This is a genomic window from Paenibacillus sp. FW126-R14 (assembly GCF_058789495.1).
The window spans coordinates 57,672-98,791 of record NZ_JBYTBS010000024.1; the positions used below are offsets into that span (position 1 = coordinate 57,672).

Consider the following 41,120-nt stretch of genomic DNA (forward strand, 5'->3'; position numbering starts at 1 on the left):
CGCAATACCATGATGATATAATAAATATTGTAGTGATAGTAACACTATCATAACCCCGATCTATTCGACTTTAAGATTTAAAAATAAAGCTCACACAAAGGAGACATAACAATGACTCGTCTAACGAATAAAGTGGCCATCATTACTGGAGCAGGCAGTGGTATGGGGCGCGAAGAAGCGATTTTATTTGCCCAAGAAGGCGCCAAAGTCGTGGCAACAGACATTAATGAGGCCGCAGTACAAGCCGTTGTCAAAGAAATTGAAGCTGCCGGAGGCCAAGCTTCGGCTTACGCGCACAATGTCGTTTCGGAAGAGGATTGGATCAAAGTTGTGGAAGGTGCAGCCAGGGCGTATGGCAAAGTTGACATTCTGGTCAACAATGCAGGTATCTCTCTTGCTGTCGGTTTGCTTGATACCACGATGGAACAATGGAATAAAGTAATGAGCATTAACCTGACTAGCGTTTTCCTTGGAATGAAGCACGTTATTCCGCATATGCAAGCAAACAATGGAGGTTCAATCGTAAACATTTCATCCATAGCAGGGCTGACCGGCAGCAGTGGGGCGGGTGCCTATACGGCTTCCAAAGGCGGAGTCCGTATGCTAAGCAAAGCCGCGGCTGTGGATTTCGGCAAGGATCACATCCGCGTTAACTCGGTTCATCCCGGCTTTATTGAAACGCCGATGAGCTCTGAATTTGTCAATAACAAGCAGATGCTGCAATGGTTCTTGTCTCAGACTGCATTGCCAAGAGTCGGACGTGCATCCGAAGTGGCGGAAGCCGTTCTGTTCCTGGCTTCTGACGAGTCGGCCTATATTACAGGCGTTGAGCTGCCTGTGGATGGCGGCGTCACAGCGAAATAATGAAGCTTGAAACGAAGAAAAGCCCTTATAAAGGGGCTTTTTTTATTTCGATTTTCGAATCATTTCGACAAAAATATCGACCAAATCAGGGTTAAAGGAGCCTTCCTTTTGTTCGACTAAGTAGTCTAGCACTTTCTCTTCCGGCCAGGCTTCTTTATACGCTCTTCTGCTTGTCAGGGCATCATATACATCTACGAGGGATACGACCTGGGCTGCGAACGGAATTTCATTTCCTTTCAAGCGATGCGGATATCCGGAGCCGTCCCACTTCTCGTGGTGGAATTCAACAATCGACTTCGATATATCCAGTTCCTGTCGAAAAAGGTCATCATTTAGCTCGTGCGAAATTTTATTTAAAATATCCACGCCAATGAGCGGGTGGGTTTCAATGATATTCCGTTCGTAAAATGTTAAAATGCCCGGTTTATACAGGATGCCCTCGGGGATGCCCGATTTGCCGATATCATGCATGATGGAGGCGTTAATGACATGCTGAATATAGTCGTCAGATAGTTTCGAAGGATGCGCTTCATTATATTCCCGAAGTAAAGCAGCTGTTAATTGCTGAACGCGAAAAAGATGATTTTCAATCTCAGGATCTCGAATCTCACAGGAAAGAGCCAGAACTCTAAGAATTTCATTCTGTATCTTAGATTTGCGGGTTTCGGAGACATAGAGGCCTTCGCTGATTTCGCCCAAATCTCGAAATATACCGATATAATAGCTCTCTCCGTCCAGTTCTACAGGTGTTATCGTAATGTTGGAGTGCCAGAGGTCCCTGTTTTGTTTTCTGTTTATGAACACACCCGACCAGGCCTGATTGTTGTTTAACTCCTTTTTCATCTGCTCGTAGGTCGTTTTGGGAGTTAATCCTGATTTCAGGATGCCGGCTTGGTGCCCGATAATCAGATCGCGCCGGTATCCCGTAATTTCCTCGTAGCTATGATTAATATCCACAATTCTATGATTCTTATCGGTGATTATGACCGCATCAGATAACATTAGAAAGTAAGAAAGTCCAGTCGTCATTCCCATTCCATTCCCCTTTATAGAAGCCGTTCTTTATGGAGTATCATAATGGAAAAGAACAGGGGTAGGCAACTGCCGTGATGAACGACTTTTAATTAAAAATCCCATGCTTGGTGATTTCAGCATTTACCTTTGCCACAAAGTTGATTTTCGGATAAGTTTCTTTCCAATTGATTTTTTCCCAAGTCTCATGATGAAAGGCGATAAGATGCCTCCCGATGCTCAAACAATCCGAGTCGGCTTTTTGCATTTTTTTAATGATATGATTGGCGTTTTCCGTCAGCTGTTCGGATATTTTTTGCTGCAGCTCCTTGATTGTTTGCTCCGACTCCAGATGGTCTTGGGAATCCTCTAGGATCTCGACTTTTACATCCAACCGTAAGTCAACGGCAATATGATCGGGATCTTGGGCCTTTATGTTTAACTTGCGTTTTGATTTCAGCACATTGATAAAAATGAAGTTTTTTCTCTCCGGCACTTGGTTTTCATCGACTTTAATTTTGATCCATGCCTTTTTGCTTTCATGATCGGCCATTAACATATAAATCGTTGATTCCAGTATCGTTAAATAGTGTCCCGTGTATTGACGCTCGTTAAACAAAGCTAATCCAATAATTTGCGCTTCTTTCTCTTTTGCTTCTATAAGAGGTAAGATGATATCGTCTCCGGGATCTAAGAAATTAGAGAACATCGGTCTTGTTTGCCGCGGTATGACCGTGTTGATTTGGGCGCTTTCAAATAATCCGTTCAAGTATTCGCTCATGCTCGTGCTCTCTTTTAGCTGGAGATTGAGCAGGTCCGTAGCGCGTCCTTTAACAACGGCGACGTTGGCTACAAGGGAGCCCTTCGGATCCCTGTAAAAGACGTCAAGCCCCGAGTAAACGTCCTGCTTGGCGTATTCTTCTCCAAACAAGAGAACGACTAATTTAGAGGCATTAAATTCTCCGGAGATTTTAAGATTAATTTCATTCCTGATATCCCTTGATGTATCGCCTTTCCCCGAAACGACTTGACTCACGGTTTCTTTCGTTCCTCCCTCGCCGCCTTTAAAAGAAGGAATGGTGTTCGTACTCAATACTTGACCGTCCGGCGTTAAATCGTACCCTGTCGTCATCACCAGTTTTACATCCTTCAGTATATTTTGATCCCAGCAGCCGGTTAAAAGAGAAACACACAGGCAAGCGAATAGAGGCGCTTTTAAAAGCTTCATGATCGAACATCTCCAGGTAATAATTTTTTCCCCCGCACTATCGACACGATTAAAAGGATACAAGGCAATACGAAGATGAATACATAGCTGGCTAGATCAATAAAATCGCTAACGGATTTAACCACTTTTTCCTCCGCAGGTAGAGCTGCTACAATAATGATCATCAGTGCTGCGGCATAAAAAACGAAGGGGGAGTGACTTTTTTTACGAAAGATATGGGCTGCACCATTGGAAGCTAAATAGAGATACATCATAAACGAAGTTGCAACGGACACAATCCAAATGGAAAAAAAGATGAGATCCACTCTATCGATGATTTTGAAATATTTGAATTTCATGAGGTATAGGATCGGTTCAGGGATGAACCTCATGGCTGAAGGGCCGAAATAAGTGAGGACAACAAGTGTCAAATAGGTGTAAAAGAAGGTAACGAATCCGTTGGCCATGAAAGCAACCTTCAATTTCCTGACGCCATTTCCTAAACAATAGGGGAAAATGACTAACAAGAGGTCGAATCCTTGATAAGCGAATGAGGCATTTCTCGCCCCGCCTAAGATGCTGGGCAGGCCGCTTTGTCCTAACGGAAGAATATAGAGATAGTTAAGATCCCTTAGAATGACCAAGGTAAATGAGAACAAAACAATCAACAAGATGGAAACCACAACAAAAAAACGAGCCAACACGCGTAAATTTTCTTTTACGCAAAGCACGCTGATGGCAATAAGGAGAACACTCACTAACCATATCGGTGTACGCGGAAGAATCCAAATATTCACTTTCTGTCCGAACTGTAAAATGATCGTGATTGCCGTAGAGAAAAAATACAGCATATAACCAATTTTGAGCACAGATGCCACATGTTTACCGACAATCTCACTCATCATCTCGAAAATAGTTAGCAGCGGGAAGCGCCGATATAATAACCAGATCAAATAAATGCCGAGCTGCAGAAGGAGCCCCGCAGTAAGCACCGAAATCCAGGCATCGCTTTTGGAAATCTTAAATACATCATAAGGTAAAGATATAACGCCAATGCCAATTTGAGTTTGAACGACGATAAAGAAAAGCTGGAATGGCGTTATTTTATTTTCACCTTTCACCATTTTTCTCCCACTCTCTAGACGCTATTTCTTGCTTCAATTTCTTAGGGTGCGAATCTAAAGGCCTTCTTTCCATCTGCCATATAGGCACTCTTATCACTGCATCCTTTAAATCTTTCCAGCGAAAAGGAGCAATAGGTGCGAAATAAGGGGATCCAAATGATTCCAATTTACATAAATGGATTAACAAAACCATCAGACCAAATACAATTCCCACAAATCCTAAAAGGGCGGATGCAATCATCATCGGGAACCTCAATAAACGGACGGCAGAACTCATTTCATTCGATGGAACGACATAGCAGGCAATAGCTGTCATGGCGACGACCACAATCATCGGATTGGAGACTAATCCGGCCTTCACAATCGCATCCCCAATCACAAGACCTCCGACAATGCTTATCGTTGGTCCGATGGCAGAAGGGAGCCGTATCCCTGCTTCTCTGATCAATTCAATGGTTAATTCCATGATAAAAGCTTCGATTAAAGGAGGGTAAGGAATTTTATCAATCGATCCTTTGACGGTAATCACGAGTTGATAGGGCAACACCTCAAAATGATAGCCGACCACAGCGATATAGATTGCTGGTAATGTTACGGCAACCACAAAGCTGAATAGTCGAATCATTCGAATAAAAGTCCCGACATAGAAGCGGCTGTTATAATCGTCAGGTGATTGGTAGAACGAGAAGAAGCTTACCGGTATGATGAGCACCGTTGGGGTTCCCTCCAAAAATATGGCGATTCGGCCCTCCATTAAATTGGCTTCTACCCGATCAGGACGCTCTGTATTTAACATTTGAGGAAGCAGAGAAGAAGTGGAGTCTTCCATGAATTCCTCCAAGAATCCTGAGCTGAAAATCATATCTGCAGAAATAGTTTCTAATCTTCGTATCGCTTCATTCGCCACATCTTCATTGGCGATTCCTTTCATATACGCAATTGCAATTTTCGTATTGGTTTTTTTGCCAAGGGTTATGTATTGAATATAGAGGTTGGGATCCTCAATTCTGTTACGAAGAAGGTTTAGATTAATTTTCATGCTTTCAACGAATCCCTGATGAGAGCCCCTTACGACTTTTTCATTCTGAGGTTCGGTCGTACTTCTTTCAAAGTGAGCCGCCGTATCGATTAAAAAGACATGTTGGTCTCCGTCGATATAAACAACTGAGAATCCGTTCAGCATTTTCCTCGTAATCTGATCTAAGTTAGTTGCATCCGGAAAATGGCCAAACGTGAAAAGTCCCTCATGATTCTCGGTTGTGCTTTCGGATAAGGGCACAAAAAGAGTTTGTTCGAGCTTGTTCTGGTCAATCAGCGTTTCGAAATAAAAAACGACACATTCTTTCTGTTTAAACATAAATCGATAGGTCATTAAATCTTGAGATTGAAGGAAAAAATCCTCCATATAGGTTACATTATCCAATATAGAGGGGAAGACTTGGGGGATTACGGATTCAGATTCCTGCGTTTTCCTTGTATTAGAATTTCTCCTATGTGGAGATATAAACTTATTAAATTTCACATGTACACATCCTGGGGAGTTAGTATGCAGAAGTTTTATCTTATACTAAAGTGTTCATTTTCTGGGAAATTATACCCATCCCGAGCGAATCAGGCAGGATAAAAAGCCACTCCGATAAGGAGTGGCTTTGACCTCGTGTGCACAGTGGAAGCTGTATCAACTAATTAATAACGCAAGCAAAACGACGTCAAGAAAGGTTTTCGTAACCTCGTGCATCAGATACTGCCGAAGTACCCCTTCTTCTTGGAAACCCAGCTTCTTTAAGAGCTTCAGCGAGGCGACATTCTCAGGGTAGACTTCCGCTTGAATTCTATGGGGACTAATATGTGTTTTGCTAAAATGAATAACGGCCTGCATGGCTTCAGACATGATGCCTTTGCTCCAAAATTCGGATTTTAAGTCATATCCGACAGTCAGCGGAAAACGGTGATCATCCTCGAAATGGCCTCTGATCGGCATAAGAATAACGGTTCCGATAATTGGCATCGGCTTCCTACTATTCAAGGAAATTCCCCAAGGAATAATTCTTCTTTCCTCAAAGGCATGGTTCCACGAGTTAATCAGCATTCGGGTATCTTCGATAGAGGTTGGACCATTCCAATCTAAATGCTTGGTGACAAGAGGGTCGGAGTAAAATTCATAAATGTCCTCGGCATCAGCGGCAGCCATTTGTCGTAAAACTAAACGTTCCGTGTAGATGGAAGGGAAAGAGGAAAATAAACTTTCGACACGCATCATTTTTCATTTTCCTTTGTAATCAAGATAGTAGTTTGAAAAAATTGTATCCTACGATCCTTAAGCGTAACTTAAAAAGGAATAAATAATCTTCCATTTTGCTTGCGAACAGGTGTGTCAAAAGGGTTAACTGTTCGTCAGTTAGCCCTTTTTTGCTTGAATTGAAGCTATTTATCTCTCAATAAATCAAGTAATATGTATATTATGGATAAATCCAATACATAATCATTGAAATGAGGTGTAACGGTGCACCATTTACATGGCTCTTACGATATGGTTTTAGTTGCCTTTTCTTATGTTGTTGCGGTAGTTGCCTCCTATACCGTTCTTGATTTAGTGGGCAGAATCAGCACTTCCCAAGGAGGGGTGCGCCGAGCATGGCTCTTATTCGGAGCGATTGCGATGGGATTGGGCGTTTGGTCCATGCATTTTGTCGGAATGCTCGCTTTTTCGTTAGATGTTTCAGTCCCTTATAACTTGGTAACCGTCATCGCTTCCGTAGTCGTTGTTATCGCGGCTTCCTTCATCGCCTTATTCATGGTAGGCCGAAGTCAATTAACACTGCGTCAATTGCTTGGAGGAGGGCTGCTGCTAGCAACCGGCATTTCGGCTATGCACTACATCGGTATGGCTGCCATGCAAATTGACATTACATATAAACCGTTTTATTTCTCGCTATCGATAGTCATTGCTATCGTGGCCTCTATTGCGGCGTTGTGGCTCGCTTTCTATTTCCGTAAAGGAACAGAGCCGAGCCGAGTGTGGAAAAAGCTGATCAGCGGCTTGATCATGGGAGCTGCCGTTGTAGGCATGCATTATACAGGCATGTACGCAGCCCAATTTCAGATGGGAGACACGTTGGCCGTACCCAGAGGCATGCTGCTGGATCAGAAGCTTTTGGCGTATGTGATTGCGTGCGGTACGCTGTTCACACTAGGCTTATCCCTCTTCGGCATCTACATTTCCAACCGACTGTCCCGCAAAGACTCCGAAATTCAGGAGCATGAAAAATGGTATAAATCCTTATTTGAAAATAATCAGGATGGCATCATTTCGATAGATAAGCAGTTTCGTATTATTGGGTTTAACTCAGCAGCAACCAAACTCACAGGGCTAAGCGGCGATTGGTTTCATAATCAGACGATAGATAACCTCTTGCCCTTTATTGTACCGGAAGAGCAGGGGCGTACGCTGGAGCTGTTCGTCAAATCGAGAGACGGCGCTATGCAGGCCTATCAAACCGCCCTTATCCACCAGCAAGGACACCGCGTAGAGGTAAGCGTAATTAACGCACCGGTAATCCTCGATGGCCAGGTTGTCGGCAGCTATATCATTGCCAAAGATATCACGGAAGAAAAACAGTCCAAAGAAAAGATTCAACACCTTGCTTTTCACGATGAGTTAACAGGTTTGCCAAACCGGCGGATGTTCAATGAAGCGCTGGCCCGGATGATCGCTAGCAATGCCGTGAGGTTCTCTGTTATGGTGATGGACCTGGATCGCTTTAAATTAATCAATGATTCGTTGGGACACACGTATGGCGACCAATTTCTACAGGAAATGTGCGAGCGCATCCTTCAGTGCATGGACGGTATGAATGTGACCTTAGCTCGCTTGGGCGGCGATGAGTTTACGCTTTTGTGCGATAGCCGTTATGAGAACGATGAGGTTTCGGACTTGGCTGAGCGGATCATCAAAGCGATTGGCACCCCGTATCGTCTGAAAGAGAACGATTTCTATGTCACGGCAAGCATAGGCATCGCCGTATATCCGGCTGACGGGACAGATGCGGTGCAATTGCTCAAGAATGCGGACACCGCGATGTACGAAGTAAAGAAAAATGGAAAGAACGGGTACCAGTTCTATACAGGGGAATTAAACGAGCAATTGCAGGAGAAAATCGAGCTGGAAGTCGATTTGCGGCAAGCGATCTCACGCAAGCAGCTATTCTTGAATTATCAGCCGCAAATTCGAGCCGGAGACGGCCAAATGATCGGGGTCGAGGCCTTAGTTCGTTGGAATCACCCGACGAAAGGCACGATTTCTCCAGGCGTGTTCATCCCGATCGCGGAAGAGACCGGCATCATTTACGAACTGGGCACATGGGTGCTGAGAGAAGCTTGCCGGCAAATGAAAGAGTGGCATCACGCAGGAGGACCGCAGATTCCTGTTTCCGTCAATTTATCCTCTCAGCAGTTCCACCAATCCAATTTGGCCGCATACATCAAGGAAATCCTGGAAGAAACCGGCCTTGAGCCGCAATATTTGGAATTGGAGATTACGGAAAGCATGATGATGGATGCGTCCGTTTCCGGAAGCATTTTGAACGAATTGACGGAATCCGGCATTCGAATCAGCCTCGATGACTTCGGAACCGGCTACAGTTCCTTGAGCTATCTCAAGCTATTGCCAATTCATAAGCTCAAAATTGACCGTTCGTTTATCCGCGATATTACGGAGAACAATAACGATAAAGCCATTGTAGCGACGATTATTTCGATGGCGCAGCATTTGAATATGGATGTCATTGCGGAAGGCATCGAGACGAAGGAACAACTGGATATCCTAATGGATAATGATTGCAAAAAGATTCAAGGCTATTATTACAGCCGGCCTTTGGCTGCTGAAGATGTAGAGGAAGCTTTCTTCGCTCCGATGAGACTGTTGAAACAGAAGGCGTGAATATGGTTTGTTGAGAGACCCGATTAGCTGAGTTAGAGCTGGTCGGTTTTTTTGTTTGCGGGTATAAGTAATTCTTTCCAAACAAATAATATCCCAAAAGATAGGACCAATGACATTGGAAGGAGGGGAGCGTAATTGACTTTAAGTGAATCCCTTTCAGCTGGTGTTAAACCGATCATGGACGCTATCGGACACAATCACGATGTCGTTGTGAGAGAAATCGTACTTGGCCGTACAGGGCGTAAGGCAGCAATCATCTACGTTACTACACTTGGCGACGCCGATGTCATTAACAACAATGTGCTGCAACCGCTGATGAAGATGGAAGCGGCAGACGGAGACTCGCTTTCGGATCAATTCAAAGAAAGAGTGATGCGGACTACGATTTCGCTTGCTGAAATGATCGAAACCGACCTATTGCCGGTGTGCATTCGCAATATTTTATCGGGAAATACCGTACTGGTTATGGATCAATATAGCGGCTATATCATCCTGGGCACTGCACATTTAGAAGGACGAAGCATTGAGGAGCCGAAATCGGAATCCGTGGTACGAGGCTCGCGCGAAGGTTTCGTGGAAAACATATCGACGAACATTTCACTGCTCCGGCAGCGGATCAAAGACCCCTCGTTCGCGATGATCCAGTATCACGTTGGCAGGCGTACCGAGAGGGAACTGATTATCGCTTACATGAAGGACATTGCGAACGATCAGATCGTCGAAGAAGCTTGTCGCAGAATAGAAACGATCGATATTGACGATGCAGCGGAATCGGGGTTTATTGAACAATTCATTGAAGATAATACCTTCTCTCCTTTCCCCCAAGTCATGAATACGGAACGTCCGGATCGGGTTGTCAATGCATTGATGGAGGGCAAAGTAGCTATCCTCTTGGACGGAACGCCTTTTGTTCTCATTGTCCCGGTGGCCTTTCCTATGATGCTTTACTCTCCGGAAGATAATAATGAACGTTGGATCTATACAAGTTTAATCCGCATGATGCGGTATGTCCTTGCTGTCATTTCTCTTTATTTGCCATCTTTATATATTGCTTTTATTTCATTTCATCAAGGGCTTATTCCCACTAAGCTGGCTATATCCATCACTTCCAGCAGGGAAGGCGTTCCCTTCCCCACCTTTGTCGAAGCCATGATGATGGAAATTACCATTGAAATATTGCGCGAAGCCGCTATCCGTCTGCCCAAGCCTATTGGACAAGCGATCGGGATGGTCGGCGGCCTTGTCATCGGGCAATCGGCGGTACAGGCGGGTATTGTTAGCCCCATCATGGTCATTGTAGTTTCCGTAACGGCAATTGCCTCCTACACGATACCTATTTATTCGGCAGGACTTGCTATGCGCTTGCTAAGATTCTTCATGATGTTTGCTGCCTCGGTGCTGGGCTTATACGGGATCATTATGGTTTCGCTAATGCTTCTTTCCCATATGATGAAGTTAAAAAGCTTCGGAACCAACTATGCAGGCGTTTACGTGCATTATCAACTCTCCGATTGGAAGGATTCCATCATTAAATTTCCCTTGAAATGGATAAAAAACCGCCCGAAATTGTTAGATCCAAAAGACGAGAAACGAGCGAATTAACGACAGAAGATGAAGGGGGATTGGACACATGAAGATCGTGCGAAGTGATCGGATTTATATGTCGCAATTAACCGTCTTAAACACATCCATGATTCTCGGACTGTCCATCCTTACGCTCCCGAGGGCCGCGTCTGAGAAGATCGGTACCCCGGATGTATGGATCAGCATCCTCATAGCGGGTCTAATCTCTGTGCTGCTAGCCGTTATTTGCGCGAAGGTAAGCCAGCGGTTTCCTGGGAAAACCTTTTTTGAATTCAATCAACAAATTGTCGGCAAAGCGATCGGAATTGCGTTTAGTGTGGTATTCTGCGTTTATTACATTTTGATGGCTGCATTTGAGGTGCGCATGCAAGCCGAGGTTATCAGACAATTTCTATTAGACCAAACGCCGATTGAAGTGACCATGATCACATTTCTGGTAGTTTCCGCTTATTTGCTTTTGGGACAAATCAACCCGATAGCCCGGCTCATGGAATTTTTATTGCCGATTACCTATATAAGCATTCTGGTTGTTATGCTGCTCAGCATCCAAGATTTTGATATCAATAAACTGCGCCCGGTTCTGAGTGAAGGGATACGTCCTGTTTTCAGCGGCCTTCTCTCGACGGCTCTTTCTTACTCGGGGTTTGAGTGTATTATGGTTTTCTCCGCTTTTGTGAATGAGCCCAGAAAAATGGTCTCCTCAGCCATCATCGGTGTTGCCCTGATCATCGTCCTGTATACGATCAATGCGGTTATCGTGATTGATGTATTGGGCGTCGCAGAATCCAGTACGTTAACCTGGCCGACCTTGGAATTAATGAAAAACGTTGAGTTCGCCGGATTCTTTTTAGAAAACTTTGAGGTCATTTTCATTGCCGTCTGGTTAGTTGAAATCTTTACCACTTATATTATTTCTCATTACATCGCAAGTCTTGGAATAAGCCAACTGTTTCGCATAAATATCAATTATGTGCATGTGGGGCTGTTGGTTATTATTTATATCATTGGTATTTATCCTAGCGATTTGAACGGGAGTATCAAGCTGGGAGAGCTGCTCGGCAACATATCCATGGTCACAGCGGGGGTCATGCCGGTTTTATTATTATCCATTGCTGTACTTAGAAAAAGGAGACATACACCGTGAAACGGCCCCCGCAACGGTATGTTCTGTTACTCTGCCTGCTTTCATTGACGGTACTCTCCGGATGCTGGGATAAACGGGAAATCGAACAGATTGGCATGATCGCGGGAATCGGGTTGGATCAAGGCGAAGATACAGCCGGCCATCGGATCAAAATGACCCAACAATTCGTCAATACGACCGTCGGAACGAAGGAAGGAGTAGTAAAAGGATATTTTAACCTGACTAATGAGGGTTCCAATATATTCGAGATCATTAGAAGAACGTCAACCAGAACCGACCGCTCTCCGTACTATACGCATTTGAAGGTAATTATCATAAGCGATAAGATCACCTCCACTTCCCAATTGATGGATTTAATGAACTTTTTTCAGCGGGATCATGAGATGAGACGAACCGTACGTGTCTATTTTTCCAAAGGGCCTGCGGGCGCCGTTCTCGAACACAAGACGGAAAATAAAGAGATTCCTGCCTTTAATATTTTTTATAAGTCCCGCAATCATTACAAAACGTTAGAAATGCCCCGCCAAATCACTTTGGGGGAGATGTCCGTTCATTTCTCTAATGAGCGCAGTTTCCTTGTTCAAGAAATTGATCTTACGAACGGATTCGCGCTGCACGGGGCTGCGGTCGTTTCAGGGAAAAAGAAGCGGCTGGCCGGTTGGTTGAATAACGAAGAAGTCTCAGGAATTAATTGGGTTTTGGGAACCCGGTATGGAAGTTATGGAGGCATCGTAACGGTAGTCGATAACAAAACAAAGAAAGAACTTGTATATGAAATTGACGATATCGAGACAAAAATCAAACCGATCGTGGAGGGAGGACGGATTTCATTTCTGGTTTCCATTCATTCCGAGGGACGGCTTGGGGAAGATTGGACTGTTAACGACGCCTTTGACGAAGATTTTATTAAAAAAGTGAACGAAATGGTCGCAGATGAAGTAAAGCGTATTGTCCGGCAAAGCCTCGCAAAAATAAAAGATGTTTATAAAGCGGATGTTGCAGGCTTTGGTGAACAATTAAGAATACAGAACTACAAGACATGGAAGCAGGTCAAGAATGACTGGGATGATGTATTTAGCCAATCGAACACGGAAGTGGAAGTGAAAATACACATTCGAGAGTTCGGGTCTAAAGGAAGAAAAGTCCCCAAGACGCCGAAAACATGAAAGAAAGTCTGCCCAAAGCCCTGCTTCATCGGCTCGGGCAGACTTTCGCTGTTTATTTGATTAACTCGACGTCAATCGACTTGCCGTCCACCGTATCGAATTCTATCGTCGTAGTCGAAGCGCTTGTGCTTGTGCTGATTACGCGCGCCTCGCTGCTGGCCTTCTTCAAACGCCAGACGCCGTTTAAGATGACGGTGTCCTTCTTCATCACGCTCGGATTAAGCACTCCGGTCAGCCGCAAATCGGGGTCCGCCACGCTCAGAACGACTTCGTTAGGACTTGGTGACTGAACCATCGCCATGATCGGGTCGCTGCTGCTTTGAATCAAACCTTGATTGACCGGCACACTGCTGTTAAATATGGCGTATCCGGTAACTTCCTTGCCTGATGCCGTGTTTTTCACAATATGCGCATGGCTGTTTTTTTGCAAAACGATGTACTGCGTATTGGTCGCGAATGCGGCCGTCCCTTGGGCGCCAGCCCCTACGAGAATGGCATATTCGTAGCCGGAAGAACTTGGCGCAGGGCCGTGATTGATATAGGCGGTCGTGTAAGCGCCGGACGTATTCTTCGTACCCGCGCTGTTCTTGGAGCTTTGCACGCCACGTGTAATCACAGTGCCGGCGGCATTCGGCAGGACATATCCGTTGCCGTAAGGATCTACGATCCAGGCTGGGGTTGTGGTCGTGATGGTGCTCGCATAAGTTGCATATATGACTGAGGTTACGGAGTTATACCAGAATGGCGTCGAGCTGCTAGGCATATACGATTGGAAGAGGGTAGTTTCCGTATTGTGCGTGGAATCCGTGTTTTGAATATCCGAGCCTAAGCTGACAATTTTATCGCCAAAAAAGAAGACGGATTTGTTTGCTCTGAAACTTGAATCAAACACAGTATCATGCAATTTCATGGCGAAAAGTCCGTATTTGTTTTGGGACGAAACGCCTCCTACGAATGTGTTGTCAGTAAACAATCGCGCGCTGCTGGTTTTTTGGGCCAGCTCAGCTAGAGACAGGTGTTTCACTGTCGTTCCAGGCCAGCGGCTCCAATCCCATCCGGCATCAAGGTGAATACCGCTTTCGACGATTCCCGAAGTCCGTCCGTTTTGCAGAATTTGCATATTGCCGTAGTTTTGATACGCGCCATACACGTTTTGATTGCTGGCTGATTCGAAGTTCCACGCATATTTACTCCAGCCTTTGATTCCTACCAGACGGTCATTCACTCTGTTGACGGCCATTGCGCCGTAAGGCATGATCCAGATGCCTTGCGGATTCGCTTTCGGCGCGAAACCTGCCTTGGACAAGTTGTCTGCAAGCTGAAGGCCGCCGAGCGTATCCAGATACTCTACACCGTATGAGTCGGCTTGTTTGAACAGGCCTTGCAGCACTTTGGACTGCGGATCCCAAAGTCTTGTGAAGGTGGAGGCAAGTTCCGTGTCGACCGGGGTTTTGGACATGGCCAGATAGGCATATGCCTGTATTATCGTAAGCGGGCTGGTAGTATTAGGGAAACGTCCTGTCGCACCTACGGGCATGGTGTAATGATTAGATGCCAGCTCCAAAGTGAGCAGCGCTTTCTTGATGTTATTCTTTGCTTCGTCAGACAGGGCATAAGGAGTACCGCCCAAGAGGTAGGCGATCAGGGACGCTGCGCTCATCGCATGATCTCCGTATGCGTTCAAATAGACGCCGCGGTGATGGAACAGCGTTCCGTCAGGCTTGATCGTATCGGCAAACCCAGGCGCGATTTGCAGCGCTTGTTCATAGAGGCCGACGAGGCCTTTCATGTACTGAACTTTCTTCGGCGTATGATCCATGCCCAGAACGTAAAGCAGATCATACATGAATTTCGTTCGGATTTCGTCCGCTGTCGTCTCCTCATACACGGAATTATCGAATGTCTTCCCGAAGTTGGAGTACCAGAAGATCGTGTTAAGCTCCCGCTCGAAAATCCCTGCGGCCTTGAGCTCATTGCGCATGAGATAAACGGCATGGAAATAGCCGCTGTGCCTGTTTGCTTCATGGTCCTGCGTGCCGAGTGCGCTGCCTTCCGCCCAGCCTTGATCGTTCATATAATCGAGCACATCGATCACCTTTTGCTTGCTTGATGCATTGCCGTTGATTTTGTAATCAAAGACGAGCGGAAGAAGCACCGTTTGGCTGACATGATCACCGAATTTAAGCGAGTGCGGGTCTGCGTTGGCATATAGCGCTTCTCCGGTTATCGTCCCGTCGGAGTGTCTGACGATATGCAGCGAGTTGTAGGCGGCAAGCCCCGCTTGAATGAATCCTTGGAGAGCGTCGTACCTCATTTTGAGCGGCCCGGTTAGCCCTGCATAGGACAGTGCATCGCCATAAACCCACTTCTCGTAGCGGCTTGAGATCGCATTGAATGCGTCGATTTCTTGCTGGGTAATTGTCGATGGGAGGGGGAGCGTCGGCTGTTGTTGGCTGTAGAAGTAGACATTATCCCACGAGCTTTGGCCGACATTAAGCCCAGGCTTGGGCATCTGATAGTCTGCGGACCTCGCGGTTACCATGAATGAGGCGAATTCCAAGTTGTCGAAGTAAAGGTTCCCGGACGGTACCGAAGCGGGCGGAACGATCTGCATGGCCTCAAGCGCTTCGTTGATGTTTTGCGTATACGCCGGATTTTTGCCCTCCTCCCTGAACTTGACCCAGACGGCCCGCCACCCCTTGAAGTTCAGATTCACTTTGAAGGTATAGTGGTAGATGCCGCTATTGATTTCTGCCGTTTTGCCGAAGTTGAACGTCACGTGATCGTTCACCGGATTTTCGTTATAAATCCATAATTTCATGCCGCCGTGCTTGACGTTGGCTGCGGCCAGATTGGCAGGCTGCGTGTCACGCAGTTTGGAGCCGTTCGACCATGTCCAGTGCAAGGAGCGGCTTCCATGCTTGAAGTGCTTGCTGGACAGATTCGCCGTTCCGCCGTTTTCCGTGCTCCAGGTAGAGGGCAGGGAAGACGCTTCGAACGATTCCGTCATGGAATAATTGTCGGCGGCCAGTGTACTGCCGGGATACGCCCCCAAGCTGGATGCTAGAAGCAGCGCCGCTGCCAAAAGCCGAATGCCAAGCTTTTTTCCATTTCCTAATGTTAAGTCCACATCAATTCCTCCTTACATTTTTTTATGCCTTTGGCTCTTCTGCCAAGGGAAAGTCGCTAAGCTATCACCTCCTAAACTTACCTTGATTATCGGAAAACAGTTTTCAAAATATTATAAAAATTCTAAAATAGCAAAAAAATACATAATTCTACCTAAAAATAGGACGGACGAACTAGCTGTTTTAGGCACGACAAAAGGCACCCCTCGGGGTGCCCTTAGTCCTAATATCCATCCGTACGCTGTCCGGAGTGCTCCGCCAGCTCGGCTCCTTCTTGGGCAGAGGATGAGCCCAAATGGGCGGTCTCGGCCTGAGCGCGGGAGAGCGCATCAGCGACCCGCTTGCCATAGTCGCGATCCGCATTCGTGAAATGGGCAATCATCTTCTCCTGGATATGCGGCTTGCACACGTTGAGCGCCTCGGCCAGGTTCAAGATCAGATCCTCGCGTTCCCACTCCTCAAAGCTGCGGTAGGTATCTCCCGCTTGCCCGAAATCGTTGGTGCGGCTCAGCTTCTCGCGGACAAGCTTGGCTTGGTAGGCCGGCTCATGCTCCTTGCCGGAAGGGACCGCTTCTACGAGCCCGCCCAGTGAAGACGGCTCGTAGTTGACATGCGGGTTCTGCCCGGAAGCTCTGTCGACGACAAAAGCCATCTGTCCGTCCCGTTGGTTCGTGGCGACCCGGGTTTTGGGCGCGTTGATCGGCAGCTGCAAATAATTGGTGCCTACCCGGTGGCGTTGGGTGTCGGAGTAAGAGAAGGTTCGGCCCTGCAGCAGCTTATCGTCCGAGAAATCCAACCCGTCTACAAGAACCCCCGTACCGAAGGCCGCCTGTTCCACCTCGGCGAAATAGTTGCCGGGGTTACGGTCTAGCACCATTTTGCCTACAGGTAGAAAAGGAAACTGCTCGTGATCCCACAACTTGGTAGGATCCAGCGGATCAAAGTCGAGTTCGGGATGCTCGTCATCGCTCAAAATTTGCACGCAAAGTTCCCATTCCGGAAAATCCCCGCGCTCGATAGCTTCATACAAATCCTGCGTAGCATGAGAAGTATTCTTGGCTTGAATATGCTCGGCTTCCTGCTGTGTCAGGTTTTTCATGCCTTGCTTCAGCGGCTGCCAGTGGTATTTGACCAGAACGGCTTCTCCTGCTTGGTTGACCCACTTGTACGTGTTCACACCTGAGCCCTGCATTTGCCGGTAGTTGGCCGGAATGCCCCACGGGGAGAAGAGGAAGGTGATCATGTGCGTGGCCTCAGGGGAATTCGAAACGAAATCGAACATTCTCTCCGGGTTGGACAGGTTGGTGACAGGATCAGGCTTGAAGGCATGGACCATGTCAGGAAATTTGAGCGGATCGCGAATAAAGAAAATTTTCAAGTTGTTGCCGACCAGGTCCCAATTCCCATCTTCCGTGTAAAATTTAGTGGCGAAGCCGCGCGGATCGCGCAGCGTTTCCGGTGAATGGCCGCCGTGAACGACCGTTGAGAAGCGGACAAAGACAGGCGTTTGCTTGCCGGCTTCTTGAAACAGTTTGGCACGCGTATAGGTGGCAATCGGCTCGTTGCCGACTTTCCCATAAGCTTCGAAATAGCCATGAGCCCCGGCGCCGCGGGCATGCACAACCCGCTCGGGAATGCGTTCCCGGTCGAAGTGGGAAATTTTTTCGATGTAGTGGTAGTTTTCCAGTGTGGATGGCCCGCGGTTTCCGACCGTTCGAATATTTTGATTATCCGAGATGGGGTGGCCTTGCCGATTCGTTAACGTCATGTCTTGATTGTCCATATCCATTGAGCGGTATACATCCTCCTTTGGTCAATAACAGTAACTTTTGCGGATTCATGGAAAATTATTCTGGTCTTTAAGTTGAAAGCGTCCGGCTGAACGGTACAGGAGGTTTCAACACCTTGTATGGCGAATGAATAAGGGATGTTTCAAGATTAGCGGAGGTGGCAGGATGAAGGCGCTATTTATTGGAGGAACAGGAACAATTAGTTCGGCAATTACGAAGCAGCTGCTGGAAAGCGGATGCGAACTTTATTTGCTCAATAGGGGTACAAGAAACGAATCCTTACCGGCAGGGGCCAATCTGCTGACTGCAGACATCCGGGATGAAGAACATGTCGCCAGTCTAATTGAACATTTGGAGTTCGATGTCGTTGCGGATTTCATCGCGTTTGAACCGTCTCAGCTGGAAAGAGATTACCGCTTATTTCAAGGCAAAACGAAACAGTTCATGTTCATAAGCTCAGCTTCTGCGTACCAAACGCCGCTGTCCGACTATAGAATTACGGAGGGGACGCCGTTGTCCAATCCGTATTGGGAGTACTCGAGGAACAAAATTGCCTGTGAGGAATATCTGATCAAGCAATATCGCGACCATGGCTTTCCCATTACGATCATTAGGCCGAGCCACACCTACGATGAACGCTCTATACCGCTTGGTGTGCATGGAAGCAAGGGCAGCTGGCAGGTTGCCAAACGCATGCTGGAGAACAAACCCGTTATCATTCACGGAGACGGAACTTCGCTGTGGACGATGACGCATAATAGCGATTTTGCTAAGGGCTTTATAGGTCTCATGGGCAATCTTCATGCCATCGGGGAGTCCGTGCAGATCACTTCCGATGAGACGCTGACCTGGAATCAAATTTATGAAGCTATTGCCGGCGCGCTAGGGGTCAAGCTTCAGGCGGTCCATGTTTCATCTGAATTTTTGGCGGCATGCAGCAAAGAGAATTATAGAGGCGGCTTGCTCGGAGACAAGTCGAATTCCGTCGTTTTTGACAATGCGAAGCTGAAAAGGCTCGTTCCCGAATTCGTTGCCACGACCCGGTTTGATCAAGGGATTAGGGCAACGGTTGCCCATATTCTGGCTCATCCTGAACTGCAAAGAGAAGATCCGGAATTCGATCAATGGTGTGACAGAGTAATCAATGCCTTAGATGCAGCCGCTAAGGCCATACTGGAATAAGGCAAGCACCAAGAGGAGGAACAAATGAACATATCGGTTGATATCAAAAACAACTCCAAAGTCGCTATCGTGGAAAGCAATGACATCCTCATCAGCGACGTGCAGGGGGCACTGGACTTAATGGCTTCTGTTCGTTATACGGAAGAATGCCATAAAATTGTGATAAACAAATCAAACTTCACCGAAGATTTCTTCGAGCTCAAAACCCGGCTTGCGGGTGAAATTTTGCAGAAATTTACGAATTACCAGGTGAAAGTCGCGATTGTTGGGGATTTTGACGTGTACGACAGCAAAAGCTTGAGGGACTTTATCTACGAATGTAATCAAGGCAAGTCCATCTTCTTCCTCAAAGACAGAGGGGCTGCGATTGAAGCCCTGCACAATGCGGATTAAGCTGGATGCAGGTTTATGCAGCGCAAGAAGAAAGCACCGTTACCTCTTTTGGAGGGAGCGGTGCTTTTTTGATGCGCCATTTTTGATCTGTTTCTGCTTGACAATAAATAAAAACCGCTTTATATTTAACCTAATAGTTAAATAACTAAATGGTTAAATAACTATGTGGTTAAGTTCAAGTTGTGGTTTTGATTGTTAAGCTATCTTTTATTGGGAAGTTGGTGGGATGAAGGAGACGGTTTGGAGAAAATGTTTGTGACGTGCCGCAAAAGTATATGGCTTTGTTTTTTAACGCTTATTCCCTAAAAAAAATTGAAGGTAGGTAATTTAATTATGGCAGTCGTCTTATATATCACAGCAAATCCGAATGATCATGAAACATCATATAGCATGGCAGTAGGAAAAGAATTCGTTCAGGCTTACCGATCCGCAAATCCGAATGATGAAGTTATCCATCTTGATCTATATAAAATGGATATCCCAGAACTTGATGCCGATGTTTTTAGCGGTTGGGGCAAGCTTGGGGCGGGCACTGTGTTTGATAAATTGAGCGTTGCAGAAAAAATGAAAGTAGGCCGTCTGGTTGAACTGGTTGATCAATTCGTTGCTGCAGATAAGTACATATTTGTAAATCCGATATGGAATTATTCATTTCCGCCCGTTATGAAAGCATACATTGACTCTATTTGCGTTGCAGGTAAAACTTTCAAATATGTTGCCGGTAAAGGCCGGGTTGGTTTACTGAGAGATAAAAAGGCGGTTCACATTCAAGCAAGTGGAAGTGTCTTATCGCCTGGTTCAGCTCTTGCGGACTTTGAAATGGGGCATCGCCATCTGAATGCCATTATGGAGTTTTTTGAGGTTCCCAGCTTTGAGAGCATCTTCGTTGAAGGAATGGCCGTAGATCCCGATTGCGCGTTAGCGATTAAGGAAAATGCGGTTCAACAAGCGCGCGAAGTTGCTCGGAGCTTCTAACTATAGGTATCTCTGCTTGACATTAGATAAAAGTCTACCTAAACTTAAACGTATGGTTAAATATAACGATGAGATATTAAATGATGTTTTCCAAGTGCTTTCTGATCCGACGAGAAGAGAAATCATAAGACGTTTAGCCGTTGGAGAGATGACAGTCATGAATTTGGCTAAGCCTTTTGAGATGTCGCTGCCAGCCGTTTCTAAACACCTGAAGGTGTTGGAGAAGGCTGGTTTAGTTTCAGTTCGAAAGGAAGGAACGTATCGATATTATTATCTAAATCCAAATGTAGTGGACAATGCTCACGAGTGGTTAATGGACTTGAGGAAGTTTTGGACTGCGCAAGTGTTTAACCTTGAACATTTTTTGGATAATCAATCTAAAGAAGACTAACGGAGGCACTATTCATGATATCAATGCAGGATGAAAAATTTTTCCTTAAGCTTCATCACGTATACAACGCGAGCAAGGAAAGAGTGTTCTTGGCTTGGACGAAGGAAGAACAGCTGAAGCAATGGTGGGGGCTGGTGGGTTTTACGACGACAATTGGACAAATGGACGTTTCAGTTGGCGGGAAATACCTGTTTCATATGAAAGCCCCGAATGGCAAGGTTCATACGTTAGAAGGCCGATATGTTGAGATCGTTCCGCATGAAAAGCTATCGTTTACTTGGAAGTGGTTGAATGAAGGAGACGATTCGGAGGAAACGCTTGTTACGATTGACTTTATCGGTAAGGACAATAAGACGGAGCTTGTGATTACGCATACGGAGTTCTCCACGATGAAGGAAGCGAAAAAACACAATAATAGTTGGACAAATTGTTTAGAAGGCGGCTTATGCAACTATTTTAATTGACGTGTAAGCGCAGAGGGAACTGCAGGGCGTTATTTCACCGAAAAAAGGCTTCTAAGCCGGCTAAGGGAAACTAGAGTCCGCTATTTCATCGTTTTGAGAGATAATTGAACATTTTGGTGAAATAAGACCCTCTAGTTCCCCTCCATCGCCGGAAATTCTGCTTCTCTCCTAAATAAGGGAATGGAGTTCCCTTCAATCAGGTGGATCCCTAGATCAAGTTGCGGGGTACCCAGAAATTTTACTTAAAAATCAAAATTATCCGGATCCGGTCCGACGCGGCGATTCTCGTTCAATGCGTCGATGCGAGCCATCTCCTCATCGCTTAACGTGAAGTCGAAAACGTTGGCATTCTCGATAATCCGATGCTCTTTGATCGATTTCGGGATCGTCACGATGCCGTGCTGAAGATCCCAACGGAGAATCACTTGAGCGACCGATTTGCCGTGTGTAGAAGCGATCTCGCCAAGAACAGGATGGTCAAGCAGTTGGCCCTGCATGAGCGGAGACCATGCTTCCAATTGAATGTTCTGCTCTTTGCAGTAGCTCAGAAGCTCTTGCTGCGATAGCAGCGGGTGAAGCTCCACTTGGTTGACCATAGGCTTGATTTCCGCGTCTTTCAGCACATCTTCAAGATGATGGATTTGGAAATTGCTGACGCCGACTGCTTTCACGCGGCCCTCTTTGTACAGAGTTTCCAAAGCCCGCCATGCTTCTTTATATTTCCCTTTCACCGGCCAGTGAATGAGATACAGATCCAAATAGTCCAGTCCCAGCTTGGCTAAGCTGGCCTCATAGGCGGCAATTGTCGACTCATAACCGAGATCGGCGTTCCACACCTTGGAGGTTACGAAGAGCTCCTCTCTGGCGAGGCCATTTTCTTGAAGCGCTTCGGCAATTGCTTGTCCGACGCCTGTTTCATTGGCATAGACGGCTGCAGTGTCAATGCTGCGGTAGCCGCTACGGATCGCCGATTTAACCGAGCTAATGACCTCGGATCCTTCTTCTACTTTGAAAACACCCAGCCCGAACCAAGGCATCTGGATGCCGTTGTGCAAGGTTGTTGTGGATTTTAAATTGCTTGCTGTCATGATCGTTGTTTCCTCCTCGTAAGCATGAATCAATCCCATCCGTATGATGCCACCAGTGGGTAAATGTTATTATGAACCTCCCGACCGCAAATGGATAGTACGCACTTTTTAGTTATATAGTTACAAAGAAGTAAGTTAGGCTTGCGTCAGTTAAAATTGAAAATAGATAAATGTGCTCTGCTCATGCTTATACATGAGTACAAGAACGACGATAAAAAGGGTGTAAATTGCCCCTCGCAGGGGAGAAGGAAGCCACTTATGCCATGCACTCGAAACTTGTTTGTAATTTTTAAGAAGCAAATGTTCTAAAATGTGTAGGATGATTAAAAGCAAAATAATTAGCCAAAAATGTCTGACCCATGCCGGAAAAAATAACGCCTCAGGAAATGTTAGCATTTTTCTCATCAGAACCAGGGCGTCGGTTAAACTTTCTACTCGAAATAGCACCCAGCCTAAACAAGTTAATGCAAAAAATGCACAAATCGACAAAACTTTATAGATCCAAGAGTTATGCCGGTCTTGTAGTCCCATCCGATCCAGCAGCACGACCCAAAGTTTATGTCCGATCAAAAGCCCGCCCTGATACATCCCCCACGCGACAAAAGTCCATTTACTGCCATGCCAAAGCCCTGATAGTGACATCGCTGCAAAAAGACTAGCATATTGACGAAGCTTGCCGAAACGGGATCCCCCAAGTGAAATGTAGATGTAATCTCGAATCCAGCTGGATAGCGTAATATGCCATCGCCGCCAAAATTCCGTTGCATTTCCGCTCAAATAAGGAGTAAGAAAATTCGTGGCTAAATGCAAGCCGAATAAATGACCTATGCCTACTGCCATATCGCTGTAACCCGAAAAATCAAAATAGATCTGAAAGGCGTAAAGAAAAGCTGCCGTCCACCCTTCAGCCCCATTGAGCCACCCAGGATGAGCAAAGAAACTGTCGCAATAAGGTGCTAGATTGTCTGATATGAACACTTTTTTGATGAGTCCAAGACTAATAAAGAAGACACCGATTCTCATATTCTCTAAATTAAAGCGTATTTCAGCCAGTCGTTTTATTTGAGGGAAGAACTCTGCCCCTCTCATGATGGGTCCCGCAATCATATGCGCAAAAAACATGATAAACATCCAGAATCGTAAGATAGATGTCTCAGGCTCAATCTTCCCTCTATGCACATCGACTAAATAAGCGATAAGTTCAAATGTGTAGAACGAAATGCCTAGAGGCAGCGCCAGGTTCAACCATTTCTCATCGAGCGAAACTAAGGATATGGAAAGAACACGTTCTAATGATTTTAAGAAGAAAGCCGTGTATTTAAAGAAAATAAGGTTGGATAGAGATAGGATGATACCCAGCCATAGAAAGAAAATGGCGTTCTTTCCCTTCATGCATCTGGCGCAAATAAATACAATCGCAGAAACGACGCCGAAGAGAAGTAAATATTTTATACCTACAACCGCATAAAAAAGGATATTAGCAACCGTTAATAGCGAAAGGCGAGCCTTCGGAACGGCATAAAACAAGATCATAGTTGCTATTAGCAGAAAAGCAAACTCTGGTGTATTGAACATCATAATTTATGCCGCTCCTCTGATTGGAAAGCATCCCATACCAACCTTGCAAGTACATGATAGCCCTCAGGCATAAAATGCGTGTGGTCTGTAAATAGTTGATCAGGAATGCTGCCCTCGAGATTGAGAAAGTTTATGGGCTGAGAAACGAGAAAATCGTTTAATGTTTTTAAGTTTTCTTGGTACCCTTTTCTTCCCGTTAAATCCTTCATTAAGCTATGATTAGTTCCGGTCATGACAAGCAAGGTATCCTTCGATTTCTGATGCTCGATTATTTTGTTAAGGAAATAGACGTCTACATTTCTCTCGGTTAAATCGAGAGGGGCATCCGAGAAAGATTTTTTAATTTCCGGCTGCTCCAAGTAGCCTTGTATATCTTTCTCATACCAAGGTTCTGAAGGGCCAAGCTCATCGCTCGCAATTACTCCGCTTGTTTTCCGATTCCATTCATCCTGCACAGTTTGATTTAAATAATCTTTATAAGAAAATAACTGGAAGTAAGGCAGGATAACGTTTTCAATCCCATTTTTAACTTGTTGATAAGGTTTAGCGGGCGGCGCTCCATTAGATGAAATTGGCAGCAAGTGTTGATAAGCCTGAGCATCCATAGATCGAAGATCATCCATCCACCAAAATAAGGCCGTTTCATTCGTATCACGAGAGACAAAACTCGCATAGCGCACGTTGAAAATCAGACGATCAGTGGAGATGCCGTAATCATCTAGCAGCAGCAGCATCGCGTAGATATCGCCGATCTGTGAAGCCGGTAAAGATAAATTATAGATTTGCTGTGTCTTCCCGCCGGCAAGTTCTTTTTGAATGAAAGCATTGAATGTATCATCCGACTTCCCCGGACTGCCATAAAAGACGGAATCGCCTAAGATAACGATGTAATCCTGTAATTTTTTTCGATCGATATCTCTTTTGATCTTATCGAGTGCAACTTTCAGATCGTTCCGATTATCTAATATTAATTTGTAAGATAATCGGTAATGATAGATTTCATCTATCGGAACTGCAAAGGGTAGGCAAATATCAAGAATAAGTAGAAACAATACGATAAAAAAGCTCGATCTTGGAATTTTCCCCATAAATTTTGCGATTAAAATAATGGATGATCCTCCTTGCTCATGATTACTTTCAAATCTCTCTACAGGGTAAGTATAAACCGGATAGGATAATTTTGGGAATACCATGGGAGGGGTTGGAAGAATTGTTGTTTGGTTAGGGGGATATAAGGGGAAAATTACCTCTGATTTGACTGCGGAGGCTTGTCAGAACAATTTAATAGGAAAAACTCCTGCTTTTTGCGCCGAGTTCATGAGAATCCTCAGAATCCGGTCAAATTAACAGGAGTTTTTTCTTCTATATCCCTATGAGGTCAGCTTTCAAGCAAAATAGAGGGAGATTTTCCATTCATCATCTATCGCGCATCTCCGTCATTTTTAAGTGATCCCGTATTCCTCAATCTTACGGTACAAGGTCGTTCTCCCGATCTTCAATCGGGCGGCCGCCTTGCTGAGATTCCATTCCGAGGCCGTCAGCGCCATCCGGATGGCCCGTATTTCCGCTTCCTTCAGCGTTAGCGGACGATCGCCGCCGGATGCTTCGCGGTCACATTCACCCGCAGCTTCGAACATCAGATGCTCCGCGTCAATCGGCTGATCTCCGGCGAGAAAGACGGCCTGCATCAGAATGCCGCTTAGCTCTCTGATATTGCCCGGCCAGCTGTACGCCAGCAGTTTGTGCTTGGCTGCTTCCGTGAAGACGGCGCAGTGCGAAGCATGCTTCTGGAGCAAGTGAAGGGCCAGCGTCAGGAGATCGCTCCTTTCCCGTAAGGCAGGCAGGGTAATGGGGATGCCCTTCAGCCGGTAGTACAGATCGGCCCGGAAGGAGCCGGCCTTCACCTCTAAGGCCAAATCCTTGTTCGTTGCCGCAATGACACGGAGGTTAACCGCTTTGCTCTTCGCGCTGCCAACAGGCGTGATGACTCCCTCCTGGAGCACGCGTAACAACGCGGCTTGCGCTCGAAGAGGCATATCGCCGATCTCATCGAGAAAAATAGTGCCTTTATGCGCAGCCTCGAATTTCCCGATATTGCCGTCCTTGTTTGCGCCAGTGAAAGCGCCGCGGGCATAGCCGAACAGCTCGCTCTCGACCAGGCTGTCGGGGATGGCGCTGCAGTTGAGCGCAATGAACGGCTCAGCCGACCGGCCACTTGCGGTATGGATGGATTGCGCGAACAATTCCTTTCCGACGCCGCTTTCGCCTAATAGCAGGACCGGAAAGTCGGAGGCTGCAGCCCTCTGAGCCAGCTCTTTCTTCTGCACGAATGCCGGGCATGTACCGACAATATCCCTGAATGCATACAGATGCTGGCCACTTCCCGTTGTTCCCGTTGTTCTCCGAATCGAGACGGACTGCCACAGCTTCTGATGCTCATTATGAATGGTTTCGACGGCAAAGCCATCCAGCTTCGGAAATGCTTTGCCGATCGCATCACTGCCCAAAATGCGCATCGCTGCGTGATTCGCCCGAAGGATGCGGTTATCCCGGCTGAGCGAGAGCAGCGGCAAAGGGTGATGCAAGGAGGAGTGCTCCAGTTCTCTTAGGGTAATGAGATGTTCTTTCTTCGATTCTTCCAGCAATAGTTTGTTCTGCAGAGATTGGGCCGCCAAACAGGCAAGCGTATAGGTATAGGCGTGGTAATGTTCTTGCTTGCCGCTAATATTGACGATCCCGATGAGCTCGCCGGTTGTGTTGAAGATGGGGGCAGAGGCGCAGGTTAAGAAGTGGTTAGAGTTAAAATAATGCTCTTCGGCATGCACGCGCACAGGCTTTCTTTCGGCAAGGGCGACGCCGATGGCATTCGTTCCTTTGCGGTGTTCGGCCCAATTGGCGCCTACCTGCAGTTGAACCGCCAGCGCCCGGCGGGAGAAATCGATATCTCCGGCTGTGTGAATAATGGTGCCTTCCGCATCGATCAGCAGCGCCATCTGGCCGGACCGCTTGATATCGTCGTGCAGGTGCTCGAAGATTTGCTCGGTGAACTGTATCGTTTGCTCATTTTGCTTCAGGAGAGATTGCATGTGATTTCCGGATAAAATGTCATCGTCAATGGGGTCGGTGGGCATTAAACCAAATTCGTGGCAGCGCTTCCACGATGCTGCCGCTGCTTCTGATAAAAAGTTGTTTTCCACGGATAGCAAAAGGTACACCTCCATTGCAATCGGTATCTTACCCGATCATACCATAGTTGCTTTTATTAATGGAGAGCTGAACAAAGAATGTCCCAAAATGAAACACATTCGTTGTTCCAAAGTGGAACAGCTATCGTCATGTACGCAGCCTAGCTCCTTTGCGTAACGGGATTTCGCCTGTTGGCACGATTATTGCTTATCTATTTATGTAATCCATTTTAAGGAGGCTGAGCTTCATGATTTATGCACAACCTGGACAAAACGGATCCCGAGTAACTTTCAAAAAACGGTATGAAAACTTTATTGGCGGAGAGTGGGTCGCGCCTGTTAAAGGCCAATACTTTGACAATCCGTCGCCTGTTAATAATCGCGTTTTCTGCGAGATTCCACGCTCTACCTCGGAGGATATCGAGCTGGCTTTAGATGCGGCACATGCTGCGAAGGATGCATGGGGGCGTACGTCGGTTGCCGAGCGTGCGACTGTGTTGAATAAAATCGCCGACCGCATGGAAGCGAATTTGGAAATGCTGGCGGTTGCCGAGACCTGGGACAACGGCAAGCCGGTTCGGGAAACGCTCGCAGCCGATCTGCCGCTGGCGATTGATCATTTCCGCTACTTCGCAGGAAGCATTCGCGCCCAAGAAGGTACGCTCAGCCAATTGGACAACAATATGGTGGCTTATCATTTCCATGAGCCGCTGGGTGTCGTCGGCCAGATTATTCCGTGGAACTTCCCGCTGCTCATGGCAACCTGGAAGCTTGCCCCGGCGCTTGCCGCCGGCAATGCCGTCGTCCTGAAGCCTGCCGAGCAAACACCGGCTTCCATCCTGGTGCTGCTTGAGCTCATCCAAGATATACTGCCGCCAGGCGTCGTCAACGTCGTAAACGGCTTCGGGCTTGAAGCGGGCAAGCCGCTTGCCTCGAGCAGCCGAATCTCGAAGATTGCCTTTACCGGCGAAACGACGACGGGCCGCTTAATTATGCAATATGCTTCGCAAAATTTAATTCCCGTCACCCTGGAGCTGGGCGGCAAGTCCCCGAACATCTTCTTTGAGGATGTGCTTGCCCGGGATGACGCATTCTTCAACAAAGCGCTCGAAGGTTTCGCGATGTTCGCCCTCAATCAAGGGGAAGTGTGTACCAGCCCTTCCCGCGCCCTGATTCAGGAGTCGATTTACGATCAATTCATGGAAAGAGCTCTGAAGCGGGTCTCTGCCATCACGCAGGGCAACCCTCTGGACACAGCGACCATGATCGGGGCGCAGGCTTCTACCGAGCAAGTTGAGAAAATTATGAGCTATATCAGCATTGGCACGCAGGAAGGTGCGGAATGCCTGATTGGCGGAGACAGGGCGAAAGTGGAAGGGGAGCTTTCCGAAGGCTATTATATTCAGCCAACCGTGCTGAAGGGGCATAACAAAATGAGAATCTTCCAAGAGGAGATTTTCGGACCTGTGCTTTCGGTGACGACGTTCAGGGACCAGGAAGAAGCATTGGCCATTGCCAACGACACGCTCTATGGCCTTGGCGCAGGCGTTTGGACGCGCGACATGAACACGGCCTACCGGATGGGCCGCAGCATCGAGGCCGGTCGCGTATGGACCAACTGCTATCATGCCTACCCGGCACACGCTGCCTTCGGCGGCTATAAGAGCTCGGGCATCGGCCGTGAGAATCACAAAATGATGCTGTCGCATTACCAGCAGACCAAAAACCTGCTCGTGAGCTACAGTCCCGATGCGCTCGGTTTCTTCTAAGAGAGCTTGGCGATGACAGAAGTGAGCAAGGTTATTGCTACGGATGCCGCTCTAGAGCTAATTGAAACCGTAAAGGCCAAACATGGACCCGTTATGTTTCACCAATCCGGCGGCTGCTGTGACGGCAGCTCTCCCATGTGCTACGCGCAGGGGGAGTTTCTGATCGGCGACAGCGACGTCTGGCTGGGCGACATAGGCGGCGCTCCCTTTTATATGAGCAAGCCGCAGTACGATTATTGGAAAAATACGATGTTGATCATCGACGTGGTTCCCGGCAGGGGCGGGATGTTCTCGCTTGAGGGCCCCGAGGGCCGGCGGTTTCTGACACGCTCAAGGATGTTTACGGAGGAAGAACGGCGTGCTCTAGGTTTATAGCGGAGGAGAGTAAGCGGTACGCACTAGCATTGAAAAAGAACTCAGCGATGCTCTCATCGCTGGGTTCTTTCATGTTAGCTTTTATCCACCATGGGGAGTCTAAATACCCACCCAATCCGCACTCCTAATGCGAATAGGTATATAGATCCAAATTAAGGCAGGAAAGGGAACCGAAGATGTTTGGCAGGACACCAAATCTTCCGGCAATCCCGGCCGGATTCAGGTAAGCTGGCGCCCGCCTCTTATCATGGAAATGAGCCTGAGCAGGTGAACTCCATGATTCAAGATAAGGAGGACATCAAATGGACAACGAACAGGCGAGAGAAGCAACGCGTCATTTTACAGTTACGGATGACCTATTTCGCTATCCAGGGATGGATATTTATACGCAAATGACGGTCATTCTATTGAAATGCTTTTCCTCAGAATCGAACATCCCCGAGCTGGTTGATCTCGCTAGGCTTGGCAGGATGAACCTTAAGCAGGCTACCAAAGCCATGCAAGACCTCGTCGAAATGAAAATTATTTCCCAGAAAATGTTTCGCCGGATGGTCGGCGAATTTCAGGACGATCGGCTCTCGTGGGCAGCCAAGGGCTTGCTTGCTTTTTGCAAAGAGCATCCTAAGATTGACATCAACGATCTTCTGGACCTGTCCAGCGCATCGGGTGAGGACGAGAGCAGCATACGCCGGGCACTGACGGAGCTGCACCAGTATGGTTACTTGGACGAGTACCCTGCATGGAGTCAAATTGCCAATTAGTCCAGTTAAATCCGATTAAAGGAAAAGACCGTCGGGGTTCTTTAAGAACCTAGACGGTCTTATTAAGGCGCTTTATGCGATGAGCAGCAAGCTCACGCTTTTCGCAACAATAAATACATAAAATACGGCGCCCCGATCAATGCCACCATAATGCCAGCCGCGATTCCATCCGGGTCGAGCAGATTGCGTCCGACGGTGTCTGCCAGAAGCAGGAGCCATCCGCCGATGAGAATAGCCACTGGAATGAATAGTTGATTCCGCGGTCCGACCAACGCTTTGGCGATGTGCGGAGCCATAAGCCCGATAAAGCTAATGCCGCCTGTGACCGAAACGGCCGATGCGGCAAGCGCTACGGCGGCGATAAGCAGCACGACACGCTCCTTTTCGACCGATACGCCAACTCCGATGGCGACAGGCTCGCTAAGTCCGAGAAGGTTTAATCGGTTTGCTTTGTACAAAGTGAACGGAATGAGCACGACGATCCACGGCAGCAGCGCCCAAATGAAAGGCCAGTCGGCTCCCCAAATGTTGCCGGCCAGCCATTTGGCAATAAAGTCCACCTTCGCACGTTCCGCAGACGAGATCACAACGATCATGATGCCGGACAGCGCCATCGAGAAGCCAATCCCCATGAGCACCAGCCGGACAGGCTGAAGACCCTCTTTTCGACGATACGAAAGCAGATAAATACAGGCTGCGGTCAGCAAGGCCCCGACGAAAGCGACCAGCGGAAGAAAATAAACGAAGGAGCCTGCTTTAACCGGGAAAAAGAGAAAGAAAACAGCCACGGCCACACCCGCACCGGAGTTAATCCCGATAATGCCGGGGTCCGCTAAATCATTTCGTGTAATACCCTGCAGAATCGCACCGGAGAGGGCAAGCGCCATACCGGCCAGCAAGGTGATCAAAATGCGCGGCAGCCGGATCGAGAAGAGCACGAATTCTTCTTTAAAAGTCCCCTGACCGAGCAGGGTAGGGAGCAATCTGTTGTAGGACAGCGACGAGTAGCCTAGCCCCATACCGATCACAATCGTAACGAGAATCAAAGCCAGCGCGCCGACTAGGAGCAAGCGTTGTTTTCTGAGCAGGGATGGATGAATCATGGGAAAGCTTTGCCTCCTTTGCGCACGATATACAGGAAGAAGGGTAAGCCCAGCATCGCGACAATAGCAGCCACAGGCGTTTCATAAGGCGAGTGAATGGTACGCCCAAGCGTATCGGCGAGCAACATGAACGTGCCGCCGAATACCGCGGACATCGGAAGGATGAACCGGTAATCGGTGCCCACGATGGCACGCACGATATGCGGTATCATCAGGCCGATGAAAGCCATGTTGCCGACAAGGGCAACGGAAGCGCCCGCCAGCAAAATAATGACGAAGAAAAGAACCGCTTTGATTTGCGCTGTTTTTTGCCCTAATCCCACAGCAACCTCTTCGCTTAAGCTCAGAATGGTCAGCTGTCTGGAGAGAAAGAGGGCGACCAGCGAACCGCCCGCGATAAAGGGGACGATCACTTTCAATTGGCTCCATGAGGTGCCGATTAATCCGCCCGATGTCCACATGGAAACATCTTTTGAGATTTTGAAATAAAGGCCAAGACCATCGGAAACGGCATATAAAAAGGCAGATACCGCAGCTCCTGCGAGCACAATGCGGATAGGCGAGAAGCCGCCCTTTTTCACCGCGCCGATGCCGAAAACCAGAAGCGCCCCGATGGCCGCTCCCAGGAAGCAAGCGAGCATGATGCCTAAATAGCTTGTTGATGGGAATAAAGCAATCGTAAAAGCTAACGCTGCGTTGGCTCCTGCCGTTAACCCCAGCAAACCGGGGTCCGCCAGCGGATTTCGAGTAATCCCTTGCATAATGGCACCGGATACGCCAAGTGCCGCTCCAACGAAAATCCCCGCGATTTCGCGGGGTAATCGAATTTCACGGATGATCGTAATCGTATCGCTTGCCGTGTGTGAAGTTAGTGCCAGCCAGACGTCGGAGACGGTAGCATCTGCTGCGCCGAACACCATTGCGACAACAAACATTCCCACAAACACAAGGAGCCCGAGAGCAAATTTATAACCAAATGAAATGGACTGCTTCATCCGAGAAGGCTCCTTTGCGATGTTATTTAAGCAAGTTTTTGATGAAGAAATCTAACTGGTATTCCAAAGTTACCGGATCATTGAAGTAGAAAACTTTAGCGTTAGCTTCATAAACGTGGCCGTTTTTTGCAGCCGGCGTATTTTTGTATGTCTCTGTTTGCTGGAAGGAGTTGTCCGCGTCCGGGTTTTTACTGAAAATGACGTAGTCGCCCATGAATTGCGGCAGAACTTCCGTAGACAGTGCATAGTAGCCTTCTTTCAAAGCCATTTCCTTCACTTTTGTAGGCATCGGCAATTTCATTTCTTGATACAGAATTTCGGTACCGCGACCCCAGTTGTCGCCGAAAACGTAAAGCTGTTTGTCAAAGCTCTCGATAACGGAAATGGTTTTATCCGCGCCGATTTTCGCTTTAATGTCTGTGCCTGCTTGCTGCGCGCGCTTTTTAAAGTCGTCAACCCAAGCTCTTGCTTCTTTTTCTTTGTTCAAAAGTTTACCGATTTCGATGTGTTGGGTTAAATAGTCGACTTTTCCGTATGTGTATGTAACCGTTGGAGCGATTTGTTTTAATTTCTCAATGTTTTTGACGTTGGAAAGACCGATGATGAGATCAGGTTTGAGTTCAATGATTTTTTCTAAATTTTCATCCGAAACTTCTTTCACATCTTTTAACGTTTTGTCGAAGTTGGGGTTCATTTTCGACCATGAATCCACACCGGCAAGGTTCACACCCAGAGACATGACGTTTCCTGCAAAAGAGGAAAGGACAATAACGCGCTGCGGATTGGCAGGTACTTCAATAGGGCCGCTTTCGGACTGGTAAGTGATCGTTTTGGAACCGGTTGAGGCTGTTGCAGCTCCCGTTGCAGCCGGCGTGCTGGCAGCTTCTTCTTTTTTAGGCGCTGCAGAACCGCATGCGCTAGTAGCTAGCACTAGAATGAAGAGCAGGAATGGCATGAGTATTTTTTTCACTTGAATAATCTCCTTTTAGTAAGTTGTATGTGATACACATTGGCTTATTGGTACGAGGATCTCTTCCGATCTCGGCATCAATCTGGAAAACCTGCTTGAGAACATCCGGCTGCATGACTTCCTCGCAGTCTCCGGCTTTGACGATCTCGCCGTCCTTCAGAGCGATGATATAGTCAGCGAAACGGGCGGCTTGATTCAAATCGTGGAGGACCATGACGATCGTCCGGCCTTGTTCCCGGTTCAATTTCTGCAGCAGCTCGAGCACCTCTAATTGATGGGCCAAATCCAGATAGGTCGTAGGCTCATCAAGGAAAATGATGTCCGTTTCCTGGGCAATGGCCATGGCAATCCAAACGCGCTGCCGTTGACCGCCCGATAAGGAATCGACAGGTCTATACTTGAAGTCTTGGGTTCCCGTCACCTCTAGCGCCCAGTCAATGGCTTCATAGTCCTGTTTCGTTAGCCGGCCAAAGCCGGTTTGATAAGGGAAACGGCCATAGGAAACTAATTCACCAACGGTTAATCCGCTGGCGCTTTCAGGCGTTTGAGGAAGGATTGCCATCTTCTTGGCCAGCACCTTCGTGTTTTCTTTGGAAATAAGCGCCCCGTCCAGAACAATGCGCCCGGACTGGTGAGGTATAATCCGGGTTGTCGCTTTCAGCAAAGTGGACTTGCCGCAGCCATTCGCGCCGATGATCGTCGTAATTTTCTTGTCGGGTATGGCGGCACTGAGATTTTTGACAATTGAGCGTTCCCCATAGCCAATGTTGAGTTCATCTATATACAGGCGAACCATGTTACACCTCCATGACATCGTCGATAGTGATAATCATTATCACTAAAAGGACTAAACATACTTTAAGGCAACAACATGAGGTTGTCAATAATTATTTGTTGTAAAAAGAAAATTTAAGACGTATATTTAATTGATAATGATAATCAATTTCATGGACGTGAGAAGGAGTGAATGGATATGGATGCTAAGGAACTATTTGATGTGACTGTCATCGGGGGAGGTCCGGCAGGACTTTACTCTGCTTTCTATAGCGGTTTAAGAGAAATGAAAACGAAGATTATTGAATACCAGCCGCAGCTAGGCGGGAAAGTGCATGTGTATCCGGAAAAGATGATCTGGGACGTTGGCGGTCATACGCCGCTTCCTGGTGCCAAACTCATCGAGAAGCTTGTCGAACAAGGCTTAACGTTCCAGCCGGAAGTCGTTCTCGGTGAGAAAGTGGAGTCGATCAGGCGCAATGAAGAAGGGATCTTCGAACTGCTTACCGCTTCCGGCACGAAGCATTGGTCGAAAACCGTCATTGTCGCGGTAGGCGGAGGCATTCTTAATCCGAAAAAGCTGGAAATCGAGGGTGCGCAGCGGTACGAGGTATCCAATTTGAATTACACCGTGAAGTCCTTGGAGCGCTTTAAGGATAAAACCGTCATCATTTCAGGCGGCGGAAACTCAGCCGTGGATTGGGCCAATGAGTTAGAGCCTGTTGCCGGCAAGGTCTATTTAACCTATCGCAAAGAAGCGCTCTCCGGTCATGAAGCCCAAGTGAAGCAGCTCTTGGAAAGCTCTGTCACTTGTATATTTAATTCCTCGATCTCCAAATTAATTGCCGGCACAAACCACGAAACAATCGAACATGTCCAGCTTGAGAACCACGAAACGGGAGAAATGTCGTACTTGAGCGTCGATGAAGTGATCATTAATCACGGTTACGAGCGGGATATGACCCTGCTTCAAAACAGCGAAGTGAAAATCGACATCGTAGACGATTATTACATTAAAGGCAGCGCGGCGAGCGAATCTTCCATCGAGGGCATTTATGCAGCTGGAGATATTCTTCATCATGAGGGGAAGGTCCATCTGATTGCCGGTGCTTTCCACGATGCGGCGAACGCTGTCAATAAAGCGAAACTGTACATACAGCCAGAAGCCAATAAGATTGCTATGGTTTCCTCGCATAATGAGGTTTTCAAAGAACGCAACCGGGAACTAGTGAAGCAAATGTTCAGCTAATCCGACTCTTAAAATTGGCTCGTTTGGGAATAATACCTCTCGTAACAGCAAAACGGATTGTTGACGGGAGGTTGCAAATTGAAGAGAGTCATGAGATTAGCCTTCACGCTAACCGCAGTACTACGCTTGCGGGCTGTGGCGCCAAGGACGGGCAGAAGGCGGGAGCGAGCGTCGCTCCGTCTGCTAAGCCTGCAGCCGAAATTACGATTGGGACCGAAGGGACGTATGCGCCATTCACGTTTCATGATAAAAGCGGAACTTTGACAGGCTTTGATGTCGAAATTGCCCAGGAAGCGGCCAAACGGAGCGGTCTCACACCGCGTTTCATAGAAACCAAGTGGGACGGCATGATCGCCGGGCTCGATGCGAAACGGTATGACATGATCGCCAACGAAGTGGCGGTGCGTCCGGACCGCTTGGAGAAATACGATATGTCCGACCCGTATATCGTATCCCGGGCGGTTCTTGTCGTTAACGCGAACAACAACGATATTAAATCGCTGGATGACTTGAAGGGGAAGAAAGTCGGTCAATCCCTCGACAGCAATTACCGGAAAATCGCGGAGGAGCACGGCGCGACGAACACCGTGGTAGAAGGCTTCAACCAAGCGGTCGATTTGTTGACTTCGGGCCGCATTGACGGGACGATCAATGACAGCCTTTCGTATTTGGATCTGAAGAAGCAGCGTCCGGACCTGCCGATCAAAACCGTCTACGAAGAGCCGAGCGCCACCAGCAACGGCTTCTTGTTTCGCAAGGGAAGCACCGATCTTGTGCAAAAGGTGAATAAAGCACTGGCCGACATGAAGTCCGACGGAACGTATTTGAAGATTTCGCAGAAATGGTTCAATAGCGATGTATCGAAGTAAAGGGACCGGCCTATGACAACTGAACGCACGGAGCGAATTATAGGAATCCTCAGTGATTCCTTTTTTCCCATTGTTAAGGCAGGCTTGGCCTACACGATTCCCCTTACCTTAATTACGTTTACATTAGGACTGATTTTGGCTTTCCTGACGGCGTTAGCCCGTTTATCCGATTTCAAGCCATTGGTGCTTATTGCGAAATTCTATGTCTGGGTATTTCGCGGCACGCCGCTGCTTGTTCAGCTGTTCATTCTTTTCTACGGATTCCCGAGTCTGGGGATTACGCTGGAGCCTTTTCCGACGGCGATTATAGGTTTTACCTTAAATAAGGGGGCCTACAGCTCGGAAATTATACGCGCCGCGATTCTTTCGATTCCCAAAGGGCAGAGAGAAGCCGCGTATTCGATTGGCATGACGAAGTGGCAGGCGATGCGGCGCATCATTCTTCCGCAGGCAGTTCGTGTCGCGATACCGCCGCTTGGCAACTCTTTTATCAGTCTCACGAAGGATACCTCGCTTGCGGCAACGATTACGGTCACGGAGATGTTTCAAAAAGGGCAGCAGATCGCGGCGGTGACCTATGAGCCGTTATGGCTGTACATGGAGGTAGCTGCGGTTTACCTGGTGTTCAGCACGGTGCTTTCCTATTTCCAGAGCAGTCTGGAAAGACGGTATGAACGCAGTGCAGCAACGTAGAAGGAGGGCTTGGGCATGATTCAGATCGAACAGCTGCAGAAGCATTTTCATGGCGTGGAAGTTCTGAAGGGGATCGATTTATCCGTTCCCAAAGGTACGACGACGGTCATCATCGGGCCCTCCGGCTCAGGGAAAACGACGCTGCTGCGGTGCCTTAATTTGCTGGAGATTCCAAGCGAGGGCAGGCTTGTCTTAGCGGATACGAGCCTCTCTTTTAGCGGCAAGCAGAGATTAAATCACGCCGCTTTGATGGCGATACGCAAACAAACGGGAATGGTTTTTCAGAACTACAACTTGTTTCCGCACTTAACGGCGTTACAGAATGTGATGGAAGGGCCTGTCATTGTTCAAAAGCGCCCCAAATCGGATGCCCGGAGCTTATCTTTGCAACTGCTGGACAAGGTCGGGCTGCGGGATCGCGCGGGCAGTTACCCGCATGAGCTTTCCGGCGGACAGCAGCAGCGCGTGGGCATTGCCCGTGCCATGGCTTTGCATCCGAAGGTTCTATTATTCGATGAGCCGACCTCTGCGCTGGACCCGGAGCTTGTAGGCGAAGTGCTGCAGGTTATGAAGGACCTGTCGGCCGAAGGGATGACCATGGTCATTGTGACGCATGAAATGGGGTTTGCCAGAGAAGTGGCCGATCAAGTCGTGTTCATGGACCAGGGGATCATTATGGAAAGAGGGACGCCTGAGCAAGTGTTTGAACTGTCAAATAACGAACGTACCATGCAATTTCTGAGAAAAATACAGGGAGGACCCAAGTTTACAAATTCCTCCTAACAATAGACGACAATTTTCCTCGGAATTCCCGAAAAATACTATAAACTTGCTCTCCTCACTTCGACAGATATTACAAGCCGGGTGTTGTACTATTTGAGTACATACATCTAGGAGGTGCCATGGTTGATAGATAAGAACATGAAGAGCAGGGCCGTTTGGTTCGTGAAGAGTGACATTGAGCGGGTTTTGAGGGATTTGGAAAGCGGAATCATTACTAGAGACCAAGCCATTGGCAGCTTGAATACGCTTTTTAACATCTCTTCCGGAATTGAAGATACGAAGTATATGCAAATGATTTGCAGGATTACTGCCTACATACGAACGACAAGCTTTTACGGTCAAATCAAGAAAATGTATGCGAATAAGCAGTTTCATGAACAGCCCGCGCCTGTACCCGTCCCTGAAGAGATACCGGCCCCTCCTATGAAGATGCTTGAGAAGATCGTTCGATAAGCATTTTACATGGTTTCTGTAGAAAAAAAGCCTTTCATCCGATTGGTAGAGACGGATGGAAGGCTTTTTATGAGTAGATAAGAAAATCCTTGACCGCCGAATGTTACTGCGTTGTGACGATGCTCTTGCGGTTCGCTTTGCCTTGCGGCAAGCCCGGCTTCGCTTTACGGTTGACCATATAAATGCTGACCGCAATTAAGACAAGCCCGAGGAGCAAATACACGGAGAACGGCTCGTGCAAGAACAAGGTTCCGCTTATTACGGATATCAAAGGGACTAAGAACGTGTATGAGGCAACCTTGCTGGCATCTCCGGAATGAACGAGTGTGAAATAGACGACCCAAGAAGCAGCAATTCCGAATACCGCTCCGAAAATAAGCCCTACGAGATAAGAGGCGTTCCACGTAATAGAGGACCACTGCTCTGTGCTGGAGCCCAGCGTCGTGAGAACAATGCCTCCGAGTATGCATTGAAAGGCTACGAGCCAGATGGAGTCTACGCGGTGGCTGACTTTTTTCACATAAATCGTGCCAATGGACCAGGCCAGCGATGTAATAAGCGCCAGTACGATGCCGAGGATAGCGACATGGCCGGATAAGCCTCCGGCGCTAACTGCGGCAACCCCGAGAAATCCGATAAGCAGTCCGAGAATTTTGACGGCGTTCATGGCTTCCCCGAGCCAGATCCAAGCCAAGATGCCTACAAGCACAGGCTGCAAATATACAATGACCGAAAATAACCCCGAGGGCATGTAAAGCAAGCCAATGGTCTGCAAAGCATAGAAAAGGATGACGTTGAACACCGATGAAAGCAAATAGACGGACCAATTAGCTTTCCAGCGGATTTGCTTCCACTTCGGGATATATAGACAAGCCAACAGTAAGCCGCCAATGAGCGTGCGCATGCCAGCGAACAGAAGCGGCGGTGTGTAAGCTAGCGCAATTTTGTAGATCGGCCAGGAAATTCCCCAGACAATAACCAAAAATGCGATCAGGCCAATCGTTTTAGAACGGGATAATTCCTTCATGATGTCGTATGTTCTCCTTTGATGTATTAAAGGTGTAGAAAAAAACCTAAGCTCCTATCATACGCCTCAAACTTGATGGAATCAAATGGGACTATCTTCCCTATAAATAGAAGGGGCTGCCCCAAGTAGATACATCTACGATTGGGACAGCCCACTCTTATTGGATTAATTGTTGGTTGGTAGATCCGTGAAAATGTGGAAGGTAACGCCGAACTTATCGACTACCTGGCCATACCCAGGGCTAAAATGCGTTTCTGTCAGCGGCATGATCACGCGTCCGCCATCCTCCAGAGCATGGTAGATCTGTCTGGCTTTCTCGATTTCTTTAATCGAGATACAGATGGTAACATTCTCGCCTTTCTGAACGGGCTGTCCCGGGAATGTGTCGGATAACATCAGACGGGTGTCGCCTACCATTAGCATCGCATGGCCGATAAGCTCTTTCGCTTCCTCAGGCAGAGGGAACTCGGGATTTGCCGGCATTTCGCCAAACGTTTGTGTGAAGACCAATTGGGCACCTAAAGCCTTCTCATAAAACTGAATAGCTTCCTTCCCATTTCCTTCCATGACTAGATAAGGGTCTAAACGTACTGTCATCATCGATCAGCTCCTGGGGCTCATATTAGTAGAAACAGGGTAAAAATGTGTACCTCTTATTATTACCATAAAACGCCTAAAAAATAAAGAACATATGTTCGAATTTTTATAAATTCATTGTAAATTATTGAGTCCGGCGCTGGAAGCTCACTCCTCTTGTGTTCACGCACGATTTTTGGCACAATAATAACTAGATGGTAGGCTTCGGCTGCTTAGTAGAACTTGGACTGTACGTGAAAGTCTTGAAAAGAGGAAAACAAATGAACAAAGGGTCCATTTATGGATTAACGTTTGACCAATTGGTTGCTTGGCTCGCTGAGAAAGGGTTCAAAAAGTCGCGGGCTTTGCTTGTTTGGGATTGGCTGTACCGGAAGCGCGTCACCGCCTTCTCGGAGATGACGGATGTGAAACAAGACTGCCTGCAGGTGTTGGAAGAGCATTTTGCCATCCAAACCTTAACAGAGCATTTAAAACAAGAGTCGGCGGACGGGACGATCAAATTTCTGTTCAAGCTGATGGACGGAAATCTGATTGAAACGGTGCTGATGCGGCATAAATACGGCCTGTCCGTTTGTGTAACGACACAGGTTGGCTGCAATATCGGGTGCAGCTTCTGCGCGAGCGGGCTGCTTGCCAAGAGCCGGGATCTCACCGCCGCGGAAATCGTGGAACAAATTATGAAGGTTCAGCTTCATTTGGACAGCAAGGGCGCTGACGAGCATGTCAGCCATATTGTCGTGATGGGGATTGGAGAACCTTTCGATAATTTCAAAAACATGGTGGATTTCATCCGCGTCGTCAAGGATCAGAAAGGGCTCGATATCGCTGCGAGACATATTACCGTTTCGACGAGCGGTCTGGCTGATAAAATTAGAGAATTCGCGGACTCCGATTTGCGAACGAACCTCGCGATTTCCTTGCATGCCCCGACGAACGAGCTTCGTACGCGGATCATGAAAATCAACAAAGCCATTCCGATTGAGAAGTTGATGGACTCGATTGAATACTACTTGGAGAAAACGAACCGTAGAATTACGATCGAGTATATTTTGCTGAAAGACGTGAATGACGGCCGGGAGCATGCTCTCCAGTTAGCCGAGCTGATCCAGCACATTCGCCAGCTTGCCAACGTGAATCTCATCCCGTACAATCCGGTGGATGAGCACAGCCAGTATCAACGAAGCGAGCGGGAGTCGGTGCGGGCTTTCTATGACACGCTGAAAAAGCAGGGCATCTCCTGCAGCGTCCGCTTGGAGCACGGCACGGACATTGATGCGGCTTGCGGACAATTACGAAGCAAGCAGATTAAGAAATCCACTGAGGACAACTTGGTTGCCCAGTAGAGAAAAGAACCTTCCATTCCACGTTTTGTGGGTTGGAAGGTTCTTTTATTTGATAAGAGGGAACTACAGGGCGCGAGCGACCAATGGTAAAGTCGTGTAATTTAGCAGGTGGAACTCCTGCTTGGAAAGGCAAAAGCCATGCCGCC

General features: G+C 47.5%; 36 protein-coding genes. 19 read left to right on the plus strand and 17 right to left on the minus strand.

All coding sequences use genetic code 11. The annotated features are described in order from the left end of the window. Positions 1-111 precede the first annotated feature (111 nt). Complete coding sequence (locus tag AC3WRW_RS16785; RefSeq protein ID WP_492547444.1) at positions 112-864, plus strand: SDR family NAD(P)-dependent oxidoreductase; 753 nt, start codon at positions 112-114, stop codon at positions 862-864. A 42-nt stretch (positions 865-906) separates the two neighbouring features. On the opposite strand, the gene AC3WRW_RS16790 is transcribed toward AC3WRW_RS16785, so the two are convergent. The 5 genes from AC3WRW_RS16790 to AC3WRW_RS16810 all read right to left on the minus strand — a co-directional run bounded on the left by AC3WRW_RS16790 (position 907) and on the right by AC3WRW_RS16810 (position 6,466). Further along, complete coding sequence (locus tag AC3WRW_RS16790; protein WP_492547445.1) at positions 907-1,899, minus strand: HD-GYP domain-containing protein; 993 nt, start codon at positions 1,897-1,899, stop codon at positions 907-909. An 85-nt stretch (positions 1,900-1,984) separates the two neighbouring features. After that, positions 1,985-3,103 (minus strand): Ger(x)C family spore germination protein, encoded by a 1,119-nt coding sequence (locus AC3WRW_RS16795; RefSeq protein ID WP_492547446.1) that lies wholly within the window; start codon positions 3,101-3,103, stop codon positions 1,985-1,987. Beyond that, on the minus strand, positions 3,100-4,203 hold the full coding sequence (locus AC3WRW_RS16800) for a GerAB/ArcD/ProY family transporter (protein ID WP_492547447.1): 1,104 nt from the start codon (positions 4,201-4,203) through the stop codon (positions 3,100-3,102). Before AC3WRW_RS16800 ends, AC3WRW_RS16795 begins: the two co-directional genes overlap by 4 nt. Continuing rightward, positions 4,193-5,611, minus strand: coding sequence for a spore germination protein (locus AC3WRW_RS16805; RefSeq protein ID WP_492547480.1), 1,419 nt, complete (start codon positions 5,609-5,611; stop codon positions 4,193-4,195). The genes AC3WRW_RS16800 and AC3WRW_RS16805 overlap by 11 nt, the downstream gene beginning before the upstream one ends. 273 nt (positions 5,612-5,884) lie before the next feature. After that, positions 5,885-6,466 carry a GNAT family N-acetyltransferase gene (locus AC3WRW_RS16810; RefSeq protein WP_492547448.1) on the minus strand — a complete coding sequence of 194 codons (582 nt, stop codon included), beginning with the start codon at positions 6,464-6,466 and terminating at the stop codon, positions 5,885-5,887. A gap of 243 nt (positions 6,467-6,709) precedes the next feature. Here AC3WRW_RS16810 and AC3WRW_RS16815 point away from each other — a divergent pair, with 243 nt between their 5' ends. The 4 genes from AC3WRW_RS16815 (at position 6,710) to AC3WRW_RS16830 (ending at position 13,039) form a co-directional block, all read left to right on the plus strand. Beyond that, a complete protein-coding gene (locus AC3WRW_RS16815; RefSeq protein WP_492547449.1) occupies positions 6,710-9,145 on the plus strand; it encodes an EAL domain-containing protein in 2,436 nt (811 codons plus the stop codon). A 135-nt stretch (positions 9,146-9,280) separates the two neighbouring features. Further along, complete coding sequence (locus AC3WRW_RS16820; RefSeq protein WP_492547450.1) at positions 9,281-10,747, plus strand: spore germination protein; 1,467 nt, start codon at positions 9,281-9,283, stop codon at positions 10,745-10,747. A gap of 28 nt (positions 10,748-10,775) precedes the next feature. Continuing rightward, the gene (locus tag AC3WRW_RS16825; RefSeq protein ID WP_492547451.1) at positions 10,776-11,873 is read left to right on the plus strand and encodes a GerAB/ArcD/ProY family transporter; all 1,098 of its coding nucleotides are present in this window, start codon (positions 10,776-10,778) and stop codon (positions 11,871-11,873) included. Then, on the plus strand, positions 11,870-13,039 hold the full coding sequence (locus AC3WRW_RS16830) for a Ger(x)C family spore germination protein (RefSeq protein ID WP_492547452.1): 1,170 nt from the start codon (positions 11,870-11,872) through the stop codon (positions 13,037-13,039). Before AC3WRW_RS16825 ends, AC3WRW_RS16830 begins: the two co-directional genes overlap by 4 nt. Positions 13,040-13,091: 52 nt before the next feature. Here the strand turns inward: AC3WRW_RS16830 and AC3WRW_RS16835 are convergent, their stop codons facing one another. Beyond that, entirely contained in the window at positions 13,092-16,169 is a 3,078-nt protein-coding gene (locus AC3WRW_RS16835) for a chondroitinase family polysaccharide lyase (protein WP_492547453.1), read from the minus strand. Between the two features lie 221 nt (positions 16,170-16,390). Further along, positions 16,391-17,956: a catalase gene (locus tag AC3WRW_RS16840; RefSeq protein ID WP_492547454.1), complete on the minus strand. Its 1,566-nt coding sequence runs from the start codon at positions 17,954-17,956 to the stop codon at positions 16,391-16,393. A 166-nt stretch (positions 17,957-18,122) separates the two neighbouring features. On the opposite strand from AC3WRW_RS16840, the gene AC3WRW_RS16845 reads away from it, so the two are divergent. From AC3WRW_RS16845 to AC3WRW_RS16865, 5 genes are all read left to right on the plus strand, one after another. Beyond that, a complete protein-coding gene (locus tag AC3WRW_RS16845) occupies positions 18,123-19,139 on the plus strand; it encodes an SDR family oxidoreductase (protein ID WP_492547455.1) in 1,017 nt (338 codons plus the stop codon). Positions 19,140-19,163: 24 nt separating this feature from the next. Beyond that, a complete protein-coding gene (locus tag AC3WRW_RS16850; protein WP_492547456.1) occupies positions 19,164-19,532 on the plus strand; it encodes a DUF4180 domain-containing protein in 369 nt (122 codons plus the stop codon). Between the two features lie 333 nt (positions 19,533-19,865). Continuing rightward, positions 19,866-20,507: an NAD(P)H-dependent oxidoreductase gene (locus AC3WRW_RS16855; protein WP_492547481.1), complete on the plus strand. Its 642-nt coding sequence runs from the start codon at positions 19,866-19,868 to the stop codon at positions 20,505-20,507. Positions 20,508-20,523: 16 nt separating this feature from the next. Next, on the plus strand, positions 20,524-20,898 hold the full coding sequence (locus AC3WRW_RS16860; protein ID WP_492547457.1) for an ArsR/SmtB family transcription factor: 375 nt from the start codon (positions 20,524-20,526) through the stop codon (positions 20,896-20,898). Positions 20,899-20,912: 14 nt separating this feature from the next. Further along, the gene (locus AC3WRW_RS16865) at positions 20,913-21,362 is read left to right on the plus strand and encodes an SRPBCC family protein (RefSeq protein ID WP_492547458.1); all 450 of its coding nucleotides are present in this window, start codon (positions 20,913-20,915) and stop codon (positions 21,360-21,362) included. A gap of 242 nt (positions 21,363-21,604) precedes the next feature. On the opposite strand, the gene AC3WRW_RS16870 is transcribed toward AC3WRW_RS16865, so the two are convergent. From AC3WRW_RS16870 to AC3WRW_RS16885, 4 genes are all read right to left on the minus strand, one after another. Then, the gene (locus tag AC3WRW_RS16870) at positions 21,605-22,450 is read right to left on the minus strand and encodes an aldo/keto reductase (RefSeq protein WP_492547482.1); all 846 of its coding nucleotides are present in this window, start codon (positions 22,448-22,450) and stop codon (positions 21,605-21,607) included. 150 nt (positions 22,451-22,600) lie between these two features. Then, the gene (locus AC3WRW_RS16875) at positions 22,601-24,028 is read right to left on the minus strand and encodes an MBOAT family O-acyltransferase (protein WP_492547459.1); all 1,428 of its coding nucleotides are present in this window, start codon (positions 24,026-24,028) and stop codon (positions 22,601-22,603) included. After that, positions 24,025-25,221 (minus strand): hypothetical protein, encoded by a 1,197-nt coding sequence (locus AC3WRW_RS16880; RefSeq protein ID WP_492547460.1) that lies wholly within the window; start codon positions 25,219-25,221, stop codon positions 24,025-24,027. The genes AC3WRW_RS16875 and AC3WRW_RS16880 overlap by 4 nt, the downstream gene beginning before the upstream one ends. A gap of 249 nt (positions 25,222-25,470) precedes the next feature. Then, complete coding sequence (locus tag AC3WRW_RS16885) at positions 25,471-27,225, minus strand: sigma-54-dependent Fis family transcriptional regulator (protein WP_492547483.1); 1,755 nt, start codon at positions 27,223-27,225, stop codon at positions 25,471-25,473. 236 nt (positions 27,226-27,461) lie between these two features. On the opposite strand from AC3WRW_RS16885, the gene adh reads away from it, so the two are divergent. From adh to AC3WRW_RS16900, 3 genes are all read left to right on the plus strand, one after another. After that, positions 27,462-28,982, plus strand: coding sequence for an aldehyde dehydrogenase (gene adh, locus AC3WRW_RS16890; protein ID WP_492547461.1), 1,521 nt, complete (start codon positions 27,462-27,464; stop codon positions 28,980-28,982). Positions 28,983-28,994: 12 nt separating this feature from the next. Beyond that, a complete protein-coding gene (locus tag AC3WRW_RS16895) occupies positions 28,995-29,357 on the plus strand; it encodes a DUF779 domain-containing protein (RefSeq protein ID WP_492547462.1) in 363 nt (120 codons plus the stop codon). 302 nt (positions 29,358-29,659) lie between these two features. Continuing rightward, positions 29,660-30,118 carry a hypothetical protein gene (locus AC3WRW_RS16900; RefSeq protein WP_492547463.1) on the plus strand — a complete coding sequence of 153 codons (459 nt, stop codon included), beginning with the start codon at positions 29,660-29,662 and terminating at the stop codon, positions 30,116-30,118. Positions 30,119-30,210: 92 nt separating this feature from the next. Here the strand turns inward: AC3WRW_RS16900 and AC3WRW_RS16905 are convergent, their stop codons facing one another. The 4 genes from AC3WRW_RS16905 to AC3WRW_RS16920 are packed head-to-tail and all read right to left on the minus strand — an operon-like array spanning position 30,211 to position 33,982. Then, complete coding sequence (locus AC3WRW_RS16905; RefSeq protein ID WP_492547464.1) at positions 30,211-31,221, minus strand: FecCD family ABC transporter permease; 1,011 nt, start codon at positions 31,219-31,221, stop codon at positions 30,211-30,213. Further along, entirely contained in the window at positions 31,218-32,216 is a 999-nt protein-coding gene (locus tag AC3WRW_RS16910) for a FecCD family ABC transporter permease (protein WP_492547465.1), read from the minus strand. Before AC3WRW_RS16910 ends, AC3WRW_RS16905 begins: the two co-directional genes overlap by 4 nt. A 22-nt stretch (positions 32,217-32,238) precedes the next feature. After that, positions 32,239-33,186, minus strand: a complete 948-nt coding sequence (locus tag AC3WRW_RS16915; RefSeq protein WP_492547466.1) for an iron-hydroxamate ABC transporter substrate-binding protein — start codon at positions 33,184-33,186, stop codon at positions 32,239-32,241. Beyond that, on the minus strand, positions 33,134-33,982 hold the full coding sequence (locus tag AC3WRW_RS16920; protein ID WP_492547467.1) for an ABC transporter ATP-binding protein: 849 nt from the start codon (positions 33,980-33,982) through the stop codon (positions 33,134-33,136). The genes AC3WRW_RS16915 and AC3WRW_RS16920 overlap by 53 nt, the downstream gene beginning before the upstream one ends. Before the next feature lie 177 nt (positions 33,983-34,159). Between AC3WRW_RS16920 and AC3WRW_RS16925 the strand changes: the two genes are divergently transcribed. The 5 genes from AC3WRW_RS16925 to AC3WRW_RS16945 all read left to right on the plus strand — a co-directional run bounded on the left by AC3WRW_RS16925 (position 34,160) and on the right by AC3WRW_RS16945 (position 38,007). Beyond that, on the plus strand, positions 34,160-35,209 hold the full coding sequence (locus AC3WRW_RS16925) for an NAD(P)/FAD-dependent oxidoreductase (protein WP_492547468.1): 1,050 nt from the start codon (positions 34,160-34,162) through the stop codon (positions 35,207-35,209). Between the two features lie 77 nt (positions 35,210-35,286). Further along, positions 35,287-36,078, plus strand: a complete 792-nt coding sequence (locus tag AC3WRW_RS16930) for an amino acid ABC transporter substrate-binding protein (RefSeq protein ID WP_492547484.1) — start codon at positions 35,287-35,289, stop codon at positions 36,076-36,078. Positions 36,079-36,090: 12 nt separating this feature from the next. After that, the gene (locus AC3WRW_RS16935; protein WP_492547469.1) at positions 36,091-36,771 is read left to right on the plus strand and encodes an amino acid ABC transporter permease; all 681 of its coding nucleotides are present in this window, start codon (positions 36,091-36,093) and stop codon (positions 36,769-36,771) included. A gap of 15 nt (positions 36,772-36,786) precedes the next feature. Further along, positions 36,787-37,554, plus strand: a complete 768-nt coding sequence (locus AC3WRW_RS16940; RefSeq protein WP_492547470.1) for an amino acid ABC transporter ATP-binding protein — start codon at positions 36,787-36,789, stop codon at positions 37,552-37,554. 123 nt (positions 37,555-37,677) lie between these two features. Next, positions 37,678-38,007 carry a hypothetical protein gene (locus tag AC3WRW_RS16945; protein WP_492547471.1) on the plus strand — a complete coding sequence of 110 codons (330 nt, stop codon included), beginning with the start codon at positions 37,678-37,680 and terminating at the stop codon, positions 38,005-38,007. 103 nt (positions 38,008-38,110) lie between these two features. On the opposite strand, the gene AC3WRW_RS16950 is transcribed toward AC3WRW_RS16945, so the two are convergent. Together AC3WRW_RS16950 and AC3WRW_RS16955 are read right to left on the minus strand one after the other, a co-directional pair. After that, positions 38,111-39,034: a DMT family transporter gene (locus AC3WRW_RS16950; protein ID WP_492547472.1), complete on the minus strand. Its 924-nt coding sequence runs from the start codon at positions 39,032-39,034 to the stop codon at positions 38,111-38,113. Between the two features lie 165 nt (positions 39,035-39,199). Further along, positions 39,200-39,631, minus strand: a complete 432-nt coding sequence (locus AC3WRW_RS16955; RefSeq protein WP_492547473.1) for a VOC family protein — start codon at positions 39,629-39,631, stop codon at positions 39,200-39,202. 260 nt (positions 39,632-39,891) lie between these two features. Between AC3WRW_RS16955 and rlmN the strand changes: the two genes are divergently transcribed. Then, positions 39,892-40,974: a dual-specificity RNA methyltransferase RlmN gene (gene rlmN, locus AC3WRW_RS16960; protein WP_171685476.1), complete on the plus strand. Its 1,083-nt coding sequence runs from the start codon at positions 39,892-39,894 to the stop codon at positions 40,972-40,974. The last annotated feature ends 146 nt before the right edge of the window (positions 40,975-41,120 follow it).

Bases quoted from the DNA above. Each gene is read 5' to 3' on its own strand.
- AC3WRW_RS16790 (WP_492547445.1), bottom strand. From the start codon at position 1,899: ATGGGAATGACGACTGGACTTTCTTACTTTCTAATGTTATCTGATGCG.
- AC3WRW_RS16865 (WP_492547458.1), top strand. From the start codon at position 20,913: ATGATATCAATGCAGGATGAAAAATTTTTCCTTAAGCTTCATCACGTA.
- AC3WRW_RS16950 (WP_492547472.1), bottom strand. From the start codon at position 39,034: ATGAAGGAATTATCCCGTTCTAAAACGATTGGCCTGATCGCATTTTTG.
- AC3WRW_RS16875 (WP_492547459.1), bottom strand. From the start codon at position 24,028: ATGATGTTCAATACACCAGAGTTTGCTTTTCTGCTAATAGCAACTATG.
- AC3WRW_RS16795 (WP_492547446.1), bottom strand. From the start codon at position 3,103: ATGAAGCTTTTAAAAGCGCCTCTATTCGCTTGCCTGTGTGTTTCTCTT.
- AC3WRW_RS16895 (WP_492547462.1), top strand. From the start codon at position 28,995: ATGACAGAAGTGAGCAAGGTTATTGCTACGGATGCCGCTCTAGAGCTA.
- AC3WRW_RS16785 (WP_492547444.1), top strand. From the start codon at position 112: ATGACTCGTCTAACGAATAAAGTGGCCATCATTACTGGAGCAGGCAGT.
- AC3WRW_RS16825 (WP_492547451.1), top strand. From the start codon at position 10,776: ATGAAGATCGTGCGAAGTGATCGGATTTATATGTCGCAATTAACCGTC.
- AC3WRW_RS16870 (WP_492547482.1), bottom strand. From the start codon at position 22,450: ATGACAGCAAGCAATTTAAAATCCACAACAACCTTGCACAACGGCATC.
- AC3WRW_RS16845 (WP_492547455.1), top strand. From the start codon at position 18,123: ATGAAGGCGCTATTTATTGGAGGAACAGGAACAATTAGTTCGGCAATT.
- AC3WRW_RS16910 (WP_492547465.1), bottom strand. From the start codon at position 32,216: ATGAAGCAGTCCATTTCATTTGGTTATAAATTTGCTCTCGGGCTCCTT.
- AC3WRW_RS16940 (WP_492547470.1), top strand. From the start codon at position 36,787: ATGATTCAGATCGAACAGCTGCAGAAGCATTTTCATGGCGTGGAAGTT.
- rlmN (WP_171685476.1), top strand. From the start codon at position 39,892: ATGAACAAAGGGTCCATTTATGGATTAACGTTTGACCAATTGGTTGCT.
- AC3WRW_RS16900 (WP_492547463.1), top strand. From the start codon at position 29,660: ATGGACAACGAACAGGCGAGAGAAGCAACGCGTCATTTTACAGTTACG.
- AC3WRW_RS16805 (WP_492547480.1), bottom strand. From the start codon at position 5,611: ATGGAGGATTTTTTCCTTCAATCTCAAGATTTAATGACCTATCGATTT.
- AC3WRW_RS16925 (WP_492547468.1), top strand. From the start codon at position 34,160: ATGGATGCTAAGGAACTATTTGATGTGACTGTCATCGGGGGAGGTCCG.
- AC3WRW_RS16935 (WP_492547469.1), top strand. From the start codon at position 36,091: ATGACAACTGAACGCACGGAGCGAATTATAGGAATCCTCAGTGATTCC.
- AC3WRW_RS16840 (WP_492547454.1), bottom strand. From the start codon at position 17,956: ATGGATATGGACAATCAAGACATGACGTTAACGAATCGGCAAGGCCAC.
- AC3WRW_RS16850 (WP_492547456.1), top strand. From the start codon at position 19,164: ATGAACATATCGGTTGATATCAAAAACAACTCCAAAGTCGCTATCGTG.
- AC3WRW_RS16855 (WP_492547481.1), top strand. From the start codon at position 19,866: ATGGCAGTCGTCTTATATATCACAGCAAATCCGAATGATCATGAAACA.
- AC3WRW_RS16810 (WP_492547448.1), bottom strand. From the start codon at position 6,466: ATGATGCGTGTCGAAAGTTTATTTTCCTCTTTCCCTTCCATCTACACG.
- adh (WP_492547461.1), top strand. From the start codon at position 27,462: ATGATTTATGCACAACCTGGACAAAACGGATCCCGAGTAACTTTCAAA.
- AC3WRW_RS16955 (WP_492547473.1), bottom strand. From the start codon at position 39,631: ATGACAGTACGTTTAGACCCTTATCTAGTCATGGAAGGAAATGGGAAG.
- AC3WRW_RS16880 (WP_492547460.1), bottom strand. From the start codon at position 25,221: ATGGTATTCCCAAAATTATCCTATCCGGTTTATACTTACCCTGTAGAG.
- AC3WRW_RS16920 (WP_492547467.1), bottom strand. From the start codon at position 33,982: ATGGTTCGCCTGTATATAGATGAACTCAACATTGGCTATGGGGAACGC.
- AC3WRW_RS16905 (WP_492547464.1), bottom strand. From the start codon at position 31,221: ATGATTCATCCATCCCTGCTCAGAAAACAACGCTTGCTCCTAGTCGGC.